This is a genomic window from Janthinobacterium sp. GW456P (assembly GCF_002127655.1).
In the GTDB taxonomy this organism is placed as follows: domain Bacteria; phylum Pseudomonadota; class Gammaproteobacteria; order Burkholderiales; family Burkholderiaceae_D; genus Janthinobacterium.
In genome coordinates this window covers 37974-95644 of sequence record NZ_NEHB01000013.1, presented here as the reverse complement: position 1 = coordinate 95644, position 57671 = coordinate 37974, and the positions used below count along the sequence as shown (strand labels likewise).

The window sequence follows — 57671 nt, the reverse complement described above, 5'->3', positions numbered from 1 at the left end:
AATGGCGATGGCGAACAGGATCGACGTTTCGCGCAGGGCCGCGACGGCGGCCACGCTGGCCTGCGTCATCGCCCACAGGGCCAGGCCATACGAAGCGAGGGTGCCGAAACCGCCGAAGGCGGCCAGATGCCATTGCGTTTGCGCATAGGCCAGCAGGCCGGCGCGGCGGCGCAGCATCGTCCACAGCAGCAGCCCGCTGCCGTTCAAGACAAAAATCCACATCGTGTAGGCGGCCGGCGCGCCGGACAGGCGCACGCCGAGGCCGTCGATCAGGGTATAGCTGGCGATGACGCAGGCGTTGCCCAGCGCAAAGGCGGTGGCGCGCCCCGTGCTCATCCTGGTAGCAGGCGTGGCGGGCCGGCGCGCGGCAACATACAGGCCGAGGATGCCCGCGCAGATGCAGGCGACGGCGCCCATCTGCATGGAAGACAGGCGTTCGCCGATCAGCGGCCAGCTGGCCAGCGCCACGAGCAGCGGGGCGCTGCCGCGCATCAGCGGGTAGGCGTGGCTCATGTCGCCCGCCTTGTAGGCGGCCGCCAGCAGCGAATAGTAGGCCAGCTGTGCCACGGCCGAGGCGGCCAGATAGGGCCAGCTGGCGGGGGCGGGGGCATCGACGAAGGGCAAGACTGCCAGCGAGATCAGGGCCGCGCCCACGGAGACGAGCACGGTCGTGAGGAAAGTATCCTTGCCCGACTTGACGATGGCATTCCAGCTGGCGTGCAGCAGGGCGGCAAACAGGACGACGGCGACGACGAGACCGGACATGCGGGCCTTAGCGCGGGCGTATGCTCTGCGACAACAATTCCTGGCGGTGATGGCGCTGGAAGCCTTCCATCAGGGTGCCCGAGCGGCCGGCTTTTTCCAGCAGTTCGCGCAGGGCCGCCTGGTCATCCGCCGTCAGCGACTTGCGCGACAAGTAGACGCCGCTCATTCCCCACGGCAATTCCGGCAAGGCTTCCAGGCGCAGGCGGTCGGCCAGGCCATACACGCGGGCATCGTTTTGCGCCACGCCGGCGAGAATGGTGGGGCTCATGATGGTGGCGTCGATGAAGCCGCTTTGCATCAGGCGCGCCACGGACAGCGCGTCGACTTCGTAGAACAGGCGGCCCTGGCTGCTCAGTTCCTTGGCCAGCGCCTGGTAGGAGACGCCATAGTCGTAGCCGCGCACGAGCGCCACGCGCAAGTCGCGCCGCTCGATCAGTTCCTGCATGGTGTTGATGGGTGCGCGCGCGCCTTGCAGCGAGATCAGCAGGGGCCGGTTGCCCATCAAGGGGATGAACAGGCCGTGCTGGTCGCGCCGCGGCGTGCTGCTGGCGGGAATCAGCATATCGGCCTTGCCCGCCTCGAACATCGCCTCCAGGCGTGCCCGGGGCACGGCCGTGAAGATGAAATTGCAGCCCAGGCGCGCGCCCATGCTGCGCAGCAAGTCGGGATAGATGCCGCCGATCGTGGCGCCATTGACCACCACGCTGGCACCGATGGCCGAGACCGGCACCTGGATGTCGCGCGAGCATTGCGCGCCGGCCAGCGACGGCAGTGCCAGCGCCAGCATGGCCACGGTCCGGCGCCAGGCGCTGGAATAAAAGTCAGTCATACCCATCCTTGCTTGCCTACGAATGCCGGGCATCGGTAATGCCCCGCTGAGTATCACATTCTCGCCTATTTATTTCCCAAATACAATATTATCCCGCCGACTACTTTGTGGTGGAAACCATAAGTCTTGCCAGGCGCTGCGCCTGGAAGTAGCGCCAGGCCACCACGATGCCCAGGGTTTGCATGATGGCGCACAGATAGAAGGTGCTGCCGATGCGCCAGTCCTGTGCTGGTAAGTGGCTCACTTCGCCGAGGATCATGCTGCCGAGCAAAGGCATGAAGATGATGCCCAGGCTGCTGATCGATTGTAGCGAGCCCATCAATTCGCCCTGTTCGCCGGCAGCAGATGATTTCGAGATGATGCCTTGCAGGGCGGGGCCGGCGGCGAAGGCCAGCAGATTGCACAAAATCAAGGCGTACATCATCCAGCCCTGCGTCGCCAGGCCGTACAGCAGGTAGGTGAGGGCGCCCGAGGCCATGCCCAGCAAGGACAAACGCACTTCGCCGAAACGCTTGATGAGCATGCCCAGCAAGCCCGCCTGCACCACGGCCGCGCACAGGCCGACGCAGAACAAGGCGATGCCGTTCTGGCGCGGCGTCCAGTCGAAGCGGAAATGCGTGTACAGCACCCAGGTGGTGTTGAGCATCATTTGCGCGAACGTCATCAGGCCGAAGGCCAGCACCAGGCCGCGGATCTCCACGCGGCGCACCAGTTTCAGCAGGGCGGCAAACGGGTTGATGCGTGCCCAGGTAAAGGGCGCGCGCGGGCCCGGCTGCAGCGACTCGGGCACGCAGAAATAGCCGTAGATGAAATTGGCCGCCGACAGGCCCGCCGCCACGTAAAACGGCAGGTGCAGATTGATCTCGCCCAGCAAGCCGCCCAGCATGGGCCCGCAAATGAAGCCCAGGCCGAACGCGGCGCCGACCTTGCCGAAGCTCTTGGCGCGGTTGTCCGGCGTTGAAATGTCGGACGCATAGGCCGAGGCCACGGACATGCTGGCCGACGAGACGCCGCCGATGACGCGGCCGATGAACAGGCAGGCCAGGTTCGGCGCCCAGCCGGTGGCAAGAAAATTGATGCCCATGCCGGCCATCGAGTACAGCAGCACGGGACGGCGTCCCACGCGGTCGCTGATGGCGCCCAGCATGGGCATGCAGATGAACTGCAGCAAGCCGAAGACGGCCGCCATGATGCCGTACCAGAATGCCTGCGCATCCTTGCCGTCGACAAAGTCGCCGATCAGGATGGGCAACACGGGCACCACCAGGCCGATGCCCAGCATGTCGATGAAGACGCAGACGAGGATGAAATTGAGATTGCCGGCGCGCGCGGGCGCGGCCGGGGAATGGTTGTCGAGGCTGGTTTTATCGGACATGCATGCTTTCGGCGCGTGGGCATCGCGCCGGCGCGTTACAGGATGCTGCTGACGCGCGGCGCGATAGCTGAGGCTTGCATTATAGACAGCATGCGCGTTGCTGGCTATCGCCGCCAGGCTTATGCGTGCATTCCCCATTCGTCAGCGAAGGCGGCGCGGAAATCCGTCAGCACGGCCAGCCGTTGTTCGGCCAGCGCGCGGCCGGCCGCCGTCTGCATCTTGCCGGGCAGCTTGTCGAGCTTGGTGACGATATGGTCGAGCGCATACGCCTTGTCGTCGAGCGGACGCTGCCGGGCCAGCGGATCGCTGCCATGGGCCAGCGCGCTCTCCATGCGCGCCGCCGTATAAAACAGGCGCGCCAGCCCCACGGCGCCCAGCGCGTCGATGCGGTCGGCATCCTGCACGATTTGCGCTTCGATGCTGTGCGGCGGCAAGTTGGCGGAAAAACTGTGCGTCTCGATGGCGTGCGCCACGCCCGCCAATTTTTCTGCTGGGAAATCCAGTTCGGCCAACTGCCGGCACGCCAGCACGGCTGCCTGGCGCGAGGCCAGGTGGCGTTCGGGATGGTTTTTCGGCAAATTGACCAAGTCGTGCAGATAGCAGGCGGCCATCACGGTGAGGGCGTCGGCCTGCGTATATTCCTGCAGCAGAACCTTGGCGTTGCGCCAGACGCGGTGCAGGTGGTTGATGTCGTGGGCACTGTCATCGCCCAGGCCGGCCGTGGCCAGCGCCAGCAGGCGAGGTTGCCATTGGGAAAGTAAAGAAGGCATGGTTCAAAGTCGTCAAAAGCAGGGGCCGCCAGTGTGGCATAAAACGCGGCCCCGTGCGGTGGGGAGCGCGATGCCGCGACGTGCCGTATTCGCCACACAAATTGTATTTTTGAAAAGCCTAAATCAGACGGCCGCTCTTTTTTAGTGCATGTGAAATTTACATGGGGTAACATTGCCGCACGGAAATTAGAAGCATAAGCTAATTGCGAGAAAGTATTTGCAAAAAACATAACAGTGGCGGCCATTCCATCGTGCATGGCGCGTCACGACCAAGGTGGCGCGCAGCGTGCCTTGGCCTGCGCCCCAGGCGAGTTAACGAAAGGATTATCATGAACACCAATTCCAGCGACACTGGCGCAACCGTTGCCAAGGCTGCCGAGTACCTGGCCTTTACCCTGGGCCAGGAAGAGTATGGCATCGACATCCAGAAAGTCAGCGAAATCCGCAGCTATGAAACGCCGACCCGCATCGCCAACGCCCCCGAGTTCGTCAAGGGCGTGGTCAACCTGCGCGGCATCATTGTGCCGATCGTCGACATGCGCATCAAGTTCAACCTGGGCACGCCCAGCTATGACCAGTTTACCGTCGTCATCATCCTCAATATCGGCAACCGCGTCGTCGGCATGGTCGTCGACCGCGTCTCCGACGTCACCACCCTGATGCCGGAACAGATCAAGCCGGCGCCGGACATGGGCCGTTCGATCGACACGGAATACGTGATCGGCCTGGGTACCATCGACGAGCGCATGCTGATCCTGGTCGATATCGATCAACTGATGTCCAGCGCCGACATGGGCCTGATCGAAAAACTCGCAGCCTAGGCCGCCAGGAAAAGTCCGGGACGGCGTTGCATTGCCCCTGAACATTTCCCGATACCCTGATGCCGAGAGGGTTTCTTAAAAACAATTGACTCTCGACATTGCTTGGTTTTTCTGCAAGGCGCACGCTAGCGCATTTCCTGGCGCACGGTTCAGCCGAACCGTGCGCCAGTTTCACTTCAGTTTCACTTTTACACCCGCCTTGACACCGCAGCCAGCCAGCGCGCCAAAGGGATGCCATCAGCCGTGCGGCATGCTGGCATCAGGGCTTTTTAGGATAGTCACATGAATGTATTACGCAACGTCAGTATCGGTGTTCGCCTTGGACTCGGTTTTGCCGTGATTTTGCTGTTTTCCATGCTCATTACGGGCATCAGCGTCTGGCGCCTGCACGACGTGGCCAGCGCCACGCGCGTCATGATGGAGCAGCCGCTGGCGAAGGAACGCTATATTTCCGACTGGTATGGCCGTATCGACAGCGCCGTGCGCCGCACCATCGCCATTGCCCGCAGCAGCGATACCTCGCTCAGCGGCTATTTCGCCGAAGAATCGAAAGTCTCGTCGGCCAGCTCGGCCGAGCTGCAAAAGAAAATCGAGGCGCTGATCGACAAGCCGGAGGAAAAAGCCATGTTCGCGGGCTTGCTGGAACAGCGCAAGGTGTATATCGGTTCGCGCGACCAGGTCTACAAGCTCAAGGGCGAAGCGCAGGTCGATGCCGCCAATGAAGTGTTTGAAAAGACTTTCGTGCCGGCCGCCGCGAAATACCAGAAGATGGTGCAGGACTTGCTGGAACACCAGCGCGCCAGCATCGACACGACGGCGCGCGAGATCGACGCCGTGGCCAACAGCAGCCGGAACCTGATGCTGGTGCTGGCCGCGCTGGCGCTGGCTTTTGGCGTTGTCTGCGCCTGGGTCTTGACGACCGGCATCGTGCGTCCCTTGCGCACGGCCGTGGACGTTGCCCGCAAGGTGGCCGATGGCGACTTGACGGCGCAGATCGACGCCAGCGCCAAGGATGAAACCGGGCAATTGCTGCAAGCGTTGAAGGACATGAACACGAGCTTGCTCAACATCGTCGGCGAAGTGCGCAGCGGCACGGACAGCATCGCCACGTCCTCGACGCAGATCGCCGCCGGCAACCAGGATCTGTCTTCCCGCACGGAAGAGCAGGCCGGTTCGCTGGAGGAAACAGCGTCGTCGATGGAAGAGCTGACTTCCACCGTGAAACAGAATGCGGACAATGCGCGCCAGGCGAACCAGCTGGCGGCGTCGGCGGCGCAAGTGGCCGTCAAGGGCGGCGAAGTCGTGGCGCAAGTGGTGGGCACGATGGAATCGATCAACGCCTCGTCGAACAAGATCGTCGACATCATTTCCGTGATCGACGGCATCGCCTTCCAGACGAATATCCTGGCCCTGAACGCGGCCGTGGAAGCGGCCAGGGCCGGCGGNAGATCGTCGACATCATTTCCGTGATCGACGGCATCGCCTTCCAGACGAATATCCTGGCCCTGAACGCGGCCGTGGAAGCGGCCAGGGCCGGCGAACAGGGCCGCGGCTTTGCCGTCGTGGCGTCCGAAGTGCGCAACCTGGCCCAGCGTTCGGCCAGCGCCGCAAAAGAGATCAAGACCCTGATCGGCGCGTCGGTGGAGCAAGTCAACGCGGGCAGCATGCTGGTGGCGCAAGCCGGTTCGACCATGACCGACATCGTCGACAGCGTGCAGCGCGTGAGCGACATCATCACGGAAATCACGGCGGCGAGCAGCGAGCAAAGCGTGGGCATCGACGAGATCAACCGCGCCATCGGCCAGATGGATGCCGTGACGCAACAGAATGCGGCGCTGGTGGAAGAGTCGGCGGCGGCCGCCGAATCGATGCAGCATCAGGCGCATAACCTGGCGCAGGTCGTCAGCGTCTTCAAGCTCAACGGCCAGCAGGCGAGCGGTGCGAACGGTGTAACACACGCGCTGAAACGTCCGGCCGCAGCGCAAACCGCCTTGCGCATCGGCACGCGCTGATAGCGCCGCGGCTGCCCCGTGCAGCCGCAACTCCCTTTTATATAGTCTGGTTCCGCTTTTTTAGGATATTCACATGAATTTGTTAAGAAACGTCAGTATTGGTGTGCGCCTCGGTCTGGGTTTTGCCGTGATTTTGCTGTTTTCCATGCTCATCACGGGCATCAGCGTGTGGCGTTTGCACGACGTGGCCACAGCCACGCGCACCATGATGGAACTGCCGCTGGCGAAGGAACGCTATATTTCCGACTGGTACGCGAAGATCGACAGCGGCGTGCGCCGCACCACGGCCATCGCGCGCAGCAGCGACACGACCTTGGGCGCGTATTTTGCGGAAGAAGCCAAGCAATCGTCGGTCGTCTCGGGCGAACTGCAAAAGAAAATCGAAGCCTTGATTTCCAGCCCGGAAGAAAAGGAACTGTTCCGCCTGGTGAGCGAACAGCGCAAGGTTTACCTCGATTCGCGCGCGCAAGTGTCGAAGCTGAAGGCCGATGGACAGGAAGCGGAAGCGGAAAAGGCTTTCCAGGGTATCTTCGTGCCCGGTTCGACGAAATACCTGAAAGTGGTCAACGACATGCTGCAGCACCAGCGCGCCAGCATCGACACGACGGCGCGCGAGATCGACGATGTCGCCAAGACGAGCCGCAATTTGCTGTTGACCCTGGCCGTGCTGGCGCTGGGCTTTGGCGTCGTGTGCGCCTGGTTGCTGACGACCGGCATCGTGCGTCCTCTGCGCACGGCCGTGGACATTGCCCGCAAGGTGGCCGATGGCGACTTGACGGCGCAGATCGACGCCAGCGCCAAAGATGAAACCGGGCAACTGTTGCAGGCTCTGAAAGATATGAACACGAGCTTGCTCAACATCGTCAGCGAAGTGCGTACGGGCACGGACAGCATCGCGACCTCGTCGACGGAAATTGCCGCCGGCAACCAGGACCTGTCTTCCCGCACGGAAGAGCAGGCCGGTTCCCTGGAAGAAACAGCCTCGTCGATGGAAGAGCTGACTTCCACCGTGAAACAGAATGCGGACAATGCGCGCCAGGCGAACCAGCTGGCGGCGTCGGCGGCGCAAGTGGCCGTCAAGGGCGGCGAAGTCGTGGCGCAAGTGGTGGGCACGATGGAATCGATCAACGNGGCCGTCAAGGGCGGCGAAGTCGTGGCGCAAGTGGTGGGCACGATGGAATCGATCAACGCCTCGTCGAACAAGATCGTCGACATCATTTCCGTGATCGACGGCATCGCCTTCCAGACGAATATCCTGGCCCTGAACGCGGCCGTGGAAGCGGCCAGGGCCGGCGAACAGGGCCGCGGCTTTGCCGTCGTGGCGTCCGAAGTGCGCAACCTGGCCCAGCGCTCGGCCAGCGCCGCGAAAGAGATCAAGACCCTGATCGGCGCGTCCGTGGAGCAAGTCAATGCGGGCAGCATGCTGGTGGCGCAAGCCGGTTCGACCATGACCGACATCGTTGCCAGCGTGCAGCGCGTGAGCGACATCATCACGGAAATCACGGCGGCGAGCAGCGAGCAAAGCGTGGGCATCGACGAGATCAACCGCGCCATCGGCCAGATGGATGCCGTGACGCAACAGAATGCGGCGCTGGTGGAAGAGTCGGCGGCCGCCGCCGAATCGATGCAGCATCAGGCGCATAACCTGGCGCAGGTCGTCAGCGTGTTTAAACTGAATGGCCAGCAGGCCAGTGTCACTGGCTTGAAGGGCGGCAATGGCAGCAAGCGCCCGGCAGCCAAGGCACCGCAGGAAGCGCTGCGGATCGGCCGCGCCGCTTAATTGTCCCGCATTGGAGGATTTTCCTCCCAGCTGGCGATCGCCAGTTGCGATAGCCGGTCCGCCTCGCCATTCCTGTGGCGCGGCAGCCAGCGCAGTGTTACTTCATTGAATTGTTCCAGCAGGGCCACGACGGTGGCCCGCTGCGTTTCCAGTCCCTTGGCGCCTTGCGGCGTCGTTCCCAGCACGTCATTGATCACCACCTGGCTGTCGCCGTACAGCAGCAATTGCACGGGCGGCGGGCGTATGCCGAGTGCAGCCCGCAGCAAGGCCGTCAGGGCCGCATACTCCGCGTCGCTGCTGCTGCCATAACCGGCGGCCTCGCTCACTTCGATGCGCTCGCCGTTCGGCCCCAGCAGCAGTGCGCCTATGCCCAGCCTGCCCGGGTTCGGGTGGGCGGAGCCGTCGAACCAGCCGCGCCAGGAAAGCGGGCCGCCATGATCCTGGCGCTTGAGCGCCAGCTGGGCGCGGCGCGCCTGCATCCTGGCTTCCTTGCGTGCTTTGCGCGCGACCGCTTCGGCCGTCATGGCTTGAGCCGCCAGGTGTCGATCAGGCTGGCTATCCAGCACGCGACCAGCACGCAAACGGCCAGCGTCATGGCGGGGCCGTCGTTGGCCGACAGGGCCTCCACTTTTTCCATGATCAGCTGCACGTCCAGGGGCAGGGCGCCGCTGTCGATCTGTGCCATAACCTGGTCTAAGCGTGCCATGATCTGGCGCAATACGATCGCCAGCGCGACCAGGGCGGGCACGAGGAAGAGGCAGCCACGGGCTTTGCGTTGCAAGACAAAATGCCCGCTGCCGGGAAAGACGAGGGCCGACAGCAGCAGGGAGAGATGACGTTTGGAAAGGGAGGAGCCGCTCATGCGTGCCTTTGGTAGGGGAAAGAGCGGCTCATCATACTATTGCCAGCCGAATTTGCGCAGATACACGCGTTTCATGAACGTCGTCAGCACGGTGTAGCAGACGAGGATGCCCAGCAGCCAGGGGAAATAGCCCAACGGCAAGGCTTGCAGCTTGAAGTAGGTCGCCAGCGGCCCCATCGGCAGGAACACGCCCACGGCCATGATGGCGGTGGTGGCCACCAGCAGGGGCACGGACGCGATGCTGTCGATGAAGGGCAGCTTGGGCGTGCGGATCAGGTGCACGATCAGCGTCTGCGTCAGCAAGCCCACGACGAACCAGCCGGACTGGAACAGGGTCTGCTGTTCCGGGGTATTCGCGCCGAACACATGCCACATCAGGATAAACGTGCTGATGTCGAAGATCGAGCTGATGGGACCGAAGAACACCATGAAGCGGCCGATGTCGCGCGGGTTCCAGCTGAGCGGTTGCTGGATCAGTTCGGCGTCGACATTGTCGAACGGGATGGCGATCTGCGACACGTCATACAGCAGGTTTTGCACCAGCAAGTGCAGCGGCAGCATGGGCAGGAACGGCAGAAAGGCGCTGGCCACCAGTACGGAAAACACATTGCCGAAGTTCGAGCTGGCCGTCATGCGGATGTATTTGAGCATGTTGCTGAAGGTGCGCCGGCCTTCCAGCACGCCTTCTTCCAGCACCATCAGGCTTTTTTCCAGCAGGATGATGTCGGCCGCTTCCTTGGCGATATCGACGGCCGAATCGACGGAAATGCCGATGTCGGCCGCGCGCAGGGCGGGCGCGTCGTTGATGCCGTCGCCCATGAAGCCGACGATGTGTCCATTGCCGCGCAGGGCGCGCACCAGGCGCTCCTTGTGCAGCGGGCTGAGCTTGGCAAACACGGTATTCTCTTCCGCTGCCCGGGCCAGGGTGGCGTCATCCATGTCATCCAGTTGCGGGCCTTGCAGCACGCCATGCACGGCCAGGCCCACTTCGCGGCAAATCTTCGCCGTCACCAGGTGGTTGTCGCCCGTCAAGACTTTCACGGTCACGCCATGCTCGGCCAGCGCGCGCAGGGCGGGCGCCGTCGATTCCTTCGGTGGATCGAGGAAGGCGACATAGCCGATCAGGGTCAGCGCCGTTTCATCGGCCACGCCATACACGGTTTTATGCGGCGGCACTTCCTTGACGGCCACGGCCACTACGCGCAAACCTTCCGCGTTCAGGCCATGCGTGGTTTCCAGCACTTTCGCCAGCAGGGCGGCATCGAGCGGCACATTGACGCCGTTCAGGCGCAAATGGCTGCAGGCGGCGAGGATTTCCTCGACGGCGCCCTTGCAGATCAGTTCATGGTGGTCATTTTTTTCGGACACGACGACGGACATGCGGCGGCGCACGAAATCAAACGGGATTTCATCGACTTTCACATAATCGCGCGCCAGCTGCATTTCCGTCTGCAGTTCCACGTGGTCGAGCACGGCGCGGTCGAGCAGGTTTTTCAGGCCCGTCTGGTAATGGCTGTTCAAATAGGCGAACTGCAGCACTTCATCGGATGGCTGGCCGAACACGTCGGTATGGCGCTCGAGCACGATCTTGTCCTGTGTCAAGGTGCCCGTTTTATCGGTGCACAACACGTCCATGGCGCCGAAGTTCTGGATCGCATCCAGGCGCTTGACGACGACTTTCTTTTTCGACAGTTTCACGGCGCCCTTGGCCAAGGTGCTGGTGACGATCATGGGCAGCATTTCCGGCGTCAGGCCGACGGCCACGGACAGGGCGAACAGAAACGCTTCCATCCAGTCGCCCTTGGTCCAGCCATTGATCAGGAACACCAGCGGTGCCATCACGAGGGCGAAGCGGATCAAGAGCCAGCTGACGCTGTTGACGCCCGCCTCGAACGCCGTCGGCGTGCGCTCCGTGGCCGTCACGCGCGTGGCGATGGTGCCGAAATACGTGCGGTTGCCGGTGGCCAAGACCAGCGCCGTGGCGGCGCCCGAGATCACATTCGTGCCCATGAACAGCAGATTGGCCAGCTCCATCGGGTCTTTGCCCTGGGCGTCGGCCAGTTCGGCCATCTTTTCCACGGGCAGGGATTCACCCGTCATGGCGGCCTGGCTGACGAACAGGTCTTTGGCGGACAGCAAGCGGCAGTCGGCGGGAATCATGTCGCCGGCCGATAGCACGATGAGGTCGCCCTGCACCAGTTGGCGGATGGGTAGCTCGGTCTGCTGGCCATTGCGCAGCACGGTGGCGGTATTGCTGACCATGGCTTTCAGGCGTTCGGCGGCCCGGTTCGAACGGCCTTCCTGCACGAAGCGCAGCAGGGTCGACAAAATCACCATGGTGCCGATGACGATGGTTGCCTTCGGGTCTTCCGTCAGGTAGGAAACGATGGCCAGCACGGTCAGCAGCAGGTTGAACGGATTCTTGTAGCACAGCCACAGGTGCTGGTACCAGGCCAGCGGTTTTTCATGCTCGACCTCGTTCGGCCCCGTTTGCGCGCCGATGACTTGCGCCTCGGCATCGCGCAAGCCTTCCAGGCGCGTGTGCAGGCGGTTCAGGGCGCTGTCCAGGTCTTCATGGGCGGCGGCCAGCAGCTGGCGCGCCAGGTGGTCGGGCACGGGCCGGGCCGTGCTGTTTTCCAGCGGCATGGCGCGGCGGCGGAAGTTGCCGGCCGTATGGCGCTTGCGCAGGAACGATTCGAATAAGCGGGTGAAGAGATTCATTGCTCTTCCTTTCACGACGAGGTGTTGACGGGCGGCGCAGCCGCAGGCAAGACTTGCGTGCCGCCAACGCAACATGACGAATCATGGTGCTGGCGGGCAATCCGGGTCAGTAGCCGGTCGCGATCGGAAAGAGGGGGGAGAGGCGCACAGCCGGACTGGCCGCGCGAGACACCGCACCTTGCTCAGCAAGGCACGGAGGAAACGGAATTCCGCGTTGCTTGCTGCTTAGCTGCCGAGGCAATCACCGATACAAGATCGGCTACTGTCACTAGAACAAGTACCCACGTGGGACTCCGTAAAATGAATAATGCACGGATGATAAAAGTGCATGCAGGCAAGGTCAAGCAAAGATCGTCTACATTACCGAAGCGTAATGTTGATAGGGTCTTGGCCAGCGCTTTTCAGCCAAGGTTCGTCCTGACCGCGATTGTTATACTCGAAAGAGCCGTCAACTTGGACGAAAAGGCAGGCAAAACAGGCCCATGAAAGGCATCGGTCATATGGCAAGACTCAAAGAGATCAGGGTAGTTGAAACACCAATCAGCTATTCCAACCAGCGCGCCTGGTCTTTTCATCCGAACGCGCATCATGTGCGGCAGTTACTGATGCATTTTTTGCCGTCCGATTTCGTCCTTGATGGTTCTTCGTTGCTGTCCGTGATCTTTGGCGAAAAGCCGGCCGACGAGGCGCAGTGCAGCCAGGTGCTGGGCTGCACCAGCTATTATGTGGAAGACTTCGATATCGGCGCCTACATGGCCTGTTCCCCGTCCGCACAACAGGAGCGCATGCTGCTCGAACTGACGGCGGTGCTGGTCCGGCTCGCAAGCGATCCCGACGCCGTCACTCAGGCAGCATGCCGTGTGCGCGACTGCGCGTTTGCACTCCACATCCCGGTGCGCAAATTATGGCGTTCCTCGCCGGATAAACAATATCGCGTCGAAGTTTACCGATGCCTTGGCCCGGCCATCGGCGAGGTGTGGCAAGCTCACCTCGTCGACAAATCCGGAAAACCATTGGCTGTCGACGGCATCACCGGCACGCCAGGCTACCTGGACCGTACCTCCCACTTCAGCAAGTCCCGCTGGGACGGCAGGTTGTTTCAGATTGTGCACACCACCATGAATTCCGTCGTGTATAGCCTCGACACGACACGGTACGACACGTGATGGCGGGCGCGGAAAATTATTCTGAGGCGGAATTGTTGAAGCACTTGCATGGCGCGCCAGAGGCAGGAACCATCTTGGTCGAGGCTGACAGCGCCGGGTATTCATGGCGTGCGTTCAGGTCGCGGCTTGCGGGCAGTGCGAGTTCAACTTTCACCGCGGGTATCACGCTGTAGTCGAGGGCACAGTCAGTACCCAGAGCGACCAGATCGGCACCGCGAAACGGGAAGCAGAAGGGCAAGCGGGCTCATTTCATGAGGGCTTACCGGTGGTTAAGGAAAGTGAATCTGCCAGGATGTGCCACAGGGCCGCATGGCGCTGCTGCAGGGCCGCGCCGCCCGCATAGATCAGCTCCACGTGCAGGCTGTCGACGATGCCCAGGTAGGCTTGCGCATACAGGTCGATGCGCTGCGGCGGCAGGGCGGGCGCCATGCGGCCCAGGCTGCTTACGTAGTGCAGCTGCAATTGCGCCAGCAAGGCTTCGTAGCCCGTGCCCACTTCCACGCGCAGGGGCGCGGGCGGCAGATACGCCGTGCGCAGCAAAAAGCGCAAGTGGGCCGAATCGGCATAGCGCTGCGACATGCGGTCGCAGTACAGGGAACCGGCCCGCTGGCCTTCCGGTGCCGCCAGCGCCGCCTCGTCGGCGAAGCAGGCGTCCATGAAGGCTTGCTCTTCGGCCAGCGCGTCGGCAAACACGTCGAGGAAGAGGGCGTCCTTGCCGGCGAAGTGCGAGTACAGCGAGGCCTTGCGCATGCCCGCCTGTGCGGCGATGTTGCTGAGGGAGGAAGCGTCGTAGCCGTGCTCCGAAAAGTGCACGACGGCGACGGCGCAGATGTTATCGGCCGAGGCCGAGCGTTTTTTCATCATTGGGGTGAGAGTGAGTGAGGCGTCAGTGCGCTCCCGGGCTGCAGGCATGAACCGGATGGATGCGCGCAGTGGCCAGGGTCAGCCATGATACCAGCAGGCCGGCCACGGTCAAGAACAGCAGCCATGGCAGCGGTCCCCGTTCGGACAGGCTGGCCGCCAGCGGCGTGGCCAGGGACGACAAGCTCATCTGGATGGCGCCCAGCAGCGCGGCGGTGGAGCCGAGCGCGTGCTGTTGCGAGCCCATGGCCATGGCCATCAGCGCCGCTTCCGCCATGCCCAGGCCGAACAGGGCCACGAACATGCCCGGCACGACGGCGGCGATGCCGGCGCCCGCCCAGGCGCCGAGCAGGGCCAGTGCCGCGCCGCCCAGCATGGCCACGCTGCCTGCCACGCAGAGGCGCGCCACGCCGTGTTTTTCCACCAGGCGGCCGCTGGCCATGGCACCGAGCAGCACGGCCACGCCCGTGGCGCCAAACACGAGGCCGAAGCTGCCGGCGGACAGGCCGAAATCGCGCTGGTACACGAGCGAGGCGCCGCCGATGTAGGCGAACAGGAAAAAGAACGCGGCGGACAGGGCCAGCGCGGGCAGCAGGAAGGCGCGGTCGAGCGCGATGCGCGCATACGTGCGGTGCATGCCCTTCGGCGATACACGCTGCTTCAGCGGCAAGGTTTCCGGTAGGAACAGCGCGCTATTGAGCAGGGTCAGGGCGCCCAGCGCGGCCAGGGCCAGCATCACGACGCGCCAGCCGTAGTGCGCGTCGAGCAAGCCGCCCACGGCGGGCGCCAGCACGGGCGCCAGGCCCACGATGGTCATCAGGAGTGCGAACAGCTGCGCCGCTTTGACCCCATCGGCAACGTCGCGCACCATGCTCATCACCACGACCAGCGTCAGCGCCGCGCCCACGCCCTGCACCGTGCGCGCCAGCAGCAGCGTGTGCAATTGCTCCGCCTGCGACGCCCATATGGCGGCCACAATGTAGACGGCGATGCCGGCCAGCAGCGGGCGGCGCCGGCCCAGCAAGTCGGTGAGCGGCCCGCACAGCAACTGTCCGCCGCCCAGGGCCAGCAGGAAAACGGTCAGGCTCAGCTGCACATTCGCATAGGAGGTGTGCAGCTCGCGCGCCATGGCGGGCATCGAGGCCAGGTACATGTCGATGCCGGCCGGACCGAGCACGGCCACCAGGGCCAGGGAAGCCGCCAGCCCGAGACTGGCGGCGGGGAGAGTGGTTTGCTGCTGCATTGCGCTTCCTTCATCGTTCAAAAACACGGCATGGACATCGCCGTCTTTTTTATTGTACACTGACTGCCTACCGGTAGGTAGCTTGTTCAATCAATGAAAAGGATGGGAGCGATGAAAGAAGCAACGATGATGGGAGAGCTGACATGACGGAAGTGGGCATTTCGTTCAGCGGCGTGGCCGCGGCGCTGCTGTTTGCCGCCTGGAGTTCGCACCGCGCCCGCTGCGAGCGGCGCGATGTCGTGTGCCTGACGATACTTGGCACCGTGCTGGGGCTGCCCGGTGCCGTCTTGCTGGTCTTATAACGCGGCGCATAAAAAAACGGCAAACCTTGCGGCCTGCCGTTCTGTGACTTCCTGAATGCAGAGTTTCGACGCCTGACAAAACCGTAGCGAGCGTCAGTGATTTGTGGCCGAGAAGCGCAACCGTACTTTAGTACGGTGAGCATCGCCGGCCGCAAAGCGCGACGCGCAGTAGGTTTGGTCTGGCGTTATTCCTCTTCGTACGAGCTGATAGGCGCGCAACCGCAGAACAGGTTGCGGTCGCCGTACACGTTGTCAGCGCGGCCGACCGGCGGCCAGTACTTGCGCTGGCGCAGCGAGGCGACAGGGTAGGCCGCGATTTCACGGCTGTACTTGCGTTCCCAGTTGTCCGACATCAATACCTGTGCCGTGTGCGGCGCGTTTTTCAACGGGTTGTCGTCGTGATCGAATTCGCCGCTGGCGACCTTGGCGATTTCGCCGCGGATGGCGATCATGGCGTCGATGAAGCGGTCGATCTCCGCTTTCGATTCGCTTTCCGTCGGCTCGATCATCAGGGTGCCGGGCACCGGGAAGCTCATGGTCGGCGCGTGGAAGCCGAAGTCCATCAAACGCTTGGCCACGTCTTCGTTGCTGATGCCGGTGGCATCCGTGATCGGGCGCAGGTCCAGGATGCACTCGTGCGCGACCAGGCCGTCGTGGCCCGAGTACAGCACGGGGTAGTGCGGCGCCAGGCGGCGCGCGATGTAGTTCGCCGCCAGGATGGCCGTCTCGGTCGCTGCCGTCAAGCCTTCCGCGCCCATCATCGCGATGTACATCCACGAAATCGGCAGGATGCTGGCCGAGCCGAATGGCGCGGCGCTGACGGCGCCGATGCCCGCCGCGTCGCGCTGGTAGCCGGACGAACGCTGGTTCGGCAGGAATTTCGCCAGGTGGGCACCCACGCCGATCGGGCCTACGCCCGGTCCGCCACCGCCGTGCGGGATGCAGAAGGTCTTATGCAGGTTCAGGTGCGACACGTCGCCGCCGAACGAGCCGGGAGCGGCCACGCCGACCAGCGCGTTCATGTTGGCGCCGTCGATGTAGACCTGGCCGCCGTGCGAGTGGATGATCTCGCACAGTTCCTGGATGCCTTCTTCAAACACGCCGTGGGTGGACGGGTAGGTGACCATCACGCAAGCCAGGTTGGCGCTGTGCTTTTCCGCTTTCGCTTTCAGGTCGGCCAGGTCCACGTTGCCGTTGGCATCGCAGCTGGTGACGACCACCTGCATGCCGACCATGTTGGCCGATGCGGGGTTGGTGCCGTGCGCCGACGACGGAATCAGGCAGATGTTGCGGTGGCCTTCGCCGCGCGATTCGTGATACGCCTTGATCACCAGCAGACCCGCGTATTCGCCCTGCGAGCCGGCGTTCGGCTGCAGCGAGACTGCCGCGTAGCCGGTCAAGGCGCACAGCATCTCTTCCAGCTGCGCGATCATTTCGCGGTAGCCGACCGTTTGCGCATCGGGCGCGAACGGGTGGATGTTCGAGAACTCGGGCCAGGTGACGGGAATCATTTCGCTCGTCGCGTTCAGCTTCATGGTGCACGAGCCGAGCGGGATCATGGTGCGGTCCAGCGCCAGGTCCTTGTCGGCCAGGCTGCGCAGGTAGCGCAGCATTTCGTGTTCCGAGTGGTAGCTGTTGAAGACAGGGTGGGTCAGGTAGGCGCTCTCGCGCGCCAGCTGCGCCGGCAGGGCGCTGGTCACCGCCGCTTCGACGGCGTCCAGGTCAGGCGCGGCAGGCGCGTTGGCCAGGCCGTGCGCGAAGACCTTCCACAGCAGCGCGATATCGTCGCGCGTGGTGGTTTCATCGAGCGACACGCCGACGTGGGTGGCGTCGATCTTGCGCAGGTTGACGCCGTGGTGCATGGCCGTCGCGTGCAGTTGCGCCGCATCGGCGACATTGATGGTCAGCGTGTCGAAGTAGGTCGCGTTGACGACGCCGTAGCCGAGAGTTTTGAGGTTGGCGGCCAGCACGCCCGTAAAGCGGTGCACGCGCTGGGCGATCTGCAGCAGGCCGGCAGGGCCGTGGTAGACGGCGTACATCGAGGCCATCACGGCCAGCAGCACTTGCGCCGTGCAGATATTCGACGTGGCTTTTTCGCGGCGGATGTGCTGTTCGCGCGTTTGCAGGGCCAAACGGTAGGCCTTGTTGCCTTGCGCATCGACGGTCACGCCCACCAGGCGGCCCGACATATTGCGCTTGAATTCATCGCGCGTGGACAGGTAGCCCGCGTGCGGGCCGCCGAAACCGAGCGGCACGCCGAAGCGCTGGCTGTTGCCGACGACGACGTCGGCACCCCATTCGCCAGGAGGCGTGAGCATGGTCAGGGCCAGCAGGTCGGCCGCGACGATGACCATGGCGCCATTCGCGTGCAGTTTTTCCACGCCGGCGCGGTAGTCGCGCACGACGCCATTGACGCCAGGGTATTGCAGCAGTACGCCGAAGCAGGCGTCGAGCGACTCGATTTCGGCCGGGTCGAAGGTGCGCACTTCGATGCCGATCGGCTGGGCGCGCGTCTGCACCACTTCCAGCGTTTGCGGCAGCACGTCATTGGCGACATACAGCACGTTCGATTTCGACTTGCCTACGCGCTGGATCAGGGTCATCGCTTCGGCGGCGGCCGTGCCTTCGTCCAGCATCGAGGCGTTGGAGATGCCCATGCCGGTCAGGTCCGTGATCACTTGCTGGAAATTCAAAATCGCTTCCAGGCGGCCTTGCGAAATCTCGGGCTGGTAAGGCGTGTACGCCGTGTACCAGGCCGGGTTTTCAAAGATGTTGCGCAGCACGACGCCTGGCGTAAACGTGTTGTAATAGCCTTGGCCGATCAGGGATTTCAGGACCTGGTTCTTGCCGGCGATGGCTTTCAGGCGCGACAGGGCTTCCTGTTCCGGCATCGGCTGCGAGTAGGCGCCCAGGGGCAGGGCGCCCTTGTTGCGGATGTTGGCGGGCACCAGGGCGTCGATCAGCGCGGCGCGCGATGGATAGCCGAGGGTCGCCAGCATGGCTTGCTGTTCGGTGGCGGAAGGGCCGATGTGGCGGGCGATGAAGGCATCGCGTGCTTCGAGTTGGGTCAGGCTGGTGCGGGTCATGATATAGAGGCCAAAAAAGACTGAAAAACCGGGATGCGGCGCGCGGGCGCGGCGGCGGGGTATCGCTACAAAATCAAATGCAAACGGGCCGCAAACGCGGCCCGTGAATCAAACGCGATTACGCGCTGGTGCTGGCGCCATAGGCGGCGGCGTCGAGCAAGCCGTCCAGGGCCGACACGTCGGCTGGCTTGATCTTGAACAGCCAGTTGGCGTAGGCGTCGGCGTTGATCGATTCAGGCGAGTTGACCACGTCGTCGTTGACGGCCACGACTTCGCCGGCGATCGGCGCGTAGATGTCGCTCGCTGCCTTGACCGATTCCACCACGGCGGCGTCGTCGCCGGCGCCGTAGCTGTTGCCCACGGTAGGCAGTTCGACGAAGACGATATCGCCCAGCGCGTCCTGCGCGTACTCGGTGATGCCGACGGTGATGGTGCCGTCGCCTTCAAGGCGTACCCATTCGTGGGAAGCGGTGTACTTCAGGTCTGCAGGAATGTTCATGTGTGGCTCCAGATGGTAGGTGTTCGTTATTGATTATGGTTGTACGGTCTTGCGGGCGGCTCTATAAATACGCTTACGCAGCCAGGATTTTACCGTTACGCACGAAAGGCAGCTTGACGACGGAAGCGGCCAGCTGCTTGCCGCGGATTTCCACGTGCACGGTGTCGCCTGCCGCCACGCCGTTCGGCACGCGCGCGAGAGCAATGGCTTCCTGCATCGTCGGGCTGAAGGTGCCGCTGGTGATTTCGCCCGCAGCGTCGCTGCCGGCGATGATGACTTTCTGGTGCGCGCGCAGCACGCCGCCTTTTTCGCGCAGGATCAGGCCGACGAATTGCGCGTTCTGGCCTTTCGCCAGCAGGGCGGCCTTGCCGATGAAGTCGCGCTCGCTGACCAGGTCGATGGTCCACGCCAGGCCCGCGTCGAGCGGGTTGACGGTTTCATCCATGTCCTGACCGTACAGATTCATGCCCGCTTCCAGGCGCAGGGTGTCGCGCGCACCGAGGCCGGCCGGCTTGACGCCGGCGGCGATCAAGGCGTTCCACAGCGCTTCCACCTGGGGCGCGGCCACGCCGATTTCAAAACCGTCTTCGCCCGTGTAGCCGGTGCGCGCCAGCATGACTTCGCCGAAGGCCGTGTCCTTGACGATGACGACGTTGAAGGGCTTGATGGCTTCGGACGCGGCTTGCGTTTCCGGCAGCACTTGCCACACCTTGGCGCGCGCGTTCGGGCCCTGCACGGCTACCAGGGCCATCGGGTCGTTCGCATTGCGGCGTTCGGTAATCGTCAGGCCGCTGTTGGTGGCTGTATTTTGCTGCTGCATCCAGGCCACGTCTTTTTCAGCCGTGCCCGCGTTGACGACAAGGCGGAACCAGTTTTCGTTGAAGAAGTAGACGATCAGGTCATCGATGACGGTACCTTCGGCATTCAACATGCACGAATACAGCGCCTTGCCCGATACTTGCAGCTTGTCGACGTTATTGGCCAGCAAGCCGCGCAAAAAGGCGCGCACGTTCGGGCCTTCGATATCGACCACGCACATATGGGACACGTCGAACATGCCGGCGTCGCCGCGCACGGCGTTGTGCTCTTCGATTTGCGAGCCGTAGTTGACGGGCATGTCCCAGCCGCCGAAATCGACCATGCGGGCGCCGAGGGCACGGTGGGCGTTGTTGAGTGGGGTCGCTTTGAGCGTCATGGATTCCTCGGGACGAAGGTAAAGGGGAAGTTAACAGAACACACAGAGCCAACACGGCTTTCCGGCGTGATCACTGACCCCCCTGTCCTTTGTACCTGAGAGATTACGGGGGCTTGCCCCGTGCGCCCCTTCGGTGGGCCGCCGGCATGTGCCGCGGCCGCTCTCCAGAGTTGAGCTGTAGTGTCGCCAAAGCAACAACTTCAGTCCGCCTGATCGGTCCTTTTGCCTGAGAGTTTTTGGGTAGTGCCCCTTCGGCGGCAACGCTGGGTTGCCCTCTCCCGATCAAGTGGGAGGAATATATGCCAGCAGGGTGTTTCTGTCAATCTGAAAAGACGTTGCCAAATTGCAGCAAAAGCCCCGGTTTGCGGGGCTGGCAAGGGGGGATGTTCCGCTGCAAAAGGGCGCCCGGCCGCGCAGGAATGCGCTATGATGAAATCTTGGCTTTCTTGCGGGTGCCTGCCATGAACACTACACAAAGCGAGACGCAAAACAACACCGAGCAGCACGGTTATTTTACCCTCTCGGGCGACGTCAACAGCGACATGGTGCGGCGCGTCTTTAATGCCGCCGCCGACATCACGGAAGACAAGCTCACCACCGCGCACATCCTGATCCAGTCCAACGGCGGCTATGTCAGCGATGGCATCTGTCTGTACAACTTTCTCAGCAAGTTGCCGCTCGACATCATCACGTACAACGCGGGCGCCGTGGCGTCCATCGCCGTGACCCTGTTCCTGGCGGGGCGGCACCGCCATGCCAGCGACACGGCCCGTTTCATGGTGCACAAGTCGCATGCGACCGCCTCGCCCGGTTCGCGCCCCGATGCGCTCAGCATCATCGTCGAGGGCTTGCGCGCCGACGACATGCGCACCGAGCGCATCCTGCGCGGCCACGTCAAGCTGACGGACGAGCAGTGGCAGGTGCACGCATATTCGGACCTGCACCTGACGGCCGACCAGGCGCTGGAAGTGGGCATGGTCGAATCGATCCGCGACTTTGCGCCGCCCAAGGGCAAGCGCCTGACGAATATCTGACGCGCCGCCGGAGCGGCATCCGCGAGATATTTTCATATGGCAATTTCTGAGGTGGAAATTGTAATGGAATGTAATTCTTGTCCGTAGTTGATGAAAACCCGGGCGCAAGCGGGGCCAGTCGTGGCATAGTGCACGCTGATCATGAAATAAGCGTAGGCACGATGACTTGGTGGAATGGGATTTCTTTTGCGGCCGATATGTCCGTCATGGGGCCGGCTGGCGTGGCGATTGCTCTGTGGCTGCTCGCGTCGCGCCAGTGGCGGCTGGTACTCAGCTGGAGCTTGTGGTATGGCGGCGGCCTGGCCCTCGTGGTGCTGTCGAAGCTGGCCTTCATGAGTTGGGGCGTGGGCAGCAGCACGCTCGATTTTACCGGTTTCAGCGGTCACGCCATGCGCGCCGGTGCCGTGTTTCCCGTGCTGATGTATGTGCTGCTGCAGCGGGCCGAACCGCGCTGGCGCCATGCCGGTGTGCTTGTCGGCGTGGCCTTTGCCGTGCTGGTGGCCATTTCCCGCGTGGTCGTGCATGCGCACAGCGTGTCCGAAGCCGTCAGCGGCTGCGTGCTGGGCCTGGCGCTGGCGCTGGGATTCATGTGGAATGCCCGTGGCGCCGTCAATTTTACCGTCAGCCATGCGCTGGCCCTGGCCAGCCTGGCGCTGATGGTGTTGCTCAGCTTCAAGGCGGAGCCCATGCCGACCGAACAATGGCTGCAAAAACTGGCCCTGGTGCTGTCCGGCCATGAGCGCGTTTTTTCCCGCGCGGATTGGAAACTGGCGCAGGATGACCGTCCTGCCCCCTGATCGGCTGCCAGCAGGCACCTGGCGCGACGGTTTTTTGGCCAGAAAAGCATCAGGAAATGGTATGATGAACCACTTTTTTTGCGGCGAGCAGCCAGGCTGCCGTCGCGATGCGGCATCTGAACTGAACATGAACCGGGTTCACCCATAATATAAACGCCAGTATAGGCCAGGAACTCTAAAACACGTGCGTCTCTCTTCCATCAAGTTGTCGGGATTTAAGTCTTTCGTCGATCCCACCAATTTTCAGGTGCCAGGCCAGCTCGTGGGCGTGGTCGGGCCGAATGGCTGCGGCAAGTCGAACATCATCGACGCCGTGCGCTGGGTGCTGGGCGAATCGAAAGCGTCGGAACTGCGCGGCGAGTCGATGCAGGACGTCATTTTCAATGGCTCCACCCACCGCAAGCCGGCCGGCCGCGCTTCCGTGGAACTGGTGTTCGACAATAACGACGGCAAGGCGTCCGGCCAGTGGGGCCAGTACGCCGAGATCGCCGTCAAGCGCACCTTGACGCGCGACGGCACCTCGACCTATTACATCAATGGCCAGCCCGTGCGCCGGCGCGACATCCAGGATATCTTCCTTGGCACGGGCCTGGGGCCGCGCGCCTACGCCATCATCGGCCAGGGCATGATTTCGCGCATCATCGAATCGCGCCCCGAAGAATTGCGCGTCTTCCTCGAAGAGGCGGCAGGCGTCTCCAAATACAAGGAACGCCGCCGCGAGACGGAAAACCGCTTGCAGGACACGCGCGAAAATCTGCTGCGCGTGGAAGACATCTTGCGCGAACTCAATGCCAACCTGGAAAAGCTGGAAGCGCAGGCGGCCGTGGCCACGCGCTTCCACGCCTTGCAGGCGGACCAGGAAGAAAAACAGAAATTGTTGTGGCTGCTGCGCAAGAACGAGGCGCAAAACGAGCAGACGCGCTATTTCCGCGAAGTGGAACAGGCGCAGACGGACCTGGAAGAGCAGACGGCCAAGCTGCGCAATGTCGAGCTGACCCTTGAGCAGATGCGCCAGGCGCACTTTGCCGTGGGCGATCGGCTGCATACGGCGCAAGGCCATCTGTACCAGACGAATGCGGAAATCGGCAGCCTGGAAGCGCAGATCAAGTTCGTCATCGAATCGCGCGCCCGCCTGCAGGCCCAGCTGGCGACCTTGACGGCCCAGCGCGACCAGTGGACGCAGCAGGGCGGCGAATACCAGGAACAGATCGAAGAGGCGGAATTCCATCTCGAGGAACTGGCCGCCAAGGTGGAACAGTCGCAAATGATGGCCGAGCAGAAGGGCGAGCAATTGCCCGAGCTGGACGCGGCCTGGCGCGCCGCGCAAAACAAGAGCACGGAATCGCGCGCGCGGATTATGCAGGCCCAGCAGCAGCTGGAACTGGAATCGGCGCACCAGCGCAATGCTTCCAACATCCTCGCCAGCCTGTTGAGCCGCCGCGAGCGCCTGCAGCAGGAAAAGAACAGCCTCAGTTTGCCCGACAGCAGCCACCTGGAAAACCTGAAGCTGCAGCTGGAAGAAAAGCAGCAAACCTTGGAAGAACAAGGCTTCTACCTGGAAGAAGCGCTGGAGCAGCAGCCGAAGCTGGAGCAGGAGCGTGCCGAGGCGCAGGCGCAGGTCAATGCCGAAACGGCCGCCAACGCCCAGCTGGAAGCGCGTCTTTCCGCCTTGAAACAATTGCAGGAGCGGGTGCAGACGCAGGGCAAGGTCCAGCCGTGGCTGAAAAAGCACGAACTCGACACCTTGCCGCGCCTGTGGCAAAAGCTGCAGATCGAGGCGGGCTGGGAAGCGGCCATGGAATCGATCCTGCGCGAGCGCACGTCGGCCCTGCAACTGTCGAACATCGACTGGGCCAAGGCCTTTTTTGCCGACGCGCCGCCGGCCAAGCTGGCCCTGTTTGCGCCATCCACCGTGGCGCCGCTGCCGCTGCCGGACGTGCCAGGCCTGAGGCCGTTTTTGAACTTGTTGAAACTCAACGATCCCGGCTTGCGCGGCTTGCTGCAGGATTGGCTGTACAACGCCTACGCCGTGGAAGACGCGGCCGAGGCGCTGGCTGAGCGCGGCAAATTGCCGCCGGGCGGCTATTTCGTCACGCGCGCGGGCCACGTGGTCACGGCCACCAGCGTGCGCTTCTATGCGGCCGATTCGGAGCAGGAAGGTATGCTGGGCCGCCAGCAGGAAATCGATAATATCGGCAAGCAGTTGCGCGCCCAGCAATTGCTGGCCGAAGAGGCGCGCGCCCGTTCCGTGCGGGCCGACGCGGCCGTCGCCACCCTGACGCGCAACCTGTCCGACTTGCGCCTGCGCATACAGCAGCTCACGTCCTCCGTGCATACCTTGCAGCTGGACGTGGTCAAACTGTCGGAAGTGGAAGCGCGCTTCAACCAGCGCAGCACGCAGATCGGCGCCGACCTGGCGGAAATCGCCGCGCAGGAAGCGGAGCAGCAGCAGATCAAGGCCGAATCGGAAGAGAAATTCGAACAGCTGGACATGGAGCTGGGCAATTTGCAGGAAGCGCACGAAGACGGCCATACCGACTTTTTGCAGAAGGAACAGCGGCTGGCCGAAGCGCGCGAAGCCTTGCGCGACCTGGAGCGTGCCGCCAAGGATACGGAATACGCGGAAAAAGCCCACCGCGCGAAGATCGAGGAATTGCGCCGCAATATCGCCACGGCCAGTACGCAAGCCCAGCAAGTGACGGCCAGCCTGCAGGCGGGCGAACTGGAGCTGGCCAACCTGGAAAGCGGCGCGGCCGCCGACGGCTTGCAGGACTTGCTCGAGCGCCGCACCACGCAGGAGAAGGCGCTGGCCGACGCGCGTCACGAACTCGATCAAATTACGCAGCAGCTGCGCCTGTCCGAAGATGCGCGCACGCAATCGGAACGCAGCTTGCAGCCGCAGCGCGACAAGATCATGGAAATGCAGCTCAAGGAACAGGCCGCGCGCCTGAACCAGGAGCAATTCGCTCAGCAACTGCTGGAATCGGGCGCCGACGAGGCGGCCTTGACGGAAAAACTGCATCCGGACATGCGCCCATCGTATCTGCAGGGCGAAGTCACGCGCCTGACCAACGCCATCACGGCACTGGGCGCCGTCAACCTGGCCGCGCTGGACGAACTGGCGCAGGCGTCGGAGCGCAAGAATTTCCTCGACGCCCAGAATGCCGACCTGACGGAGGCGATCAATACGCTGGAAGACGCGATCCACAAGATCGACAAGGAAACGCGCGACTTGCTGCAAGACACGTTCGACAAGGTCAACCACCACTTTTCCGAGCTGTTCCCCATCCTGTTTGGCGGCGGCCAGGCCAGGCTGACCATGACGGGCGACGAGATTCTCGATTCCGGTGTACAAGTCATGGCGCAGCCTCCCGGCAAGAAAAATGCCACCATCCACCTGTTGTCCGGTGGAGAGAAGGCGCTGACCGCGACCGCATTGGTGTTTTCCATGTTCCGCCTGAACCCGGCGCCGTTCTGCCTGCTCGACGAAGTCGATGCGCCGCTGGACGATTCGAACACGGAACGCTTCTGCCGCATGGTCAAGCGCATGTCCGACCAGACCCAATTCCTTTTCATTTCGCATAACAAGATTGCGATGGAAATGGCCCATCAATTGATCGGTGTGACGATGCAGGAGCAGGGCGTATCGCGCATCGTGGCGGTGGACATGGAGTCCGCCGCAAATTTTGCAACCGAGGCACAAGCAGCATGACAGACCTTCAAATTACCTTGTTCGGCGCCGGCGGCGTCTTTATCGTCGGTGTTTTCTCGTACAACAAATGGCAGGAATACAAAGCCAAGAAAAGCGTGGAACGGGCCTTTTCCACCGACCACGACGATGTGCTGATGCGCGACGGCGACGTCCCCGCAGTGGAGGCCCAGGAACCCGTCTTGCGCCAGGAGCCGCGCTTTGAGGCCGCGCCCGCCGCCAAGGCCGAACCGTCGTTCGGCGCGCCGCCGCCGGCCCCCGTGCCCGACGCGCCCGTGCATGCGGAACCGTCGCTCGGCGATGCCGCTCCGGAAGCGCCTGCTGCCGTGGCCGCGCCGCCGCAGCAGGAAGTCAGCGCCGCCAGCGAACAGGCGACCAGCCTGGTCGACCCGCTCATCGATTGTCTGCTGCCTTTGTCGCTGGAAGCGCCCGTGCGTGGCGACAAGATCCTGCCCGTGCTGCAAACCCTGCGCCTGGTGGGCAACAAGCCCGTCCACTTCATCGGCCTGCACGTGAATGGCGACTGGGAACCGATCACCCATGGCGGTGTCTATACCAAGATGCAGGGCGGCGTGCAGCTGGCCAGCCGCAGCACGGCCCTGAATGAGCTCGAATACTCGGAACTGGTCACGCGCCTGCGCGGCGTTGCCGACGAAATCGGCGCCGAGCCGGAAGTGCCCGACATGATGGAAGTGATGGCCGAAGCGCGCAATCTGCACCGCTTCGTCGCCGGACACGACGCCCAGCTGGGCGTGAACTTGCACACGAATGGCGCGCCTTGGGCCATTTCCACCTTGCTGTTCGCGCTGGAAAAACAGGGCTTTGACGTGCGTCCGGACGGTCGTTTCGTCATGCCCGACGGCGAAGGCAGCCATCTGTTCTCGCTGTCGACGAATGTCACCCTGGCCGAGGAAACGACGCCCCGTTTGACACTGCTGCTCGACGTGCCATGCGTGGCGCCCGCGCGCGACGGCTTCGGCGCCATGGTCGCCTGCGCCAAGGCGCTGGTGGGCCGCCTCGACGCCACCATCGTCGACGATTACAACCAGGCCTTGTCCGATGCGGCGCTGGCCGAGATCGCCGGCCAGGTACAAGAGTTTTACCAGGAAATGGACGCGGCCGACATTCCGGCCGGTTCCACCCGCGCCCTGCGTTTATTTAGCTGAAGAATCCCGCAACAATGACTGATCCGATCAACCAGGACGCCGCCGCTCGCGTCCTGGCACTCACGGCCGAACTCAATCGGCATCTGCACGCCTACCACGTGCTTGACAATCCCACCATCCCTGACGCCGAGTACGACAAGCTGTTTGTCGAACTGCAAACGCTGGAAACGGCGCATCCCGACTTGCGTATGCCCGATTCGCCCACCTTGCGCGTGGGCGCGGCGCCCTTGCCGCAATTCGAGCAAGTCACGCACACGGTGCCGATGTTGTCGTTGAATAATGGTTTCACTGATGACGATATCGTCAATTTCGACCGCCGCGTGCGCGAAGGCCTGGACCTAGATGGTAGGGACGTCGACTATGCTGCTGAAGTGAAATTCGACGGCCTGGCCATCAATCTGCGCTACGAGCACGGCTTGTTCGTGCAGGCGGCCACGCGCGGCGATGGCGCTACGGGCGAGGACGTGACGGCGAATATCCGCACCATTTCCGGCATCCCTTTGCGCTTGCATGGCGACAAGATTCCAGCCGTGCTCGACGTGCGCGGCGAAGTGATGATGTTCAAGGGCGATTTTGCCCGTCTGAACGAACGCCAGCGCGAAGCGGGACAGAAGGAATTCGCCAACCCCCGCAATGCGGCGGCCGGCAGCTTGCGCCAGCTCGATTCGCGCATCACGGCGCAGCGCAAGCTGCGTTTCTATGCCTACGGCATCGGTGCGCTGGAAGGCGCCGCCATGCCGGTGTCGCATTCGGCCTTGCTGGACTGGTATGAAACCCTGGGCATCCCCGTGTCCAAAGAGCGCAAGGTGGTGCAGGGCGCGCAGGGCTTGCTTGCCTACTACGCCGATATCGGCACGCGCCGCCCAGCCTTGCCGTATGAAATCGACGGCGTCGTCTACAAGGTGAACGCCACGGAAGACCAGCAGGAGCTGGGCTTTGTGTCGCGCGCGCCGCGTTTTGCGCTGGCGCACAAGTTTCCCGCCGAGGAAGCGCTGACCGTGGTGCTGGGCATCGATATCCAGGTGGGCCGCACGGGCGCGATGACGCCCGTGGCGCGCCTGGCGCCCGTGTCCGTGGGCGGCGTGACGGTGACCAACGCCACCTTGCACAATGAAGACGAGGTGCTGCGCAAGGATGTGCGCGTGGGCGATACCGTCATCGTGCGCCGCGCCGGCGACGTGATCCCGGAAGTGCTGTCCGTGGTGTTGGAAAAACGCCCGGAACCTGCGCCGTCGCCGTTCAAGATGCTCGAAGCGTGCCCCGTGTGCGGCTCCCACGTGGTGCGCGAAGACGGCGAAGCCATCGCCCGCTGCTCGGGCGGCCTGTTCTGCTCGGCGCAGCGCAAGGAAGCGTTCCGCCATTTCGCGGGCCGCCGCATGATGGATATCGAAGGCCTGGGGGAACGTTATATCGATACCCTGGTCGAACTCGAGTATGTGCATGGCCTGGCTGACCTGTACAGCCTGACCCTGGATAAATTGCTGGAAATGAAGTTGCGCGCCGACGAGCGCGATGGTTCTACGCCGGAAACAGTGCAACAAGGCAAGATTCCCACCAAGTGGGCGGAAAATCTGCTGGCAGGCATCGAGGCCAGCAAGCGCCCGCCGCTTGAGCGTTTCCTGTTTGCGCTGGGCATCCGCCACGTGGGCGAATCGACGGCGAAGACCCTGGCCGAGTGGCTGGGCAGCCTGGATTATGTGCGTCGCGCGCCAGCGGCCTTGCTGCGCGTGCTGCCCGACATCGGCGGCACCGTGGCCGAGTCGATTGCCGATTTCTTTGCCGAAGAAAAGAACCAGCAGGCGCTGCAGGCCTTGCTGGACGCGGGCATCACGCCGCAGGGCGAACACGCGCCCAGCGCCAAGCTGCGCACGCAGCTCGAGGAAACCACTTTGCTGGCCGCCATCGGCATCCCTAAGCTGACGGAGCCGCGCAGCAGGCAGCTGGTGGAGCGGGGCGCGACCCTGGCCAGCCTGGCGGCGCAGGGCGCCAGCTTCCACGCGGGCTTGCCCGCCGCCGTGGCCGAAGCGCTGGCGCAATGGCTGGCCGATGAAGGCAATGTCAAGCTGCTAGGTCAATTGGACGCCCTGCGAAATGAATTACTGTCACAATTGCCTGAAATGCCAGCCGCTGGCGGCAAACTGGACGGCAAGACCTTTGTGTTGACTGGCACTTTGCCCAACATGAGCCGCGACGAGGCTGCGGAGTTGATCGAGGCGGCCGGTGGCAAGGTCAGCGGTTCCGTGTCGAAGAAAACCGGTTACGTCGTTGCCGGCTCGGACGCCGGCAGCAAGCTGGTCAAGGCGCAGGAGCTGGGCGTGGCCATACTCGACGAGGCTGGTTTGCTGACCCTGTTGGCGCAAGACTAATCATTCATTACAGAAGACCCATGAAAAAAATCAGAAAAGCAGTCTTTCCCGTCGCCGGCCTGGGCAGCCGTTTCTTGCCTGCGACCAAGGCGCAACCGAAGGAAATGTTGCCCATCGTTGACAAGCCATTGATACAGTATGCGGTCGAGGAAGCCGTGGCCGCGGGTATCACGGAAATGATCTTTATCACGGGCCGCAACAAGCGCGCCATCGAAGACCATTTCGATAAGGCCTATGAGCTCGAGTCGGAATTGGAAGCGGCCGGCAAGCGCCAGTTGCTGGAAATGGTGCAAAACGTCATTCCCAAGCACATCAATTGCATTTACATACGCCAGTCGGCGCCGCTGGGCCTCGGGCATGCCGTGCTGTGCGCGCGTCCCGTGATCGGCGACGAGCCGTTTGCCGTCTTGCTGGCCGACGATTTCATGGATGTGGAAGAGGGCGTGCGCCCCGTGCTGGCGCAGATGGCCGATGTGTTCCAGTATGAAAACTGTTCCTTGCTGGCGGTGCAGGACGTGCCGCGCGCGGAAACCAGGCAGTACGGTATCGTCAGCGCCCAGCATTATCAGCCTGACCTGGAGCTGGTGTCGGGAATCGTGGAAAAACCCTTGCCGGAAGAGGCACCGTCGACCCTCGCCGTGGTCGGCCGTTATGTGCTGACCAGCCGCATCTTCGAGCACCTGGAAAAAATCGGTGCAGGCGCCGGCGGTGAAATCCAGTTGACGGACGGCATCGCAGCCCTGATGCGTGAAGAGCGCGTGCTGGCTTACCGTTATAAGGGGCAGCGTTATGACTGCGGCTCCAAGCTTGGCTATCTGAAGGCAACGACGGCGATGGGCATGAAACACCCGGAAACGGGCGCGGCCTTCCGCACTTACCTGCAACAACTGCAATCGACACTGGACGCAAAATGACGGTACGTGAAATCCTGAAGATGGGCGATCCGCGCCTGCTGCGGATGGCCGAGCCCGTGCGTGAATTCGATACGCCCGAACTGCATGCCTTGATCGCCGACATGTTCGACACCATGCACGCGGCCAATGGCGCGGGCCTGGCGGCGCCGCAGATCGGCGTCAACCTGCAGGTGGTGATCTACGGTTTCAAGCAGAACCTGCGTTATCCGGACGCGCCGCAAGTGCCGGAAACCGTGCTGATCAACCCGGTGCTGACGCCTTTGTCGGAACGCAAGGAAGAGGGTTTTGAAGGCTGCCTGTCCGTGCCCGGCCTGCGCGGCAGCGTGCCGCGTTGGAGCGAGCTGCACTACGAAGGCGTGGACCAGTTCGGCCAGCCCATCAGCCGCGACTGCGACGGCTTTCATGCCCGCGTGGTGCAGCATGAAGTGGACCACCTGCACGGCATCCTGTATCCGATGCGTATCGTCGACTTCACGCAGTTCGGCTATACGGAAGTGATGTTCCCTGATTTGGATCCAAACGACGACGATTAATTGCCGTTTAACCTGGGGTCAGGCCCGGCGGGTCAGACCCCAAATGTTGCTGGCAGTAGCAGTGAATGAGTACAAAAAATGGCCGCGAGCATCAGCTGGGCGGCCATTTTTTATGCGGCAAGCGACGCTAGCGCACCTTGCGGCTGCTGCCCAGGTTGTCGAGCAAGGCTTTCAATTCATCCTGCATGGCATCCGTCAGGTTCAGGAAGCGGCAGCCGATCTGCACCTGCTCACCCAGCAGGAAGGAGCGGAAGGTGCGCGACAGGCGGATTTCCAGGTCGGCGATCATGACCTTGTCCGGCCCCAGTTCCAGGCGCACGCGCGACAGCTTGCGGCCCACGTACAGGCCTACCGTGTCGCGCGGATGGGCGCGCATGCCGATGCCGCCGGCCGAGAAATCATACAGCTGCAATTCATACGGACGGCCCTCGAGCACGAAGGCGGCCAGGTAGTACACGCCCAACGGTGTTTCCAGGCGCGCCGATTCGCGCCGTTCCAGGACCAGGCAATGGCTGGGGAAGTTCGTCAGGTAGACGTTCGGCCGCTCGGGATACGCTTGCCATTCGCCATTGATGGTGAACTGCAGTTTGGCGTTTTGTACCCACGACACAAACGTGGCGCCGCCAGGCGGCAGGGTCGCACCTTCATTCAGTTCCAGCACGAATTGCGGCAAGTCATCGTCGACGGACAGGACGCGCCCCAGGATGAGGTCTTCGCCGCCAGCCGGGTAGATGGAGATGGCGTCGCCGTTGTCAGCCAGGCTGCACAAGGTTTCGCCGATATCCCACGGATCGCTCATATGATGCGGCTTGGTGCCGGGGGCCATCGGCTCGGCCACGTCAGCCAGACTGGGCGCGCCCTTGCGCAGGGGATTGGGGATGGGATCGTTCACGACAGCGTATCTCTTTTGTTCTAATGGGGAATAGTGTATAGGTTTAAGGCAATATTTACTAAGTAAATCACAATAATTGATTTTATATCACTATATTCCTGTTGCTTATGCATGCTGGCTTGGCATGCCGCCTTGACGTCGCCGCTTAAAACTGTTCGTCTGCGCTCAAATAACGCCATTGGCCGGTCGGCAAGTCGCCCAGTTTGACCTTGCCGATGCGCACACGTTTCAAACCCAGCACCTTCAGGCCCACGGCTTCGCACATGCGGCGGATCTGGCGTTTCTTGCCTTCGCGCAAGGTAAAGCTCAGCTGGTCCTCGTTCTGCCAGCGCACCTTGGCCGGCAACAGCGGCTTGCCGTCGAGCCACAGGCCGTGGTTGAGCTTTTTCAGCTCGCTGTCGGGCAGGGTGCCGCCCTTGGTGTAGCTCACGCGCACCAGGTATTCCTTGTCGATGTCGGTATCGTGGCCGATCAGCTGCTTGGCCACGCGGCCGTCCTGCGTCAGGACCAGCAAGCCGACGGAATCGATGTCGAGGCGGCCGGCTGCCACCAGGCTGCGCAGCTGGGTTGGATGGAACTGTTCCGGGCTGCGGTCTTCCGCCCAGCGGTTTTCCGCCTTGATCAGGGCCACGGCCGGCGTGTAGCCGTCTTCGGCCTGGCCGCTGACGTAGCCGACCGGTTTGTTGATCAGCACGGTAACGCGCTTCGATTGCTCGGCCGCCGCCTGGCGTTCCACGGTGACGCGCTGGCTCGGGTAGACCTTGCTGCCCAGCTCGGACACCACCTTGCCATCTACGCGGACCCAGCCGCGGGCGATCCATTCATCGGCTTCGCGGCGCGAGCACAGGCCCAGTTCGGACATGCGTTTGGACAAGCGTAATAATTCTTCGGTCATGTTGTTTCAGTTTCAGTAAGGGTAGGCGCTGCGCGGAAAGCTTACACTTTCAGCGCATCGAGTAAATCGGTTTCCAGCAATATCTGGTTGCGGGCATTGTTGAGCGCGGGGCCGTCGACGAGGAAGACGTCTTCGACCCGCTCGCCCAGGGTCATGATCTTGGCCGTGTGCAAGTTGATGCGGTACTTGGTCAGCACGTTGGCGATCGCATACAGCAGGCCCGTGCGGTCGTTGGCCGCCACCGACAGCAGGTAGTACTGGCCCTTTTCATCGGGCCGCAAGTCTACCGTCGGCTGGAAGGGGAAGGTGCGCGACAGGCGCGACAGCCGTCCCTTGCCCGGCGGCGGCAGCGGCGTTTGCGACTGCAGCAATTCGCCCAGCTCATGCTCGATCAGGCTGATGATGTCGCGGTAGCTCTTGGCGAAGTTTTGCTCGGTGACGAGGAAGGTGTCGAGCGCATAGCCATTTTTCGTCGTGTGGATCTTCGCGTCGAGGATGCTGAAATTCTTGCGGTCGAAATAGCTGCAGATGCGCGCGAACAGGTCGGGCTGGTCGGGAATGTACACGGCCACCTGCAAGCCTTCGCCGATGGGCGCCAGCCGGCATTTTACCACCGGCAACTTGCTGTCGAGCTTGTCATACAGCGAGCGCGTCTGCCAGGCGATGTCGGACGCGTCGTGGCGCAGGAAATACGCCACGTCCAGCTGTTGCCACAGTTTTAAATGCGCATCCGGCGGCAAGCCGTACAGGCGCAGGGTGGCCAGCGCTTCCTGCTGGCGGTTCTTGAGCTCGCGGTCGGCCGTGTGCGGCTCGCCACCCAGCACGCGCAGGGTGATCTTGTACAGGTCTTCCAGCAGCTTGCCCTTCCAGGCATTCCATACTTTCGGGCTGGTGCCGCGGATGTCGGCCACCGTCAGCAGATACAGGCCCGTCAGGTGGCGTTCGTCCTTGACCACTTTCGCAAAGGCGGCGATGACGTCGGGATCGGACAAGTCCTGCTTTTGCGCCACTTGCGACATGGTCAGGTGATTTTCCACCAAGAAAGCCACCAGTTCCGTGTCATCAAACGACAGGCCGTGGTCCTGGCAGAACTGGGTGGCGTCGGCCACGCCGAGTTTCGAGTGGTCGCCGCCGCGGCCCTTGGCGATGTCGTGGAACAGGGCCGCCACGTACAGCAGCCACGATTGCGAGAAATCGGCCATCAGCTGGCTGCAGAACGGATATTCGTGCGCGTGTTCGCTCATCGTGAAGCGGCGCATGTTGCGCACCACCATCAAAATGTGCTGGTCGACCGTGTACACGTGGAACAGATCGTGCTGCATCTGGCCCACGATACGGCGGAAATTCGGCAGGTAGCGCCCCAGGATGCTCATCTCGTTCATGCGCCGCAGCGCGTGGATGATGCCGACGGGCGCCTGCATGATGCGCAGGAAGAGGGCGCGGTTGACGGGATCCTGGCGGAAGGCGGCGTCGATCTTGAAGCGCGCGTGCCACAGGGCCCGCGTGGCGCGCGAGGTCATGCCCTTCAGGGCCGGGCGCTCCGTCATCAGGACGAAGATTTCCAGCATGGCCGAAGGATATTGCTCGAACGTGTCGTCGGCGCTGATGTCGATCAGGCTGTTGACTTCATTGAAGCGCTCGTTGATGGGCACGGCCACGTCGTCTTGCGGGAACAGCCGCGCCTCGATGTTTTGCAGCAAAATCGTGTTGAGCTGGGTCACCGTCTTGGCGGCCCAGTAATAGCGTTGCATGAGGAATTCGCTGGCGCGGCGCATGTGCGGCCCGCTGCCCGTCGCTTGCAGGCCCAGCGATTCGGCGATCGCCGTCTGCACGTCGAACACCAGGCGGTCCTCGCGCCGTCCCGCGTGCAGGTGCAGGCGCACGCGGATATCCTTGAAGGCGCGTTCCTTTTCCATCAGCTGGCGCGCTTCCGTCAAGGTGATCAGGCCGCCGGTCGCCAGCGTGCGCCACGAGTTCGCCAGTCCGGCCGCCTTGGCGACCCACAGGATCACCTGCAGGTCGCGCAGGCCGCCCGGGCTTTCCTTGCAATTCGGTTCCAGGCTGAAGGCCGTGTCTTCGTACTTGGCATGGCGCTGTCGCATTTCCGCCGTTTTTGCCTGGAAGAAGGCCTGCGGGTCCATGGCCGCGTCATAGCGCTGCTGCAATTGCGCGAACAGGTCCGCGTTGCCGCACACGAGGCGCGCTTCGAGCAAGCTCGTTTGCACGGTAATGTCGGCCTTCGATTCGACCATGCATTCATCGACGGTGCGGATGCTGTGGCCGATTTCCAGGCCCAGGTCCCACAGCAGTTGCACCAGTTCCTCGAGCTTTTCCTGCGTGGCGGCGTCCGGCGATTGTTGCAGCAGGATCAGCAGGTCGACGTCGGAATACGGAAATAGCTCGCCCCGGCCATAGCCGCCCACGCCCACCAGGGCCGTGCCTGGCGGCAAACCTGCCTCCTGCCAGGCCCGCGCCAGCACGCCATCGACGCTGTGGCGCAGGCTGCGCAGCAATTTTTCAGGCTTGCCGTCGGCCTGGAAGGCGGCAATGACGACCTGGCGGTCGGCTTTCAGTTGCTGTTTCAGCTGTTCCCGAACTTGCTTTTTCATCTGGGCCCTGGGTGGCGGTGGGTCGGGTGGGGGCAGGCTTGATTAATGGCGCTTTTATAATGGCGCTTATCAGGCTTTCTTGCCGATAAAGGCGGGCGGCGGCGGCATGCCCGGCGAGACGGTCAGCACTTCATAGCCCGTTTCCGTCACCAGCACCGTGTGCTCCCATTGCGCCGACAGGCTGCGGTCCTTGGTTTTGATGGTCCAGCCATCGTTCATTTCGCGGATTTCGCGGCGGCCCGAGTTGATCATCGGCTCCACCGTGAAAATCATGCCCGCTTCCAGGCGCTCGAGGGTGCCTGGCTTGCCGTAGTGCAAGACTTGCGGCTCTTCATGGAAGACCTTGCCGATGCCGTGGCCGCAGAATTCGCGCACCACGCTGTAGCCGGCCTTTTCCGCGTGCTGCTGGATGGCGTGGCCGATATCGCCCAGGTGGGCGCCCGGCTTGATCTGATCGATGCCCAGCCACATGCACTCATAGGTGATTTCCGACAGGCGCTTGGCCAGGATGGTCGGCGTGCCGACGAGGAACATGCGGCTGTTGTCGCCGTGGTAGCCATCCTTGATGACGGTGATGTCGAGGTTGACGGAGTCGCCGCTTTTCAGCACCTTGTCGCCGGGAATGCCGTGGCAGATGACGTCGTTGACGGAGGTGCAGATGGCTTTCGGATAGGGCGTGTAGCCGGGCGGGCAGTAGTTCAGCGGGGCAGGGATGGTGCCTTGCACGTTGACCATGTATTCGTGGCACAGGCGATCGAGTTCGCCCGTCGTGACGCCGACCTTGACGAAGGGGGTGATGTAGTCGAGTACTTCGGCGCCGAGCTTGCCGGCGATGCGCATGCCTTCGATGTCGGCGGCGGTATTGATACGGATGGTGGACATGGTGTGATTCGCAATCTGCAAGAATTCAGGTGAAAAGCACAGACGATTCCTGCTGTATGGGGAAAAGTCTGCAAATATGCCGAAATTATAAACGAGGCGCCCTGAATCCGCCGCCTCCTTCCTATGGCCGGGAGGGGATTTGTGGGGAGGCAGCGGATGAAAAGGCGGGGCGGCCACGCCTTGCACCATCGTGGTGCGCCGGCTGTTTCCGCAGGGCGCGCGATTTGCGGTGCGGACTTGATGCGGCAGGCATTTCAGTGTAGAATCCCGGGTTGCTTGAATTCTCTTTTAAGCAATGCAGTAAAACAGTGTCTTTAATTTATATAAACACGCGAATCCGGTCGACAAGGGTGCCTGTATGGTGACTGATCGGATTCCAGACCCAACCCTGGAGTTAATAATGTCCGTAACAATGCGCGAAATGCTGGAAGCCGGTGTCCACTTTGGTCACCAAACCCGTTTTTGGAACCCAAAAATGGCACCGTTCATCTTCGGCCATCGCAACAAGATCCACATCATCAACCTGGAAAAAACCATGGCGATGTACCAGGACGCAATGAAGCACGTGCGTCAACTGGCTGCAAACCGTGGCACCATCCTGATGGTTGGCACCAAGCGTCAAGCTCGCGAAATCATCGCTGCTGAAGCACAACGCGCTGGCGTGCCTTTCGTTGATCAACGTTGGTTGGGCGGCATGCTGACCAACTTCAAAACGATCAAAACCTCGATCAAGCGTCTGAAGGACATGGAAGTGATGATCGAAGACGGTTCGATCGAGAAGCTGTCGAAAAAAGAAGCGCTGATGTTCTCCCGCGAAATGATCAAGCTGCAAAAATCGATCGGCGGCATCAAGGACATGGGCGGCGTTCCTGACGCAATCTTCGTCGTCGACGTCGGCTACCACAAAGGTGCGATCACCGAAGCAGCTAAACTGGGTATCCCGGTCATCGGCGTTGTCGATACCAACCACTCCCCAGAAGGCGTGAACTTCGTGATCCCAGGTAACGATGACTCCTCGAAAGCCATCATGTTGTACGCTCGCGGTGTTGCTGACGCAATCATCGAAGGCCGTGCAGCTGCCGGTAACGAAGTTGTTGAAATGGTTAAAGCAGCCGCTGGCGACGAATTCGTCGAAGTAAACGAACAGGCTTAATGGCCAGGCTGTCGCAAGATAGCCGTTTGTATGCACAGCAGTAAGGGAAAAGGGGTGGCAGCAGCTCCCCCTTTTTTTTAACAAAAAAACGATAGTGACCGCTGGCGAGGCATGCATGCCCGGCCGCGACTATCGACTCACCGAATCAGGAGAAACACATGGCAGCGATTACAGCAGCGATGGTAGGCGAATTGCGCGGCAAAACCGACGCACCAATGATGGAATGCAAAAAAGCACTGACCGAAGCCGAAGGCGACATGGCGCGTGCGGAAGAGATCCTGCGCGTCAAACTGGGCGGCAAGGCATCGAAAGCATCGGCGCGCATCACCGCTGAAGGCGTCGTGGCAACCTACATCGCCAATGGCGTAGGCGCCCTGGTCGAAGTGAACTCGGAAACCGACTTCGTTGCGAAAAACGACGATTTCCTGGCACTGGCCAACAACGCTGCCCGTCTGGTAGCGGAACACAACCCGGCTGACGTAGCTGCCCTGCTGGCCCTGCCGCTCGACGGCAAGACCCTGGACGAAGTGCGCGCTGCCCTGATCGGCAAAATCGGCGAAAACATGACCATCCGCCGCTTCCAGCGTTTCGAAACCAGCGCCAAGCTGGCTTCCTACCTGCACGGTTCGCGCATTGGCGTGATCGTCGAATTCGACGGCGCCGATGAGCAAGTCGGCAAGGACGTGGCCATGCACATCGCCGCCATGAAGCCAGTGTCGCTGTCGTCGAACGAAGTGCCAGCGGAACTGATCGAAAAAGAGCGTTCGGTTGCACAACTGAAAGCCGAAGAAGACGCAGCCAAAGCGGCCGCCGAAGGCAAGCCAGCGCAATCGCCGGAAATCCTGGCCAAGCGCCTGGAAGGTTCCGTACAGAAGTTCCTGAAAGAAGTTTCCCTGCTGAACCAAGCTTTCGTGAAAAACGACAAGCTGTCGGTTGAGCAAATGCTGAAGGCGGCTAACACCAGCGTCAAAGGTTTCGCCATGTATGTAGTGGGCGAGGGCATCGAGAAGAAGCAAGACGACTTCGCAGCAGAAGTCGCAGCACAGATGGCTGCCTCCCAGGGAGCGTAAGTAAAGCGGGCCGAGAGGCCCGTTTTTTTGGCCCGCCCGCACTTGTCGTGCCGGGCGGCGGCATGGGCAGCCCGCGCGCCTATCCGGCGCTGCAAGGCGCTGCGCCATGTCATACTCGAATAACCTCATTTATGGAGCCCCAGCTCATGTCAAAACCAGCCTACAAGCGCGTCCTCCTCAAGTTGTCCGGCGAAGCCCTGATGGGCGATGATCCCTACGGCATCAACCGCGCCACGATCGAGCGCATGGTGGCCGATGTGGCCGAGGTGGCGAAGTTGGGTGTGGAACTGGCAATCGTGATTGGCGGCGGCAATATCTTCCGCGGCGTCGCGCCTGGCGCGCAAGGCATGGACCGTGCCACCGCCGATTACATGGGCATGCTCGCCACCGTGATGAACGCCCTGGCCCTGGCCGATGCCATGCGCCATGTCGGCATCACCGCGCGCGTCATGTCGGCCATCGGCATCGAACAAGTGGTCGAGCCGTATGTCCGCCCGAAAGCCCTGCAATACCTGGAAGAAGGCAAAGTGGTCGTCTTCGCCGCCGGTACCGGCAATCCCTTCTTCACCACCGACACGGCAGCGGCCCTGCGCGGTTCCGAGATCAGCGCCGAGATCGTCCTGAAGGCCACCAAGGTCGACGGCGTCTACACGGCCGATCCGAAGAAGGATCCGAACGCGACCCTGTTTAACACGATCACGTTCGACGACGCCATCGCCAAGCACCTGCAAGTGATGGATGCCACCGCATTCGCCCTGTGCCGCGACCAGAAACTGCCGATCAAGGTGTTTTCGATCACCAAGCCGGGCGCACTGATGCGCGTGATTCTCGGTGAAGACGAAGGTACGTTGGTTCACGTGTAACAGACACAATTTTAATAGTAGTTATCATTAATAACGCCTGATAAAACCGTGGCGAGCGGAAGGAAGTTGTGGCCGAGAAGCGCAACCGTACGAAGGTACGGTGAGCATCGCAGGCCGCAAATGCCGATGCGCAGCAGGTTTTAACAGGCGTCACCACAGGAGAGCAGCATGTCCTTAGCTGACGTTAAAAAGAATGCCCAGGAACGCATGACGAAATCGCTGGAAACACTGCGGGCCGATCTGGCCAAAGTGCGTACCGGCCGCGCCCATACGGGTATCCTGGACCACGTGATGGTCGAGTACTACGGTTCGCCGACGGCACTGACCCAGGTCGCCAACGTGACCCTGATCGACGCGCGCACCATCGGCGTGCAGCCGTACGAGAAGAAGATGGCCAACACCATCGAAAAAGCCATCCGCGACGCCGACCTGGGTCTGAACCCATCGGCACAGGGCGACCTGATCCGCGTTCCGACGCCGCCGCTGACGGAAGAGCGCCGCAAGGAAATGGTCAAGCTGGTCAAGAGCGAAGCCGAAGACGCGAAGATCGCCGTGCGTAATATTCGCCGCGATGCGAACGAGTCACTGAAAAAACTGGTCAAGGAAAAAGCCTGCTCCGAGGACGATGAGCGCCGCTCGTCGGAAGAAGTGCAGAAGCTGACGGACAAGTTTATTGCCGACATCGACAAGATGGTTGTCGACAAAGAAAAAGAAGTGCTGACCGTCTAGTTTTCAGTCCTTTTGGCGCTGCCCGGGAAAGCACGGCTTTTCCGGGCAGTGCTATTTGGAGCATAATAGTTATCTTTTATTTTTTGGTATTCGTGTTTTCATGATCTATTCGAGTTCGACAACGGCAGTACCTGAAGTGGGCACGGTGCCGCGCCATGTGGCAATCATTATGGATGGCAATGGTCGCTGGGCAACCAAGCGCTTCCTGCCGCGTGTGGCTGGCCACGTCAAGGGCGCGGACGCCGTGCGCGGCATCGTCGAGGCTTGTATCGAGCGCGGCGTCGAATACCTGACCCTGTTTGCTTTCAGCTCGGAAAACTGGCGCCGCCCGGAAGAAGAGGTGTCGATGCTGATGCGCCTGTTCGTCACGATGCTGGAACGCGAAGTGGTCAAGATGCATGCGAACGACATCCGCCTGAAGGTGGTGGGTGACTTGTCGCGCTTCAACGACGAGCTGCAAACCCTGATCGCCAATGCGGAGCGCAAGACGGCGAACAACACGCGCCTGACGGTGTCCATCTGCGCCAACTACGGCGGCCGCTGGGACATCATGCAGGCAGTCAATAAAATGACGGCCGAGGCGCTCGCCGATGGCCAGCCTGCCGGACACGCTTATACGGAAGAGCAACTGGCGCCGCACCTGGCCATGGCTTACGCACCCGAGCCCGACCTGTTCATCCGCACGGGCGGCGAGCAGCGTATTTCCAATTTCCTCCTGTGGCAACTGGCGTACACTGAGTTGTTTTTCACCGAAACTTTCTGGCCCGACTTCAATGGCGAGTGCCTCGACGCGGCAATCGCGTCTTACCAGCAGCGCGAACGGCGCTTTGGCCGCACCAGCGCGCAATTAACTGAAAAGACAAACTGATGCTGAAAACACGGATAATCACCGCCCTGGTCCTCTTGGCGGTCTTGCTGCCGGTTCTGTATCTGAATTATTTCCCCGCCTTCGCCGTGATCGTCACGGCGTTCTTCGGCGCCGCCGTCTGGGAAAGCTTCCGCATCTTCAAAAATCGCCAGGCGCTGCTGATCGCCGCCGTCTGGACTGCCGCCTTCGCGTATACGTTTTTTGTCGGCAACGGCATGGCGCAGCTCAATTTCTGGTTCGCCCTGTGCGTAGCCATCTGGCTGATCCGCTTCGTGCCTTCGCTGGCAACAGGCTTGCCGCCCACCGAAGGCCTGGGCAATACCTTGCTCAGCTTCGTGTACCCGGTGACCATCGTCGGTTGCTTCGTCGCCATCATCGCCCTGTTCCTGCATAGCCCTTTGTACCTGCTGTCCGTGATGGCCCTCGTGTGGATCGCCGATATCGGCGCCTATTTCTCGGGCAAGGCGTTCGGCAAGCGCAAGCTGGCGCCAAGTATTTCCCCAGGTAAGTCCTGGGAAGGCGCCATCGGCGGCGGCATCGCCGTGCTGGTGATCGCCGCCATCACCATCGTGGCCGCGCCATCGCTGCCGGTCTTGCAAGACACCTTCGCCGTGCAGCTGCAATTGCGCCGCGGCTGGCTGGTGGCCTTGCTGGTGCTGCTGCTGATCGTCGCGGCCAGCATCGTCGGCGACCTGTTCGAATCCCAGCTGAAGCGCCGTGCCGGCATCAAGGACAGCAGCAAGCTGCTGCCCGGCCATGGCGGTGTACTCGACCGTATCGATGCGCTGATCCCGGTCCTGCCATTTGCCGCCCTCGTGGCCAGCTGGCTTTAAGGAAACTCATGCAATACATCACCATTCTTGGCGCGACCGGCTCGATCGGCGTGTCCACCCTGGACGTGCTCGCGCGTCATCCCGAGCAATACAGCGTGTATGCGCTGAGCGCCCACAGCCGCGTGGCCGAACTGGCCGCCCAGTGCCTGCGGTTCCGTCCGCAGCGCGCCGTCGTCGCCACGGCCGACGCCGCCCTTGAACTGACGCGCTTGCTGCGCGGGCAGGGCGTCGATACGCAAGTCGAGTACGGGGTGGACGCCCTGTGCGCCATCGCCAGCGCGCCGCAAGTGACGGGCGTGATGGCGGCCATCGTCGGCGCGGCCGGCCTGGCGCCCACCCTGGCGGCAGCGCGTGCCGGCAAGAAAGTATTGCTGGCCAATAAAGAAGCGCTGGTCATGTCCGGCCAACTGTTCATCGATGCCGTGCATGACAACGGCGCCGTGCTGTTGCCCATCGACAGCGAACACAACGCCATCTTCCAGTGCATGCCGCACGCCCATGGCCGCGCGCCAGGCGCGGCGGGCGTGGCGAAAATCGTGCTGACGGCTTCCGGCGGCCCTTTCCTGACGCGCGACGTCGAGACGCTCGACACAGTCACGCCGGACCAGGCATGCAAGCATCCGACCTGGGCCATGGGACGCAAGATTTCCGTCGATTCGGCCACCATGATGAACAAGGGCCTGGAAGTGATCGAGGCGCACTGGCTGTTCGGTGCGCCGGCCGACCAGATCGAGGTGCTGATCCACCCGCAAAGCGTGATCCATTCGATGGTCTCGTACATCGACGGCTCCGTGCTGGCCCAGCTGGGCAATCCGGACATGCGCACGCCGATCGCCCATGCGCTGGCGTATCCGCAGCGCATCGCTTCCGGCGTGGCGCAGCTGGACCTGGCCCAAGTGGCTACCTTGCAGTTCGAACGTCCCGATTTCCGCCGTTTCCCCTGCCTCGCGCTGGCCTTCGACGCCTTGCGCGCGGGCGGCACGGCGCCGGCTTTGCTCAATGCGGCCAATGAAGTGGCCGTGCAAGCGTTTCTTGATGAGCAGATCGGCTTCCGCCAGATCGACAGGGTCATCGCGCACGTGATCGAGACGGTGCCGCATGGCGCCGCTTCGAGCATCGACGCCGTGATGGAGCAGGACCGCCTCGCCAGAGCGGCCGCGCAAGCGTATATCGCGCAAAGGCTGGCTGCATGACGCTCATCACCACGTTGCTGGCTTTTATCGTCGCGCTCGGTTCACTGATTACCTTGCACGAGCTGGGCCACTACCTGGTGGCGCGCTGGTGCGGCGTGAAAGTGCTGCGTTTCTCGATTGGCATGGGAAAAGTGGTGTATTCGCGCAAGTTTGGCAAGGACCAGACGGAATGGGCGATTTCCGCGCTGCCGCTGGGCGGCTATGTCAGCATGCTCGACAGCCGCGCGCAAGACCTCAGCGACTTGCCGGAAAGCGAATTGCGCCGCGAATTCACGCGCCAGAGCGTGTGGCGCCGCATCGCCATCGTGGCCGCCGGCCCGCTGGCCAATTTCCTCGTCGCCATCGTGCTGTACGCGGGCCTGTTCATGCATGGCATCGAAGAGCCGTCGAGCAAGCTCGGTCCCGTGGCCGAACAGACCGCCGCCTATGCGGCCGGCTTGCGCGGCGGCGATACCGTTGAAGCCGTCAATGGCAAGCCCGTGGCCAGCTGGTCCGAGCTGCGCTGGGAACTGATCCAGGCCACCCTCGACAAGCTGCCGGCGCGCATCGAAGTGCGCCGTCCCGACCGTGGCCAGCAGGAAGCGACCTTGCCGACGGCCAGTCTGACGGAGACGGACCTGGAAGGCGACGTGCTGGGCAAGCTGGGTTTGACCCTGGCCCGTTCGGCGCCCACGCTGATGGAAATCATGCCCGATGGCGCCGCCGCGCGCGCCGGCCTGCAGAAAAACGACCAGATCCTGGCCATCGACGAACAGCCCGTGCACGACGTGGCGGCCGTCATCGCCACCCTGAGCCAGGCGCCGGGCCGCACCTTGCAATTGCGGCTCTTGCGCCAGGGCCAGGACCTGACCTTGCCCATTACGCCGGACGCCGTGCCGGGCGCCGGGGCAGAGGGAGCTGTAACAGTTGGTAAGATACAAGCAAAGCTGGGACAGGTGCCGGATATGATCATCGTGGCCTCCGGACCGTTCTCTGCCGTGGCCAAGGCGTCCGCCAAGGTCTGGGATACCAGTGTCATGAGCCTGAAAATGCTGGGCAAAATGATCACCGGCCAGGTTTCTCTGAAGAATGTGACGGGACCGATTACCATCGCCGATTACGCGGGCCAGACGGCGCGCATCGGCTTGGTAAGCTACCTGAGCTTCATCGCCTTCATCAGTATCAGTCTGGGCGTGATGAATTTGCTACCCATTCCTGTTCTGGATGGCGGGCATTTGCTGTATTATTCGCTGGAAGTTTTGACCGGACGCCCCTTGCCGGAGCGCGTAGGCGAGATTGCTCAGCGCCTGGGGATAGGTTTGTTGCTGACCTTGATGGTGCTTGCCGTCTTTAATGACGTGTTGCGATTGCTGAATTAGGACGCTGGTTGATGCCATTGCGTGAGTCGCACAAGCAATCTTTTGTGTATGTTGTCCATTGATTTACCCATTGAATAACCCCAATGAAATTACATTCTGCTCGTTTTGCCTTGCCTTCCTTTCGCCGCAGCCTGATCGGCGCCGCCGTCATGGCCATCTGTTCCGGCCACGCGCTGGCCGTCCAGCCATTTACTGTCAAGGACATCCGGGTCGAAGGGATCCAGCGTACTGAAGCGGGCACCGTGTTTGCCTACCTGCCGGTGCGGGTCGGCGAAACGTTCTCCGACGAGAAGAGCGTTGCCGCCATCAAGGCCCTGTATGCGACGGGCATGTTCAAGGATGTGCGCCTGGAAGCCGATGGCGACGTGCTGGTGGTGCTGGTCGAGGAACGTCCGGCCATCGCCAGCGTGGCATTTACCGGTACCAAGGAATTTGAAAAGGACGTGCTGGTCAAGGCGCTCAAGGAAATCGGCGTCGGTGAAGCGAAGATTTTCGACAAGGCCTCCGTCGACCGCGCGGAACAGGAACTCAAGCGCCAGTACCTGTCGCATGGCCTGTACGGCGTGAAGATCACCACCACCGTCACGCCGATCGAGCGCAACCGCGTTAACGTGGTGTTCGCCGTCGACGAGGGCGAGGTGGCCCGCATCAAGCAGATCAACATCGTCGGCAACAAGGCCTTCACGGACAAGGAACTGCGCGAGCAGCTGGCCCTGAACACGGGCGGCTGGTTCAGCTGGTACACCAAGGCCGACCAGTATTCGAAGACCAAGCTGACGGGCGACATCGAAGCGCTGAAGTCCTACTACCTGGACCGCGGCTATATCGAGATGCAGGTCGATTCGACGCAAGTGTCGATCACGCCCGATAAAAAAGACATCTACCTGACGATCAACATCACCGAAGGTGAAAAGTACAAGATCGCCGGCACCAAGTTCGAAGGCGAGATGTTCGGCCGCGAAGAAGAGCTCAAAGCGCTGAACCTGATGCGCGAAGGCGACATCTATTCGGGCGCGCGCCTGACGGCGACGAACAAGCGCATCCAGGACCGCCTGGCCACGTTCGGCTATGCCTTTGCCAACGTCAACGCCAATCCCGAAATCAACCGCGAAAAGCACGAAGTCGGTTTCACCTTCTTCATCGATCCGGGCAAGCGCGTCTACGTGCGCCACATGAATATCGCCGGCAACACCACCACGCGCGATGAAGTCATCCGCCGCGAATTCCGCCAGTTCGAATCGTCCTGGTACGACAGCAACAAGATCAAGCTGTCGCGCGACCGTGTCGACCGCCTCGGCTACTTCAAGGACGTGACCATCGACACGCCGGAAGCGCAGGGCACGACCGACCAGGTCGACGTCAACGTGACTGTGGTGGAAAAACCTACCGGTAACTTCCTGATCGGCGGCGCCTTCTCGCAATCGGAAAAATTCACCCTGTCGGCATCGATTTCGCAAGCCAACTTCGCCGGTAGCGGCAACACGGTCGGCATTGAACTCAATACCAGCCATTACAGCCGCACGATCGCGTTTTCGCAAACCAATCCGTACTTCACGGACGACGGTATTTCGCGCAGCTTCGAAGTCTACCTGCGCACGACGGAACCGCCGGCGCTGAACATCGGCAGCTACAAGATCAAGCAGACCGGTGGCCGCGTCAGTTTCGGCGTGCCGTTCTCGGAAGTCGACACCGTCTTCTTCGGCATCGGCGCCGAGCGCTCGCGCATCGAAACCGATATCACCAGCCCGATCCGCTTCAAGCAGTACGTGATCGACAATGGCGGCCCGTCCGACGGTATCGGTTCGGCCACCACGAATTCCATCCCGCTGACGGCGGCATGGCAGCGCGACAGCCGCGACAGCGCCCTGACGCCATCGATCGGCCGCTACCAGCGCGTCAACCTCGAGGCCGATCTGATCGGCGACCAGAAATACTTCCGCGCCATTTATGAGCACCAGTATTTCCGTCCCTTGTTCAGCAAGGTCACCCTGGCGCTGAAGGGCGAGATCGATTACGGCCACGGTATCGGCAAGCACGTGTATCCGGTCTTCAAGAACTTCTACGGCGGCGGCATCGGTTCGGTGCGCGGCTACCTGAGTTCCTCGCTGGGCGCGGTCGAACCGAGCACCAACGATGCCTTGGGCGGCGCTTCGCGCCTGATCGGTAACGCGGAACTGCAGATGCCGTTCCCGGGTTCGGGCAATGACCGCAGCTTGCGCTGGTTCGGTTTCCTTGACGGCGGCCAGGTCTACCAGGAAGGCGAAAAAATGCGGATCTCGCAATTGCGCTATTCTGCTGGCTTGGGCATCAGCTGGATTTCACCGGTGGGTCCGCTCAAGCTGAGCTACGCCAAGCCGCTGAACGCCAAGCCGACGGACCGCCTGGAGCGCTTCCAGTTCCAGATGGGCACCGGTTTCTAACCGGCCATCTGAACGGGGGCGACAGCTTTAACTTTTTGACCATGGAGTATCATGAACACCGCATCCGCTACCCTGCCCAAGACCCTTGCCGTGATCGCATTGTGCTGGAGTTCGCTGTTGCCGGTGCAGGCGCAGGCTCAGGAGTCGAAGATCGCCTGGATCAGCAGCGAACGTATTTATAACGAATCGAGGCTGGCCAAACTGGCCAGCGCCAAGCTGGCCGAAGAGTTCCGCTCGCGCGAAAAAGCCGTGCAGGAACTGGCTGCCCGCTTCAAGGTGGCCAACGAAGCCCTGGAAAAGGACATGCCGACCCTGAGCGAGGCGGAGCGCGCCAAGCGCCAGCGCGAGTTTTTCGAGCTGGACAAGGAGCTGCAGCGCCGCCAGCGCGAGTTCCGCGAAGACCTGAGCCAGCGCACGAATGAAGAGCGCAGCGCCATCGCGGAAAAGGCCAACACCATCATCCAGCAGATGGCGCATATCGAAGGATATGACATCGTGCTGCAGGAAGCCCTGTGGGCCAGCCCGCGCATCGACATCACCGACAAGGTGCTGAAGGCGCTGGACAAGTGATATTAGAATAGAGGTAATTAGATGGGCACTCGACTAGGAGACTTGGTCGAACGCTTCGGCGGACAATTGGCGGGCGATCCGAACCTGGAAGTGTCAGGGATCGCGCCGCTGGCCGACGCCGGCGCTTCGCACATCAGCTTTCTCAGCAATAGCAAATTCCGCGCACAGGCGGCCCAGAGCGGCGCCGCCGCGCTGATCCTCACGCCGGCCGACGATGCGCTGATCAAAGGCGAGTACGCCGGCGCGCGCATCGTCACCCCGAATCCCTATGTGTATTTCGCGCGCGCGGCGCAGTATTTCGCCGCCCTGCACGAGATCAAGGCGCCAATCGGCATCCATCCGGGCGCCTTTGTCGACGCCAGCGCGCAGGTTGACGCCAGCGCCTCCGTCGGCGTGCATGCGGTGATCGAAGCGGGCGCCGTCATCGGCGCCGGCTGCGTCATCGGACCCGGTTGCGTCGTGGGGCGCGACGCCGTCATCGGCGCCGGTACCCAGCTGTTCGCCAACGTGACCTTCCACGCGCGCTGCGTGATCGGCCAGCGCGGCATCATCCATTCGGGCGCCGTGATCGGCACCGACGGATTCGGCTTCGCCAACGAAGGCGGCGTGTACATCAAGATACCGCAGACGGGCAGGGTGGTGATCGGTGACGATGTCGATATCGGCGCCAACACCACCATTGACCGCGGCGCACTGGCCGACACCATCATCGAAGATGGCGTCAAGCTCGATAACCAGATCCAGATCGGCCACAACTGCCATATCGGCGCGCACACGGCCATGGCCGGCTGCGTCGGCGTGGCCGGCAGCGCCATCATTGGCAAGTACTGCACCTTTGGCGGCGCCGCCATGGTGCTGGGCCACCTGACGATCGCCGACCGCGTCCACGTGGGCTCGGGCAGCATGGTCTCGCGCTCGATCCTGGAAGCGGGCCAGTACACTGGCTTCTATCCGCTGGCCAAGAACGCCGACTGGGAAAAGAGCGCCGCCATCGTGCGCAACCTGTCAAGCATGCGCGAGAAGATACGCGCGCTTGAAAAAACAATTAAAACACTGACCATGCAAGACGAAAAATGACTACTGAAAACAAGACCCTCGACATCCTCGCCATCAAATCGCTGCTGCCGCACCGCTATCCGCTGCTGCTGGTGGACCGCGTGCTGGACTGGGAAGCGAACAAAACCATCACCGCCATCAAGAACGTGACGGTCAACGAAGAATTCTTCCAGGGCCATTTCCCGCACAAGCCGGTCATGCCCGGCGTGCTGATGATCGAAGCGCTGGCGCAGACGGCGGCCTTGCTGTCGTTCCTGACGATGGGCGTGAAACCGGACGAGAATTCGGTGGTGTACTTTGTCGGCATCGATAATGCGCGCTTCAAGCGTCCAGTCGAGCCGGGCGACCAGCTGAAGATGGATGTGGAAATCCTGCGCGTCTCGCGCGGCATCTGGAAATACAAGGCCGTCGGTACGGTCGACGGCAAGCTGGCGGTGGAAGCGGAACTGATGTGCACCATCCGCAGCGCGCAGGATGCAAGCCAGTCTATGAGTCAGCCAGCGGGGCAGTAATGGCGGCCATCCACTCCACGGCTGTCATCGATCCGAAGGCTGAGCTCGACAGCTCGGTCGAGGTGGGCCCGTACACCATCATCGGTCCGCATGTGCGCATCGGCGCCGGCACCCGGGTCGGCCCGCACGTGGTGATCGACGGCCACACGACGATCGGCAGCGACAACCACCTGTTCCAGTTTTCTTCCATCGGCGCGCAGCCGCAGGATAAAAAATGGGCGGGCGAGGCGACGCGCCTGGAAATCGGCGACCGCAACACCATCCGCGAGTTCTGCACCTTCAACACGGGCACCGTGCAGGGCGGCGGCGTGACGCGCCTGGGCAATGACAACTGGATCTCGGCGTATGTGCACCTGGCGCACGACTGCCTGGTGGGCAATAACACGATTTTCTCGAACAATGCCCAGCTGGCGGGCCATGTGGAGATCGGCGACTGGGTCATCATGAGCGGCTTCGCCAATGTGCACCAGTTCTGCAAGATCGGCGCGCACGCTTTTGTCGGCATGAGTACCAGCCTGACGCAGGACGTGCCGCCGTTCGTCCTATTGAACGGCAATCCGGCGCAGGCGCATGGCGTCAACATCGAAGGCTTGAAACGCCGCGGCTTTACGCGCGAGCAGATCAACGGCATCCGCGCCGCGTATAAGCTCATCTACCGCGCCGGACTGACCCTGGAAGAATCCAAGGCGGCCCTGTTCGAAGAAGAGCAGGCTTCCTCGCCCGAGGTGGCGCAACACATTCGCGCCATGCGCGAATTCCTTGGCGTCGCGTCGCGTGGCATCGTCCGCTGACCAGGAGCGCGGCCTGTCGGTCGCCATCGTTGCCGGCGAGGTGTCGGGCGACCTGCTGGCCAGCCGGCTGCTGTCCGGCCTCGTGCCGCAGCTGCCCGGCGCGCGCTTCCACGGCATCGGCGGCGAGCACATGGCCAAACAGGGTTTTGTTTCCGACTGGCCGCTCGACAAACTGACCGTGCGCGGCCTGTTCGAGATCATTCCCCGCTACCGCGAAATCAAGGGCATCCAGAACGCGCTGCGCGACCAGCTGCTGGCCGAGCGTCCCGACGTCTTCATCGGCGCCGACTACCCGGGTTTTAACCTGGGGCTTGAGCAGCAGCTGAAGGAAGGCGGCATCCCCACCGTGCACTACATCGGGCCGCAGATCTGGGCCTGGCGCGGCGGACGCATCAAGAAAATCATCAAGGCCGTCTCGCACATGCTGGTGATCTTCCCCTTCGAGGAAGAGATTTACCGCAAGGCGGGCGTGCCCGTCACCTATGTCGGCCATCCGCTGGCCGAGATGACCCCTTTGCAGCCCGACGAAGCGGCCGCGCGCCGCACCCTGGGCTTGCCCGAGGACGCGAATGTCGTGACCCTGATGCCGGGCAGCCGCATGGGCGAACTCAAATACAATACCGCGGCGTTTGTCGGCGCCTGCAAGCTGCTGCTGGCGCGCGACCGCTCCTTGCGTTTCGTCGCGCCCATGGCCGGCGAAAAGCAGCGCCAGTACTTTTTGCAACTGATCCGTGAGGCGGGCTTGCAGGACATCGAGATATTGCTCACCGATGGCGGCTCGCACACGGCCATCTGCGCCGCAGATGCGGTGCTGGTGGCATCCGGCACGGCGTCGCTGGAAGTGGCGCTGTACAAGAAGCCGATGGTCATTGCCTACAAGATGATGCGCGCTTCGTGGGAAATCATGCGTCATATGGGTTACCAGCCGTGGATTGGTTTGCCGAACATCCTGGCACGCGATTATCTGGTGCCCGAGCTGTTGCAAAACGCGGCCAGTCCGCAAGCGCTGGCGGACGCCATGTGGCAGCAGCTGAGCGACGTGCCGGGCCGTTTGCGCCTGGTGCAGCGCTTCACGGACATGCACCACAGCCTGCTGCGCGACAGCGCGCGCGAAAGCGCCAACGCCGTCATGCAGGTCATCGCCGCCAACCGCAAGTAAGCCCCGATCACCGCTTCAACCGCAGTACCAACCAAAGATTCAACGTGAAAAATATCTATCCCGGCCTGTTTGACGACTTGCCATTCTCGCTCGATGAAATCATCTGCGGCGTCGACGAGGCAGGCCGCGGTCCGCTGGCCGGCCCCGTCTTTGCCGCCGCCGTGATCCTCGACCCGAACCAGCCGATCGACGGCTTGCGCGACTCGAAAAAACTCAGTGAAGCGAAGCGCGACCTGCTGGCGCCGCAAATCAAGGCCAAGGCTCTTGCCTGGGCCATCGCCGAAGCGTCGGAAGAGGAAATCGACCGTCTGAACATCCTGCAGGCGTCGATGCTGGCCATGCGCCGCGCCGTCGAGGCCCTGGCGACCGTACCGACCCTGGCGCTGATCGACGGCAACCGCTGCCCCGTGATGCCGATACGTGGCATGGCCATCATCGGCGGCGACGACAAGGTCGATGCCATTTCCGCCGCCTCGATCCTGGCCAAGACGGCGCGCGATGCGGCCCTCGTGCACCTGCATGCGGCCTATCCCGAGTACTGCTTCGACCAGCACAAGGGCTATGGCACCAAATTGCACCTGGAGCGCCTGCACCTGCACGGCGCCTCGCCCGTGCACCGCCGCTCGTTCGCGCCCGTGCGCAACGTGATCGCCCTGTTTGGCGGGCAGGAGGTGGCGGCATGAAGACGATCACCTCGCGCGACAACGCGCAATACAAGGAGCTGCTGAAACTGGCCGGCAGTTCGCAGGCGCGCCGCAAGTCGGGCCGCACCCTGCTCGATGGCGTGCACCTGTGCCAGTCTTTCCTGGCATTGCGCGGCTTGCCGGAACAGTGCATCGTCAGCGAAAGCGCCTTGCAGAACCCGGAAGTGGCGGACATCGTCGGCCAGCTGGAAAGCCGGCGCGCGCATGTACTGGGCTTGCCCGATGCACTGTATAACGCGGTCAGCCAGGTCGAGCACGGCGTGGGCGTGATGTTCCTCGTCGAGACGCCGGAACGGGCCGTCACGCAGCCCCTGAGCGTGTCGGCCGTGCTGCTCGATAACCTGCAAGACCCGGGCAACGTGGGGTCCATCCTGCGCAGCGCGGCCGCCGCCGGCATCACGCAGGTGTACTGCAGCGCCGGCACGGCCTTCTGCTGGTCTCCCAAGGTGCTGCGTGCGGCGATGGGCGCGCACTTCGTGCTCGACATTTTTGAAAACGTCGACCTGGCCGCATTGGTGTCGGCCTCGAAGGTGATGACGGTGGCCACCAGCGGCTACGCCAGCGAACGCCTGTACGACCTCGACCTGAGCGTGCCGGTGGCGTGGGTGTTCGGTCATGAAGGGCAGGGCGTGGCTGACGACCTGCTGTCGATCACCACGCGCCAGGTGGTGATTCCCCACCTGGGCCAGATCGAGTCGCTGAACGTGGCGGCGTGCGCCGCCGTGTGCTTCTTCGAGCAGTTGCGCCAGGGCCAGTCCTGATAATTCAAACCAAGGCCCGCCATGCTTGACCATCCAGTTCTGCCCTTGCTTGCTGACGGAGCCACGCGTGACGAGGCCTGGTGGCGCCAGGTCGCCGCGTTTTATCCCGCGCCGCCGGACGTCATCGTCAATCTGGAACACGGCTATTTCGGTGCCATGGCCGCGCCCGTGCAAGCGGCCTTCGAGCAGGCCGTGCGCTACACCAATGAACAGCTGAGTCCCTTCGTGCGTGGCGACTTTACGCGCACGCATGTGGATATTCTGCGCCAGCGTGTCGCTGAATTGATCCATGCCGAACCGCACGAGATCCTGCTGACCCGCAGCGGCACCGAGTCGATGCAGGTGCTGATCACGCAATACCACGGCCTGGCGCCCGGCGATACCGTGCTGTGGAGTAATCTCGACTATCCGGCCATGCGCACGGCCATGCGCTGGCTGGCACAGCGCCGTGGCGTCACCAGCACGCCAGTCACCTTGTGCTTGCCCATCGGTGATGACGAGATCATCGCCCGTTACGCGCAAGCCATGCGCGAGGCCGTCAAGCCGAAATTGCTGCTGCTGTCGCAGGTGACGCCGGCCAACGGCCAGCAAATGCCGGTGCGGGAAATCATGGCGCTGGCGCGCGAACACGGCATCGACGTGCTGCTCGACAGCGCCCATGCGCTGGGACAGGTCGACGTCGACGTGCAGGCCATGGGCATCGATTTCGCCGGTTTCAATCTGCATAAATGGCTGGGGGCGCCGGCGGGACTCGGTGTCGTGTATATCCGCGCCTCGCAGCTGCACAAGATCGAGCCGCACTGTGGCGACGATGACTATCCGCTGGACGATATCCGCAGCCGCCTGCACATGGGCATGCCGCCGATCGGCGCCATCCTGGCCGCACCGGCCGCCTTGGACTTCCATGCGCGCCTGGGCGGCACGCCGGCCAAGATGGAACGCCTGGCCTGGCTGCGCAATTACTGGGTCGAGCGGGTGGCGCGGTTGCCCGGCGTGCGAATCTTGTCGCCGCTCGATGCCAAACGCGGCACGGCGCTGGTGGCCTTTGCCGTCGACGGCATGAGCGCGCGCGATCTGCAGCAAGCCTTGCTGCAGCGCTTCGGCGTCTTTACCGTGCAGCGCAATATCGGCGATACCGATGTCGTGCGCGCCACGGTGGCGGTCACGACCACCACCGGTGAACTGGACCGGCTGGTCGCCGCGCTGACGGCGCTATCCCGCGAGGCGAACGCCTGACAAAACCGCAGCGAGCGTACGCGCAGCAGGTTTGGTCAGGTGTTCTCAGTATTCGCGGCGGTTCGGCTTAATCTCTTGCAGGATCGTCGTGGAGATCTCCTCGATCGACTTGGTGGTCGACGACAGCCAGCGGATACCCTCGCGTTTCATCATTTTTTCCGCCTCGTTGACCTCGTAACGGCAGTTTTCGATGGCCGCATACTTGCTTCCAGCGCGTCTTTCGTTGCGTATTTCCGACAAACGTTCGGGCGTAATGCTTAATCCGAAAATTTTATTCTTAAATTCCAGCAGGGCCGATGGCAGCTTGTCGCGCTCGAAATCGTCGGGAATCAGCGGATAATTGGCCGCCTTGATACCGTATTGCATGGCCAGATACAGGCTGGTCGGGGTCTTGCCAGAGCGCGAAACACCCACCAGAATGACATCGGCCGAGGACAGGTTCTTGTGCGACTGCCCATCGTCGTGCGCCAGTGAATAGTTGATCGCCTCGATGCGGTTCTTGTATTCCTCGCTGTCGACGATGTTGTGCGAGCGCCCGATGGTGTGGGTCGACATCACGCCCAGTTCCTGCTCCAGCGGGGCGACAAAGGTCTGGATCAGGTCCATGTGCATGCCGCTGGACTTGCGGATCACGGCCGACAAGTCGTTCTTCACCAGGGTGGAGAAAATGATCGGGCGCTGGCCATCGGCGGCGAAGGCTTCGTTGATCTTGCGCGCCGCATCGTAGGCCTTGTCCATGGTGTCGATGAAGGGCAGGCGGATCTGGCGGAAGCGCAGATCGAACTGCGTCAGCACCGAGTGGCCGAACGTCTCGGCGGTGATGCCGGTACCGTCGGAAACGAAGAAAACGGTGCGGGCCGCGGAGGGCAGAGGAGGGCGTGGTTCTTGTGTCATGGGTTTTCGGATCAAGATTGTGCGTCGTCAATTTGCGCCGCACAAGGTAAAATGGCTGCAACGGTATGATTGTGCTGCACGACGCCAAGAATAACAAGAAGACTGTCTGTGCGCCGCGCGTAAAGATTTCTATCATCAGTAAGGGTGTCATTATGACCAACGCAGTATCGCAACAGCAGGAAGACAAGGACGCGGTGTATGTTGCCTCGTTCGAGCATTTGCGCATGACGGATGTTGAATCCGTCGGCGGCAAGAACGCCTCCCTGGGCGAAATGATCAGCCAGCTGGCGGAAGCCGGCGTGCGCGTGCCAGGCGGCTTTGCCACCACGGCGCAGGCCTTCCGCGACTTCCTGTCGTATAGCGCCAACGGCGGCTTGCCGCTGGCCGACCGCATCGCCCAGCGCCTCGAAGGGCTGAACATCGATGACGTGCGCGCACTGGCGCAAGCCGGTGCCGAGATCCGTCAATGGATCGTCGAAACGCCGTTCCAGCCACGCCTGGCCGCTGAAATCGATCAGTTCTACGCCAAGCTGGTGGCCGATTCCGACACCGAAATGTCGTTTGCCGTGCGTTCCTCGGCCACGGCGGAAGACTTGCCGGACGCGTCTTTTGCCGGTCAGCAAGAAACCTTCCTGAACGTGGTCGGCATCGACAACGTGCTCGACGCCATGAAACAGGTGTTCGCGTCGCTGTACAACGACCGCGCCATCTCGTACCGCGTGCACAAGGGCTTTACGCACGCTGAAGTGGCCTTGTCGGCCGGCGTGCAGCGCATGGTGCGTTCCGACCTGGGCGCGGCCGGCGTGATGTTCACCATCGATACGGAATCGGGCTTCAAGGACGTGGTCTTCGTCACTTCCAGCTATGGCCTGGGCGAAACCGTGGTGCAGGGCGCCGTCAATCCCGATGAATTCTATGTGCACAAGCCGATGCTGGAAAAGGGCAAGTCGCCCGTGATCCGCCGCAATATCGGCTCGAAGCTGCTGAAGATGGAATTCACGAACGAAGCGAAAGCCGGCCGTTCCGTGAAAACCGTCGACGTGCCGGTCGAAATGCGCAACCGCTACTCGCTGAACGACAGCGAAGTGGTCGAGCTGGCCAAGTACGCCGTCATCATCGAGAGCCACTACGGCCGTCCGATGGACATCGAGTGGGGCAAGGATGGCCGCGACGGCAAGCTGTACATCCTGCAGGCGCGTCCCGAGACCGTCAAGTCGCAGCAAAAGGCGACCGACGTGCAGGAACGCTTCAAGCTGAAAAGCACGGGCACCGTGCTGACGTCCGGCCGCGCCATCGGCCAGAAGATCGGCGCCGGCCCCGTGCGCGTGATCCACGATCCGGCCGACATGGAGCGCGTGCAGCCAGGCGACGTGCTCGTTGCCGACATGACGGACCCGAACTGGGAACCGGTCATGAAGCGCGCGTCGGCCATCGTCACCAACCGTGGCGGCCGCACTTGCCACGCAGCAATTATCGCCCGTGAACTGGGCGTGCCGGCCGTCGTCGGCTGCGGCGACGCGACCGACGTACTGAAAGACGGCACGTTCGTCACCGTCGTCTGCTCCGAAGGCGACGAAGGCAAGATCTACGACGGCTTGCTGGAAACGGAAGTGTCGGAAGTGTCGCGCGGCGAATTGCCGAAGCTCGATACCAAGATCATGCTCAACGTGGGCAATCCGCAGCTGGCGTTCGACTTCCAGTCCGTGCCGAATGCGGGCGTGGGCCTGGCGCGCCTGGAATTCATCATCAATAACAATATCGGTGTGCATCCGCGCGCGATCCTCGAATACCCGAACATCGATGCCGACCTGAAAAAGGCCGTGGAATCGGTGGCGCGCGGCCACGCTTCGCCGAAAGCGTTCTATATCGACAAGCTGGCCGAAGGCATCGCCACCATCGCCGCCGCGTTCTGGCCGAAGAAAGTCATCGTGCGCCTGTCCGACTTCAAGTCGAACGAGTACAAGAAGCTGATCGGCGGTTCGCGCTACGAGCCGGACGAGGAAAACCCGATGCTGGGCTTCCGCGGTGCGGCGCGCTACCTGTCGGCCGACTTCTCCGAAGCGTTCAACATGGAATGCGAAGCGATGAAGCGCGTGCGCAATGACATGGGCCTGACGAACGTGGAAATCATGGTGCCATTCGTGCGCACCCTGGGCCAGGCCGAGAAAGTCATCGACTTGCTGGCAAAGAATGGCTTGAAGCGCGGCGAGAACGACTTGCGCGTCATCATGATGTGTGAAGTGCCGTCAAACGCCATCCTGGCCGACCAGTTCCTCGACCATTTCGACGGCTTCTCGATCGGTTCGAACGACCTGACCCAGCTGACCCTGGGCCTGGACCGCGATTCCGGCATGGAATTGCTGGCCGCCGATTTCGACGAGCGCGATCCGGCCGTGAAAGCCTTGCTGGCCCTGGCCATCAAGGCTTGCCTGGCACGCGGCAAGTACATCGGCATCTGCGGCCAGGGTCCTTCCGACCATCCGGACTTCGCCGTCTGGCTGATGGAGCAGGGCATCGAATCAATGTCCCTGAATCCCGACTCGGTGATCGACACCTGGCAAAAGCTCGCTGCGCTGAAAGCGTAAGCGTCTTGCCCGCCTTCTGAAAACCCGCTGCCGCTCACCCGGCAGCGGGTTTTTTTATGGCTATGTCACCGTCAGATGTGGGAACACTCCCAGCGTTTCCTTCAATAATGTTTCCGGCGAACGGATACGCCTGGCGTCGAGTATCCAGCGCCAGCCCAGGTAATTCGGCAGGTAGCGCGTCGCCACGCCGTGAAAGGGGCGTAGCCATGCCCGCAGGCGGCTGTGATATGCATTGACGTTCTGTACATGCGCGGCGCCCTGCACGCGGATGCCTGCGCGCAAATTGACGGCCTGGTGGCTGATCCCCGCTTCCTTGGCAAAGGCGCGATAGGCGGCATGGCCGTCGGTGACCAGCAAAATGTCCTTGTCGATGAAGCGTGGCAGGCAGGCATGCAGCTGCGCTGNCCCTGCACGCGGATGCCTGCGCGCAAATTGACGGCCTGGTGGCTGATCCCCGCTTCCTTGGCAAAGGCGCGATAGGCGGCATGGCCGTCGGTGACCAGCAAAATGTCCTTGTCGATGAAGCGTGGCAGGCAGGCATGCAGCTGCGCTGTCGTCAGCGCTCCTTTTCCCGTGACGAAATCGAGGGTCTGCCCCGTGCGGTCGCGCGCCACCAGGATGCAGACCTGCTCATCGGAAATGCCGCGCTGGCGGGCATGGCCGCCCCGGCGGCGCGCCGGACGTGTCAGATGCCGCGCGCCCTTTTCCGATTCGAGCACATACAGTTCGTCCGCTTCGGCGATGCCATGCAGGCAATGCGGCCGGTCCGTTTTTGCCAACGATAAAAACCGGTGGCGCCAGCGAAAGGTGGTGTTGCGGTGCACGCCCAGCA

The 57671-nt window shown here is 62.3% G+C and carries 47 protein-coding genes, 2 pseudogenes and 2 riboswitches (1 of these 51 only partly in view); of the genes and pseudogenes, 30 read left to right on the top strand and 19 right to left on the bottom strand.

Translation table 11 applies throughout. The annotated features are described in order from the left end of the window. From CBW66_RS13865 to CBW66_RS13850, 4 genes are all read right to left on the bottom strand, one after another. Positions 1-765, bottom strand: partial view of a DMT family transporter gene (locus CBW66_RS13865; protein WP_086137714.1) — the 5' portion only. 93 nt of this gene lie to the left of the window's left edge; the window shows 765 of its 858 coding nt (coding positions 1-765); the start codon lies at positions 763-765; the stop codon falls past the left edge of the window. 7 nt (positions 766-772) lie between these two features. Then, the gene (locus CBW66_RS13860; protein ID WP_086137788.1) at positions 773-1594 is read right to left on the bottom strand and encodes an ABC transporter substrate-binding protein; all 822 of its coding nucleotides are present in this window, start codon (positions 1592-1594) and stop codon (positions 773-775) included. A 100-nt stretch (positions 1595-1694) separates the two neighbouring features. Continuing rightward, positions 1695-2969 (bottom strand): TCR/Tet family MFS transporter, encoded by a 1275-nt coding sequence (locus tag CBW66_RS13855; protein WP_086137715.1) that lies wholly within the window; start codon positions 2967-2969, stop codon positions 1695-1697. Positions 2970-3088: 119 nt separating this feature from the next. After that, positions 3089-3739, bottom strand: coding sequence for an HD domain-containing protein (locus tag CBW66_RS13850; protein ID WP_086137716.1), 651 nt, complete (start codon positions 3737-3739; stop codon positions 3089-3091). Between the two features lie 329 nt (positions 3740-4068). Here CBW66_RS13850 and CBW66_RS13845 point away from each other — a divergent pair, with 329 nt between their 5' ends. The 3 genes and pseudogenes from CBW66_RS13845 to CBW66_RS13835 all read left to right on the top strand — a co-directional run bounded on the left by CBW66_RS13845 (position 4069) and on the right by CBW66_RS13835 (position 8352). Further along, complete coding sequence (locus CBW66_RS13845) at positions 4069-4560, top strand: chemotaxis protein CheW (RefSeq protein WP_086137717.1); 492 nt, start codon at positions 4069-4071, stop codon at positions 4558-4560. Between the two features lie 282 nt (positions 4561-4842). Further along, positions 4843-6572, top strand: a pseudogene (locus tag CBW66_RS13840) (methyl-accepting chemotaxis protein). A 73-nt stretch (positions 6573-6645) separates the two neighbouring features. Then, a complete protein-coding gene (locus CBW66_RS13835; protein WP_086153639.1) occupies positions 6646-8352 on the top strand; it encodes a methyl-accepting chemotaxis protein in 1707 nt (568 codons plus the stop codon). Here the strand turns inward: CBW66_RS13835 and CBW66_RS13830 are convergent. From CBW66_RS13830 to mgtA, 3 genes are read right to left on the bottom strand one after another with little or no spacing between them, the layout of a single operon-like run. After that, positions 8349-8876, bottom strand: coding sequence for a ribonuclease HI family protein (locus CBW66_RS13830; protein WP_086137718.1), 528 nt, complete (start codon positions 8874-8876; stop codon positions 8349-8351). The two genes, CBW66_RS13835 and CBW66_RS13830, sit on opposite strands and share 4 nt — an antisense overlap. After that, positions 8873-9214, bottom strand: a complete 342-nt coding sequence (locus tag CBW66_RS13825; protein WP_086137719.1) for a hypothetical protein — start codon at positions 9212-9214, stop codon at positions 8873-8875. The genes CBW66_RS13830 and CBW66_RS13825 overlap by 4 nt, the downstream gene beginning before the upstream one ends. A 36-nt stretch (positions 9215-9250) precedes the next feature. Continuing rightward, positions 9251-11935 carry a magnesium-translocating P-type ATPase gene (gene mgtA, locus CBW66_RS13820; RefSeq protein ID WP_086137720.1) on the bottom strand — a complete coding sequence of 895 codons (2685 nt, stop codon included), beginning with the start codon at positions 11933-11935 and terminating at the stop codon, positions 9251-9253. A 482-nt stretch (positions 11936-12417) separates the two neighbouring features. Here mgtA and CBW66_RS13815 point away from each other — a divergent pair, with 482 nt between their 5' ends. Beyond that, positions 12418-13101 (top strand): hypothetical protein, encoded by a 684-nt coding sequence (locus CBW66_RS13815; RefSeq protein WP_139841613.1) that lies wholly within the window; start codon positions 12418-12420, stop codon positions 13099-13101. A gap of 249 nt (positions 13102-13350) precedes the next feature. On the opposite strand, the gene CBW66_RS13810 is transcribed toward CBW66_RS13815, so the two are convergent. Beyond that, positions 13351-13965: a TetR/AcrR family transcriptional regulator gene (locus CBW66_RS13810; RefSeq protein ID WP_086137722.1), complete on the bottom strand. Its 615-nt coding sequence runs from the start codon at positions 13963-13965 to the stop codon at positions 13351-13353. 22 nt (positions 13966-13987) lie between these two features. Beyond that, on the bottom strand, positions 13988-15205 hold the full coding sequence (locus CBW66_RS13805) for a Bcr/CflA family efflux MFS transporter (protein ID WP_086137790.1): 1218 nt from the start codon (positions 15203-15205) through the stop codon (positions 13988-13990). A 143-nt stretch (positions 15206-15348) separates the two neighbouring features. Between CBW66_RS13805 and CBW66_RS28985 the strand changes: the two genes are divergently transcribed. Further along, the gene (locus tag CBW66_RS28985; protein WP_170932866.1) at positions 15349-15507 is read left to right on the top strand and encodes a hypothetical protein; all 159 of its coding nucleotides are present in this window, start codon (positions 15349-15351) and stop codon (positions 15505-15507) included. Between the two features lie 185 nt (positions 15508-15692). Here CBW66_RS28985 and gcvP read toward each other — a convergent pair whose 3' ends face one another. From gcvP to gcvT, 3 genes are all read right to left on the bottom strand, one after another. Beyond that, complete coding sequence (gcvP, locus tag CBW66_RS13800) at positions 15693-18593, bottom strand: aminomethyl-transferring glycine dehydrogenase (protein WP_086137723.1); 2901 nt, start codon at positions 18591-18593, stop codon at positions 15693-15695. A gap of 118 nt (positions 18594-18711) precedes the next feature. After that, entirely contained in the window at positions 18712-19092 is a 381-nt protein-coding gene (gene gcvH / locus CBW66_RS13795) for a glycine cleavage system protein GcvH (protein ID WP_086137724.1), read from the bottom strand. Positions 19093-19165: 73 nt separating this feature from the next. Then, positions 19166-20287, bottom strand: a complete 1122-nt coding sequence (gcvT, locus tag CBW66_RS13790; RefSeq protein WP_086137725.1) for a glycine cleavage system aminomethyltransferase GcvT — start codon at positions 20285-20287, stop codon at positions 19166-19168. A gap of 72 nt (positions 20288-20359) precedes the next feature. After that, positions 20360-20465, bottom strand: a riboswitch (glycine riboswitch). Positions 20466-20491: 26 nt separating this feature from the next. Beyond that, positions 20492-20578: riboswitch (glycine riboswitch) on the bottom strand. Between the two features lie 170 nt (positions 20579-20748). Here gcvT and CBW66_RS13785 point away from each other — a divergent pair. The 7 genes from CBW66_RS13785 (at position 20749) to def (ending at position 30806) form a co-directional block, all read left to right on the top strand. After that, positions 20749-21321: an ATP-dependent Clp protease proteolytic subunit gene (locus CBW66_RS13785; protein ID WP_070221578.1), complete on the top strand. Its 573-nt coding sequence runs from the start codon at positions 20749-20751 to the stop codon at positions 21319-21321. Between the two features lie 161 nt (positions 21322-21482). After that, on the top strand, positions 21483-22118 hold the full coding sequence (locus CBW66_RS13780; RefSeq protein WP_230492262.1) for a phosphatase PAP2 family protein: 636 nt from the start codon (positions 21483-21485) through the stop codon (positions 22116-22118). Positions 22119-22302: 184 nt separating this feature from the next. Then, a complete protein-coding gene (gene smc, locus CBW66_RS13775; protein ID WP_086137727.1) occupies positions 22303-25830 on the top strand; it encodes a chromosome segregation protein SMC in 3528 nt (1175 codons plus the stop codon). After that, entirely contained in the window at positions 25827-26993 is a 1167-nt protein-coding gene (locus CBW66_RS13770) for a cell division protein ZipA C-terminal FtsZ-binding domain-containing protein (protein WP_086137728.1), read from the top strand. Before smc ends, CBW66_RS13770 begins: the two co-directional genes overlap by 4 nt. A 14-nt stretch (positions 26994-27007) precedes the next feature. Further along, entirely contained in the window at positions 27008-29359 is a 2352-nt protein-coding gene (gene ligA, locus CBW66_RS13765; RefSeq protein ID WP_086137729.1) for an NAD-dependent DNA ligase LigA, read from the top strand. 20 nt (positions 29360-29379) lie between these two features. Further along, positions 29380-30273, top strand: coding sequence for a UTP--glucose-1-phosphate uridylyltransferase GalU (galU, locus tag CBW66_RS13760; RefSeq protein ID WP_086137730.1), 894 nt, complete (start codon positions 29380-29382; stop codon positions 30271-30273). Continuing rightward, positions 30270-30806 carry a peptide deformylase gene (def, locus tag CBW66_RS13755; RefSeq protein WP_070221525.1) on the top strand — a complete coding sequence of 179 codons (537 nt, stop codon included), beginning with the start codon at positions 30270-30272 and terminating at the stop codon, positions 30804-30806. The genes galU and def overlap by 4 nt, the downstream gene beginning before the upstream one ends. A gap of 127 nt (positions 30807-30933) precedes the next feature. On the opposite strand, the gene CBW66_RS13750 is transcribed toward def, so the two are convergent. From CBW66_RS13750 to map, 4 genes are all read right to left on the bottom strand, one after another. Beyond that, positions 30934-31698: a flagellar brake protein gene (locus tag CBW66_RS13750; RefSeq protein ID WP_083287073.1), complete on the bottom strand. Its 765-nt coding sequence runs from the start codon at positions 31696-31698 to the stop codon at positions 30934-30936. Positions 31699-31843: 145 nt separating this feature from the next. Next, entirely contained in the window at positions 31844-32593 is a 750-nt protein-coding gene (locus tag CBW66_RS13745) for a pseudouridine synthase (RefSeq protein ID WP_034752263.1), read from the bottom strand. 41 nt (positions 32594-32634) lie between these two features. Beyond that, positions 32635-35202, bottom strand: a complete 2568-nt coding sequence (locus CBW66_RS13740; RefSeq protein WP_086137731.1) for a [protein-PII] uridylyltransferase — start codon at positions 35200-35202, stop codon at positions 32635-32637. Positions 35203-35271: 69 nt separating this feature from the next. Next, entirely contained in the window at positions 35272-36084 is an 813-nt protein-coding gene (map, locus tag CBW66_RS13735) for a type I methionyl aminopeptidase (protein WP_086137732.1), read from the bottom strand. A gap of 400 nt (positions 36085-36484) precedes the next feature. On the opposite strand from map, the gene rpsB reads away from it, so the two are divergent. The 17 genes from rpsB to CBW66_RS13650 all read left to right on the top strand — a co-directional run bounded on the left by rpsB (position 36485) and on the right by CBW66_RS13650 (position 53360). Further along, positions 36485-37237: a 30S ribosomal protein S2 gene (gene rpsB / locus CBW66_RS13730; RefSeq protein ID WP_086137733.1), complete on the top strand. Its 753-nt coding sequence runs from the start codon at positions 36485-36487 to the stop codon at positions 37235-37237. A gap of 158 nt (positions 37238-37395) precedes the next feature. Then, on the top strand, positions 37396-38307 hold the full coding sequence (gene tsf / locus CBW66_RS13725) for a translation elongation factor Ts (RefSeq protein WP_086137734.1): 912 nt from the start codon (positions 37396-37398) through the stop codon (positions 38305-38307). 146 nt (positions 38308-38453) lie between these two features. After that, positions 38454-39170, top strand: coding sequence for a UMP kinase (gene pyrH, locus CBW66_RS13720; RefSeq protein ID WP_086137735.1), 717 nt, complete (start codon positions 38454-38456; stop codon positions 39168-39170). A 168-nt stretch (positions 39171-39338) separates the two neighbouring features. Further along, the gene (gene frr / locus CBW66_RS13715) at positions 39339-39899 is read left to right on the top strand and encodes a ribosome recycling factor (protein ID WP_086137736.1); all 561 of its coding nucleotides are present in this window, start codon (positions 39339-39341) and stop codon (positions 39897-39899) included. A gap of 100 nt (positions 39900-39999) precedes the next feature. Continuing rightward, a complete protein-coding gene (gene uppS, locus CBW66_RS13710; protein WP_070288000.1) occupies positions 40000-40767 on the top strand; it encodes a polyprenyl diphosphate synthase in 768 nt (255 codons plus the stop codon). Beyond that, complete coding sequence (locus tag CBW66_RS13705; protein ID WP_086137737.1) at positions 40767-41600, top strand: phosphatidate cytidylyltransferase; 834 nt, start codon at positions 40767-40769, stop codon at positions 41598-41600. The genes uppS and CBW66_RS13705 overlap by 1 nt, the downstream gene beginning before the upstream one ends. An 8-nt stretch (positions 41601-41608) precedes the next feature. Continuing rightward, positions 41609-42793 (top strand): 1-deoxy-D-xylulose-5-phosphate reductoisomerase, encoded by a 1185-nt coding sequence (gene ispC / locus CBW66_RS13700; protein WP_086137738.1) that lies wholly within the window; start codon positions 41609-41611, stop codon positions 42791-42793. Further along, positions 42790-44151: an RIP metalloprotease RseP gene (gene rseP / locus CBW66_RS13695; protein ID WP_086137739.1), complete on the top strand. Its 1362-nt coding sequence runs from the start codon at positions 42790-42792 to the stop codon at positions 44149-44151. Before ispC ends, rseP begins: the two co-directional genes overlap by 4 nt. 83 nt (positions 44152-44234) lie before the next feature. Next, complete coding sequence (bamA, locus tag CBW66_RS13690) at positions 44235-46571, top strand: outer membrane protein assembly factor BamA (RefSeq protein ID WP_086137740.1); 2337 nt, start codon at positions 44235-44237, stop codon at positions 46569-46571. Positions 46572-46622: 51 nt separating this feature from the next. Then, positions 46623-47141: an OmpH family outer membrane protein gene (locus CBW66_RS13685; protein WP_046684967.1), complete on the top strand. Its 519-nt coding sequence runs from the start codon at positions 46623-46625 to the stop codon at positions 47139-47141. A 21-nt stretch (positions 47142-47162) separates the two neighbouring features. Continuing rightward, a complete protein-coding gene (gene lpxD, locus CBW66_RS13680; RefSeq protein WP_086137741.1) occupies positions 47163-48218 on the top strand; it encodes a UDP-3-O-(3-hydroxymyristoyl)glucosamine N-acyltransferase in 1056 nt (351 codons plus the stop codon). Continuing rightward, positions 48215-48709 carry a 3-hydroxyacyl-ACP dehydratase FabZ gene (fabZ, locus tag CBW66_RS13675; protein ID WP_086137742.1) on the top strand — a complete coding sequence of 165 codons (495 nt, stop codon included), beginning with the start codon at positions 48215-48217 and terminating at the stop codon, positions 48707-48709. The genes lpxD and fabZ overlap by 4 nt, the downstream gene beginning before the upstream one ends. Continuing rightward, positions 48709-49500 carry an acyl-ACP--UDP-N-acetylglucosamine O-acyltransferase gene (gene lpxA / locus CBW66_RS13670; RefSeq protein ID WP_070221515.1) on the top strand — a complete coding sequence of 264 codons (792 nt, stop codon included), beginning with the start codon at positions 48709-48711 and terminating at the stop codon, positions 49498-49500. The genes fabZ and lpxA overlap by 1 nt, the downstream gene beginning before the upstream one ends. Next, complete coding sequence (gene lpxB, locus CBW66_RS13665; protein WP_086137791.1) at positions 49484-50659, top strand: lipid-A-disaccharide synthase; 1176 nt, start codon at positions 49484-49486, stop codon at positions 50657-50659. Before lpxA ends, lpxB begins: the two co-directional genes overlap by 17 nt. A 44-nt stretch (positions 50660-50703) precedes the next feature. Continuing rightward, entirely contained in the window at positions 50704-51342 is a 639-nt protein-coding gene (gene rnhB / locus CBW66_RS13660; RefSeq protein WP_086137743.1) for a ribonuclease HII, read from the top strand. Then, on the top strand, positions 51339-52124 hold the full coding sequence (locus CBW66_RS13655; RefSeq protein WP_086137744.1) for an RNA methyltransferase: 786 nt from the start codon (positions 51339-51341) through the stop codon (positions 52122-52124). The genes rnhB and CBW66_RS13655 overlap by 4 nt, the downstream gene beginning before the upstream one ends. A 21-nt stretch (positions 52125-52145) precedes the next feature. Then, a complete protein-coding gene (locus CBW66_RS13650; protein ID WP_086137745.1) occupies positions 52146-53360 on the top strand; it encodes an aminotransferase class V-fold PLP-dependent enzyme in 1215 nt (404 codons plus the stop codon). Between the two features lie 45 nt (positions 53361-53405). Here CBW66_RS13650 and CBW66_RS13645 read toward each other — a convergent pair whose 3' ends face one another. Next, on the bottom strand, positions 53406-54254 hold the full coding sequence (locus CBW66_RS13645) for a pyruvate, water dikinase regulatory protein (RefSeq protein ID WP_070288024.1): 849 nt from the start codon (positions 54252-54254) through the stop codon (positions 53406-53408). 152 nt (positions 54255-54406) lie between these two features. Between CBW66_RS13645 and ppsA the strand changes: the two genes are divergently transcribed. After that, on the top strand, positions 54407-56839 hold the full coding sequence (ppsA, locus tag CBW66_RS13640; protein ID WP_086137792.1) for a phosphoenolpyruvate synthase: 2433 nt from the start codon (positions 54407-54409) through the stop codon (positions 56837-56839). 60 nt (positions 56840-56899) lie between these two features. Here ppsA and CBW66_RS13635 read toward each other — a convergent pair whose 3' ends face one another. Together CBW66_RS13635 and CBW66_RS29415 are read right to left on the bottom strand one after the other, a co-directional pair. Next, entirely contained in the window at positions 56900-57376 is a 477-nt protein-coding gene (locus CBW66_RS13635) for an IS1595 family transposase (RefSeq protein ID WP_253251340.1), read from the bottom strand. Between the two features lie 119 nt (positions 57377-57495). Further along, positions 57496-57663 (bottom strand): annotated as a pseudogene (locus CBW66_RS29415) (IS1595 family transposase); the annotation flags it as partial. Positions 57664-57671 lie beyond the last annotated feature (8 nt).

What these genes read in the sequence shown, in the direction of transcription:
- CBW66_RS13860 (WP_086137788.1), bottom strand. Translation starts at nt 1,594, where the DNA reads ATGACTGACTTTTATTCCAGCGCCTGGCGCCGGACCGTGGCCATGCTG.
- CBW66_RS13855 (WP_086137715.1), bottom strand. Translation starts at nt 2,969, where the DNA reads ATGTCCGATAAAACCAGCCTCGACAACCATTCCCCGGCCGCGCCCGCG.
- CBW66_RS13850 (WP_086137716.1), bottom strand. Translation starts at nt 3,739, where the DNA reads ATGCCTTCTTTACTTTCCCAATGGCAACCTCGCCTGCTGGCGCTGGCC.
- CBW66_RS13845 (WP_086137717.1), top strand. Translation starts at nt 4,069, where the DNA reads ATGAACACCAATTCCAGCGACACTGGCGCAACCGTTGCCAAGGCTGCC.
- CBW66_RS13830 (WP_086137718.1), bottom strand. Translation starts at nt 8,876, where the DNA reads ATGACGGCCGAAGCGGTCGCGCGCAAAGCACGCAAGGAAGCCAGGATG.
- CBW66_RS13825 (WP_086137719.1), bottom strand. Translation starts at nt 9,214, where the DNA reads ATGAGCGGCTCCTCCCTTTCCAAACGTCATCTCTCCCTGCTGCTGTCG.
- mgtA (WP_086137720.1), bottom strand. Translation starts at nt 11,935, where the DNA reads ATGAATCTCTTCACCCGCTTATTCGAATCGTTCCTGCGCAAGCGCCAT.
- CBW66_RS13815 (WP_139841613.1), top strand. Translation starts at nt 12,418, where the DNA reads ATGAAAGGCATCGGTCATATGGCAAGACTCAAAGAGATCAGGGTAGTT.
- CBW66_RS13810 (WP_086137722.1), bottom strand. Translation starts at nt 13,965, where the DNA reads ATGATGAAAAAACGCTCGGCCTCGGCCGATAACATCTGCGCCGTCGCC.
- CBW66_RS13805 (WP_086137790.1), bottom strand. Translation starts at nt 15,205, where the DNA reads ATGCAGCAGCAAACCACTCTCCCCGCCGCCAGTCTCGGGCTGGCGGCT.
- CBW66_RS28985 (WP_170932866.1), top strand. Translation starts at nt 15,349, where the DNA reads ATGACGGAAGTGGGCATTTCGTTCAGCGGCGTGGCCGCGGCGCTGCTG.
- gcvP (WP_086137723.1), bottom strand. Translation starts at nt 18,593, where the DNA reads ATGACCCGCACCAGCCTGACCCAACTCGAAGCACGCGATGCCTTCATC.
- gcvH (WP_086137724.1), bottom strand. Translation starts at nt 19,092, where the DNA reads ATGAACATTCCTGCAGACCTGAAGTACACCGCTTCCCACGAATGGGTA.
- gcvT (WP_086137725.1), bottom strand. Translation starts at nt 20,287, where the DNA reads ATGACGCTCAAAGCGACCCCACTCAACAACGCCCACCGTGCCCTCGGC.
- CBW66_RS13785 (WP_070221578.1), top strand. Translation starts at nt 20,749, where the DNA reads ATGAACACTACACAAAGCGAGACGCAAAACAACACCGAGCAGCACGGT.
- CBW66_RS13780 (WP_230492262.1), top strand. Translation starts at nt 21,483, where the DNA reads ATGACTTGGTGGAATGGGATTTCTTTTGCGGCCGATATGTCCGTCATG.
- CBW66_RS13770 (WP_086137728.1), top strand. Translation starts at nt 25,827, where the DNA reads ATGACAGACCTTCAAATTACCTTGTTCGGCGCCGGCGGCGTCTTTATC.
- ligA (WP_086137729.1), top strand. Translation starts at nt 27,008, where the DNA reads ATGACTGATCCGATCAACCAGGACGCCGCCGCTCGCGTCCTGGCACTC.
- galU (WP_086137730.1), top strand. Translation starts at nt 29,380, where the DNA reads ATGAAAAAAATCAGAAAAGCAGTCTTTCCCGTCGCCGGCCTGGGCAGC.
- def (WP_070221525.1), top strand. Translation starts at nt 30,270, where the DNA reads ATGACGGTACGTGAAATCCTGAAGATGGGCGATCCGCGCCTGCTGCGG.
- CBW66_RS13745 (WP_034752263.1), bottom strand. Translation starts at nt 32,593, where the DNA reads ATGACCGAAGAATTATTACGCTTGTCCAAACGCATGTCCGAACTGGGC.
- CBW66_RS13740 (WP_086137731.1), bottom strand. Translation starts at nt 35,202, where the DNA reads ATGAAAAAGCAAGTTCGGGAACAGCTGAAACAGCAACTGAAAGCCGAC.
- map (WP_086137732.1), bottom strand. Translation starts at nt 36,084, where the DNA reads ATGTCCACCATCCGTATCAATACCGCCGCCGACATCGAAGGCATGCGC.
- rpsB (WP_086137733.1), top strand. Translation starts at nt 36,485, where the DNA reads ATGTCCGTAACAATGCGCGAAATGCTGGAAGCCGGTGTCCACTTTGGT.
- tsf (WP_086137734.1), top strand. Translation starts at nt 37,396, where the DNA reads ATGGCAGCGATTACAGCAGCGATGGTAGGCGAATTGCGCGGCAAAACC.
- pyrH (WP_086137735.1), top strand. Translation starts at nt 38,454, where the DNA reads ATGTCAAAACCAGCCTACAAGCGCGTCCTCCTCAAGTTGTCCGGCGAA.
- frr (WP_086137736.1), top strand. Translation starts at nt 39,339, where the DNA reads ATGTCCTTAGCTGACGTTAAAAAGAATGCCCAGGAACGCATGACGAAA.
- uppS (WP_070288000.1), top strand. Translation starts at nt 40,000, where the DNA reads ATGATCTATTCGAGTTCGACAACGGCAGTACCTGAAGTGGGCACGGTG.
- CBW66_RS13705 (WP_086137737.1), top strand. Translation starts at nt 40,767, where the DNA reads ATGCTGAAAACACGGATAATCACCGCCCTGGTCCTCTTGGCGGTCTTG.
- ispC (WP_086137738.1), top strand. Translation starts at nt 41,609, where the DNA reads ATGCAATACATCACCATTCTTGGCGCGACCGGCTCGATCGGCGTGTCC.
- rseP (WP_086137739.1), top strand. Translation starts at nt 42,790, where the DNA reads ATGACGCTCATCACCACGTTGCTGGCTTTTATCGTCGCGCTCGGTTCA.
- bamA (WP_086137740.1), top strand. Translation starts at nt 44,235, where the DNA reads ATGAAATTACATTCTGCTCGTTTTGCCTTGCCTTCCTTTCGCCGCAGC.
- CBW66_RS13685 (WP_046684967.1), top strand. Translation starts at nt 46,623, where the DNA reads ATGAACACCGCATCCGCTACCCTGCCCAAGACCCTTGCCGTGATCGCA.
- lpxD (WP_086137741.1), top strand. Translation starts at nt 47,163, where the DNA reads ATGGGCACTCGACTAGGAGACTTGGTCGAACGCTTCGGCGGACAATTG.
- fabZ (WP_086137742.1), top strand. Translation starts at nt 48,215, where the DNA reads ATGACTACTGAAAACAAGACCCTCGACATCCTCGCCATCAAATCGCTG.
- lpxA (WP_070221515.1), top strand. Translation starts at nt 48,709, where the DNA reads ATGGCGGCCATCCACTCCACGGCTGTCATCGATCCGAAGGCTGAGCTC.
- CBW66_RS13655 (WP_086137744.1), top strand. Translation starts at nt 51,339, where the DNA reads ATGAAGACGATCACCTCGCGCGACAACGCGCAATACAAGGAGCTGCTG.
- CBW66_RS13650 (WP_086137745.1), top strand. Translation starts at nt 52,146, where the DNA reads ATGCTTGACCATCCAGTTCTGCCCTTGCTTGCTGACGGAGCCACGCGT.
- CBW66_RS13645 (WP_070288024.1), bottom strand. Translation starts at nt 54,254, where the DNA reads ATGACACAAGAACCACGCCCTCCTCTGCCCTCCGCGGCCCGCACCGTT.
- ppsA (WP_086137792.1), top strand. Translation starts at nt 54,407, where the DNA reads ATGACCAACGCAGTATCGCAACAGCAGGAAGACAAGGACGCGGTGTAT.